This is a genomic window from Halolamina sp. C58 (assembly GCF_051195095.1).
Classification (GTDB): domain Archaea; phylum Halobacteriota; class Halobacteria; order Halobacteriales; family Haloferacaceae; genus Halolamina.
On sequence record NZ_JBNTJY010000003.1, the window covers coordinates 57461 to 112924 of the forward strand.

The window sequence follows — 55464 nt, forward strand, 5'->3', positions numbered from 1 at the left end:
ACAGAACTCACCTCGAGTGTCGAGAGTGTGATCGGGAGACTAAGCATCGATTCCGCGAATTCGAGGCTGTCCCCGATGACGAGTGGACCGGGCAGCCAATGTGGGGCTGTCAGCGGTGCGGCACGCCACGCTACGGGCCCGAACCCGAAGCCGATCAGTAAAGACGACGTCAAATTAACCAACAATTCTGGTGTCGGCTCGGAGTTGTTGGTTAACAGAAGCCAGCTCGCGACCACCCGACGATACCACACCTGCTGACTGCCCGCCGGTGTTTTTCGGCGCCGAGAATTGGCGGAGGCGCACACATGGATCCACGAGACACCCCCGGCTATCGACTCCACCGCGCGCTCAGTAGCCTCACCAGTATCGACAGCGACCAATTGGAGCCCGCTGATCGAGAGCGAATTAGCACCGCGACGACGCTCCTCGAGCAGGTAGATTTTCTCACCCAACCGAATACGACGAGGGACGGTGACATCAACAGAGAATCCTGACAGCTCGACGCATCGGCAGCGCAACGTCATGTGGCCGTCACAGCGTGAGCAGTTGCTCGCCCCCTGAAAGGGTGCGGGGGCGCGAGACCGCTCCCGAGAACAATCCATGGCAACATTGCAAGCCGCAACGACATCGACCGGCGCGCTCGTATCGGATCCACAGGCAGTCCGCGAGCTCTGTGAGAACCACTGCTTCGGGACGCTCAACTGGGAAGTGGACGACGACGGCGAACTCGTTATCTGGGGCTACGACAGCTTCGAAGTGTACGAGGCCCGTGAGAACGGTCTTCCTGACTACGACGGTGGCATCGTCACTCACGAGTTCCTCCGGTCGCTCGCGGAGTATCTCGAACCGAACGAAGAATTCGACATCCAGACAGCCGGATTTACCAAGTGCCGGTTTCCCGTGCTGGCGAAACGGTACGTCGTTCGCGACGGCGAAGTCCTCCACGCGGACCTCAGTTCCCCCGACCCGATCGACGAGTAGCGTTGTTCGTCCCCCGGGAGGGGTGCGGGGCGATCCAGTCGTGGGTCGTCCTGCAAGGAGATTGTTCAATGGGCCACCGCGCACTCGTTGCGTACGAACGCACAGACGGACAGTACACGCTCCACTACTCTCATTGGGGTGCAGCGAATCTCAAGCTCAAGCACCGAATCTCGGCCGAAACACCGTTCGGTGGCGACGACACCGACTCGAAGTGGGCGAAACAGCTGCTGGCGGAACTGGCCGATGGCCTCGAAGCAGATGGCGTCGACGGCTACCTCGCCGGCGAGGATCGTCCGTCGTCGGTCGTCAAGCCGAAGCCCCGTGCCACCGGGCTCACCCTCGACGAGATCGTCGCGGACCACCTCGACTATCTCCACCACGAGGCGATCTTCGTGGTGTCACCCACCTTCGAGGTGACCGCCTATCGGACGCTGTGGTTCGGGCTGCAGTACGACTCGGAGACGGTCGAACAGGGAGAGACCGTCGGGAACGGCGCGCTCGCGACGGTGCGCTGGTACGACGGCAAGCCGGTCGGCGACGGCCACCTACAGGGACAGTTCGCGGCCCTCAAAGACGTCGTCGGCGACATGCTCGATAAGGGCGTCTTCACGCCGTCAACGGCGATACAGTATCTGAAACGGAAGCTCGCTGAGCGGGTCGGAGACCGACAGGAGCTGCTCATTCCGACCGGAGAATCACCCTTCGAGACAGCGAGTCTCGGCAAGCCGTAACACCAATCCCTTAGTGGATATCGGGGGACGTCTAAGTATGTCAAATCAGTCTGAAGATGACGTTCGTGTTTGGCTTGTCGAACGGACGTACTCCGATGACGAGCAGAACCTGATCATCCTCACCTACGCAACACCCGATGGAGAACAGTACTATCGGAAGGAACGCGCACTCACGTCCTTCACCGACGTCCGAGATACGACAGCAGCAGTCGATGCTGAACCCGGCAATCTTGGCATGGTCGATGACCCCGACCTCCAGGAGCAATACGCGGCCGAAGCACAGCGAATGCAGGAGGTTCACGACCCGGACGACGTGATCTGATACCCGCCAGTAGACATCGCCCCAAGCCATGGGTTATGTCGTGGCAGGCCTTAGTCGGGGTATGCGCGAACTCGTCTTCGCTCTCGAATACGAGCCCGGCTGCAACAGGGTGGCGGACGCCCTCGCAGACCACCCCGACGCTCGCGTTCGTTCACTCTCGCTGCACGCCACTGCCGACCAGCTCTGGCGAGTCGACCATGCCACCGGCACTCCGGACGCACTCGACGCCATCGAGGACGCGTTTCGCAACAGCGACTACTACGCCGACTGTCTCGCCACCGAGGACTGCGGCGCAACCCAGACCACCCGTGTCCTCGACCGCACGGACGACACGCTCATCCTCTACTCCGACTGGGAGCGGACCCCTGCCTGTGCCTCAGTCCCCCACATCGCCCGCGACCACCTCGGCGACGGTGTGCTGTTCGAGACCCGTCACGAGGGCCGCCACTACACGTGGCGGCTCATTCACTCCGACGAGGGCGATGTGGCGGCGTTCTTCGATTCCCTCGGGGTTGCCGTCGGGGAATGCGCCCAGATGGAGATGCTCCGCACCGCGGATACGACGACATCAGCTGGGGGAGGCGACGGGACACCGAGCGGCCTGCCGCCAGCACAGGAGGCCGCACTCCAGGCCGCTGTCGAACACGGCTACTACGAGTCACCCCGCGAGGTCGACGTCGGCGAACTCGCCGAGCATCTCGACGTGCCACGGTCAACACTCACCTACCGACTCCGTCGGGCGGAAGAACATTTGGCGAAGCAACATGTCGCCGGCGAGCGGGTAGCGGAAGAACGGCTGGCATCGCACTGAGGGCCGCAGTTGGAATATTCCAACAAAGACATATGGAACTCCCACTCCTACCGTGAGGTAATGACAGAGAATCCGGACGCAGCAGGAGAAACGAGCGGCGGCGGACAGCGACGTGAGCTGACCGCCCGCCTCGCCGTTCCCGAGATGGACTGTCCCTCTTGCGCCCAAAAGGTGGACAAGAGCCTCCAGCGTGTCGACGGCATTACTGACGCCACGCTCCAGCCGACCACCGGCACGGCCAACGTCACGTACGACCCTGATCGGACTAGCGAAGCCGACGTAATCAAGGCGATTGAAGGCGCCGGCTACGAGGTCGTCGGGGGCTCGGACGCTGAGGGCGATGATGAGGACAACCAGGCGACCGACGGCGTCGACATCGCGCCACCATCGGAGGTCTGGACGAGTCCTCGCGCGAAGAAGACGTGGCTCGGCGCGGCGTTCGTCACGCTCGGCCTCCTCTTCGAATTCCTCCTCACCGGACAGAACGTCACGGTGGCGAGCGTCCTCGAGTACCCGCTCCACATCGCAGATGTCCTGTTCCTCGGCGCCGTCGCCGCCAGCGGCATCCCCGTCGTCCGTAGCGGGTACTACTCCGCGAAGAACCGAAGCCTCGACATCGACCTGCTGATGGGGACGGCGATCATCGCGGCGACCGGTATCGGCTACTTCGTCGAGGCCGCCACGCTGGCCGTCCTATTCAGCATCGCCGAGCTGCTCGAGGACTACGCGATGGACAGGGCACGGGACTCCCTGCGCGAGCTGATGGAACTCTCGCCCGACGAGGCGACCGTCCTTCGCGATGGTGAGGAAGTGACCGTTCCCGCCGAGGAGGTCGACGTTGGCGAGACCGTCGTCGTCCGCCCCGGCGACAAGATTCCGCTCGACGGAACGGTCATCGACGGCGAGAGTGCAGTCGACCAGTCGCCGATCACGGGCGAGAGCGTCCCCGTCGACAAGACTGCCGGCGACGAGGTCTACGCCGGCGCGATCAACGAAGAGGGGTACCTCGAGGTAGAGGTCACCTCGACCGCTGGCGATTCGACGCTCTCGCGCATCATCGAGATGGTACAGGGCGCACAGGCGAAGAAGACCGAGTCTGAGCAGTTCGTCGACCGCTTCTCCGGCTACTACACACCCCTCGTCGTCGTGCTGGCAATCCTGACCGCCGCTATCCCGCCGCTGGTTATCGCCGACCCCATCTCGGTGGACGTGGCCGGGTACGGGTTCACTTTCGCCGGCGACTGGCAGACCTGGTTCATCCGCGGGCTCACCCTGCTGGTAATCGCCTGCCCCTGTGCGTTCGTCATCTCCACACCCGTCTCGGTGGTGTCGGGCATCACCAGCGCCGCGAAGAACGGCGTCCTGATCAAGGGCGGCAACTACCTCGAAGCGATGGGCGAAGTCGATGCCGTCGCGCTCGACAAGACGGGGACGCTCACGAAGGGCGAACTCGCCGTCACCGATGTCGTCCCGGTCGGCGACACCACTGAGGATGATCTGCTCCGTCGCGCCGCCGGGCTGGAGCGGCGCAGTGAGCACCCCATCGCTGCGGCGATTCTCGCCCGTGCTGAGGAGGCGGGCGTGGGCGACCTGCCCGACCCGAGTGGCTTCGAGAGCCTCACGGGGAAGGGCATCCGGGGCGAGATCGACGGCGAGACGTACTATGCGGGCAAGCCCGCGCTCTTCGAGGAGCTGGGCTTCGACCTCGCTCGAGCACGCCGCGAGACAGACGGCGGCGTCGTGGCGGAAGAGGCGACCGAGGCCGACGACGGGGCGTTCGCCGAGGACGCGCTCACCTCACTGGAGCGGGAGGGCAAGACGGTCGTTATCGTCGGGACGGAGTCGGAACTGCTGGGTGCAATCGCCATCGCCGACGAGGTGCGCCCGGCCTCGAAGCGGGCTGTCGAACGCCTGCACGAGCTGGGCGTCGAGCGCGTGGTGATGCTGACCGGGGACAACGAGGGCACCGCCCGCGCCATCGCCGAGCAGGTCGGTGTCGATGAATATCGCGCCGAACTCCTACCCGACGAGAAGGTCGACGCAGTCGAGGAGTTACAGGCGGAGTACGGGGAGGTCGCGATGGTCGGCGACGGCATCAATGACGCCCCCGCGCTGGCCACTGCGGAGGTCGGCATCGCGATGGGCGCGGCGGGCACCGACACCGCCCTCGAAACGGCTGATATTGCGTTGATGGGCGACGACATCGGGAAACTCCCGTACCTGTACGACCTGTCGCATACGGCCAACGGCGTGATCCGGCAGAACATCTGGGCGAGCCTCGGCGTGAAGCTTCTGCTCGCGTTAGGCGTGCCGCTGGGCCTGGTCAGCGTTGCGCTGGCAGTCGTTGTCGGAGATATGGGGATGAGCCTCGGCGTCACCGGGAACGCGATGCGGTTGTCACGAATCGAGCCCGATCGAATCATCGACGCCTGATTCTGCGGCGGGAAGTGCGGGCAGGACGCTCTTCTTTCGGGACTTACCTCCGCTACATCGAGACTAGTTGTGGTTTGTCTGGGGCAGAAAGGACTGAGCCCCACCGTTGGCTCGTGATTTGATGCCCGAGAATTCAGACGACGATCCATTCCACGATTGCGAGTTAGATCCCGACGCAGTCCTCGGGACGCGCACCTTCCACGATGTCCTGTTCACCGATGAGACGGAGACACCGGTGAACGTGCTCACTGGCGAGACGCCCGCACATTCACAGGCGACCGTCGAGGAAGCGAAGGAGTTCGCTGCGAGTATTGACACCGACACGCCACAGATTGCACTTCCGGCGTCAGTTGAGACGCAAATCGAGACGCAGAGTAAGCCCTACACGTCGGCTGCGTTCTTCCACTTCAAGGCGACGGGCTCGCTAAGGCGTCACCGCGCCTACCACGCCGCATATGACTCGGATGCGTTCACCGTCGACTTCGAAGCTGACTACGAGTCCGGAAACCTGACCATCACAGTCGATCGAACGAACGAGTCCTAAGAATCGACCGCTAGATCAGGGTTTTTCGAGCGCCGGCGATGGGTGCCGGCGCAGCAGGAGCGAACGATCAACCACTCCCGGTGCGTCGGCGTTTCGAGGTGTTCGAGATGCACATGGTAATTTACGCTCTGGTAGAAGAATCGACCCACGACGACGCACTGGCCAGCGGAAAGTCGGTGTTCGACCGCCTGGTCGGCGCGGACCCACACGCCGGCGCAGTCTTCGACTACCACGTGACGTTCGATGAGGAGGACACGTCCGTTGCGGGGAAGGCGCGATGGGGTGAATTGCCGACTGCAGCCCCCGTCGACTCCGATGCCGGCCAAGACCTGCTTGAGCGTGGCTGGGAGGCGACGAAAGAGGAGTTCGAGCGGAATCTCGACCGGGTGAAAGAGGCCATCGACGAGCTCTCCGATGAGGAGATCATGCGCGACGAAGATCTCGCTCGGCACGCCTTCCACCAGGTTGGCGCCTACGACGGGCCAACGATCTTCCTGTACAACGAATATGCGAACGGGATCCGTCACCGTGAGCAGCTGGATCGAGTGCTGGAGGAGAGCGAGGAGCTCTGGATCGTGCCCGCCGACGTCCACTTCTGAATAATGCCTCGCATCACCAACTGGCGACGCGAGAGCCGCTCGCCGACGCTTGCGTATCGGAACACCGAGACCGGTGCGCGAGCCGTCCTGCATCGAGCCCCGGACTCCTACCGGTACAAATGGCGTGGGGCAATCCTCGTCGACGGCTATCCGGTCTGGTCGCGAGGATACGAGATGAAGGACGCGACGTCGTTCCGTGACGAACTCCGGGAGCGGCCCGCACCGGACCTCAGCTGTCCGGAGTGTCCGAACGACGACGTTCGCGTCGGCGAGAAGGCAGCAGACGGGGCGAAAGTCCAGCGGTGGTACGACTGCCCCGACTGTGGGTACGAAGCCCCCTCACGCATCGTCTATGGCGCCGAAAGGTGAGTGGGTGAGTGGTGGGCGCTGTTTTTCGGCCGGGCACGAGGTGGTGGCCCGGTACGACCGGGTGAGTCAACCAATGAGTCTCGAAGTACTTGACCGACACAGCGAGGCACTGTTCGAGTTCCTTTGGTGTCCCGTCTGCGGGCAGGAGGTCTTCACTCACATCCCCTTCGAGGGGGTGTTCTGCAAGAACTGCAACACCCAGATCGAACTCCAGGAATCCCGCGAGACACGCGGCTACGAGGAGGCCGTGCTCGCCTGCTTCGATACCAGCACCACCTGGAACCTTCACGTCGACGAGAAACTGCGCCGCGACCTGCCTGATGGGTCGGCGCGCGTGAAGATCCTCGGTGCACCGGGCGCCTACAAGGTCGACTGGTGGAGTCCAGAGCCGGGTGAGGACTGGGAACCTGTCGAGCGCGGCGAGTTCGACGACCTCGAGGAACCATCAGAGGTGTCGCATCTGGCGTAGAGCACGCGTTAAGGCGGTGAATTTACGCCCGACACACGTCGCAGGACCCGCATCCACGAGGGGTTCGCTCGTCGAAGTAGAGACGGCGCCATCGAGCAAACTGATCCGCATACGTGTCCTTGCTGTACGGGAATTGGTACAGATTGACCCCGTCCGGCAGGTCTGTGATTTCGGGCGCGTCTACGCCGGGGAATCCGTTACGAAACACGAGATCTTCTGTTTTGGACACCAGCTCAGGAGCAACTGTGGATGGGTCCGAGGCCTTCAAGAAGTAGAGTGATGGGATGAACTCTTTCGGGTCGAAGAATCCGTTGGCGTGCAGAATCCACCCACAGAGCCACAGATACGCCTTCTCACTGGAGAAGAAGACTCCGTAGTGGTTGTCCGATTGCCGGCGTTTGTACACGAACACGGGGAGACCATAGCTGAAGCCGACTCGCGTTGGTTCTGCGTGGATATAGCAGTCCTCACGGTCGATGTAGTGGACCAGCGGAGCTTGACACAGCTTGCCCGGGTGCTCACCAGTGCCGATCTGCTCCCACAGCTCCGAGACGGAAGCCACGTCGGCGCTCTCGTCCTCGAGAGTCGTATCATCGATTGCACGATGGACGGGCGCAGCAGACTGAATCTCCTCGGGGAGATCGTCGCTGGACAGCTTCGCCGTCTCTCGGTCAGGGAGTGTCCGATAGAAGTGTTTATAGAAGCCCTCACGACGCCGCTTATCGGCGAGCGTTTCGCACCGGGCGCAGTCCTCGATGAACATCGCTGGCACCACCCGGTCTGGATTCTCGGCGGCCTCCTCGTACAGACTACGCTGTCGTTCGGCCCGCCTGGCAATCTCATCCGGATCGGGGAGCGGTGAGCCCCTCTCAGACTCAGATGACATACGCATACCTTTGGGCTGGAAGAGCATCAGTTTCCGAGCAAGGACCCCACCCGACTGCCATCTTGCGAATTCCGGAATCCGTTTTTAACCGGGTTTAAGTTTCTCAGTTTCAGCCATTCGTCGAGATCCCAGAGACCCCACTCGATTCAGGAGAGGTTGTTTCTGCGCCGGCGATGGGTGCCGGCGCACACGCGCCGGCGGTGATCGATGTCGACACGAAGTCAACTCCGATTCATCCAACGGAGCGAGACCGCAGGCGAACAGTCCGATACCGACCGCATCGCACAAATCTACCGCCACTCGGACGGCTATCCCGACAGCGTCCTCCGTGACCTTGTCCAGCTGAAGGAACTGCTCGACGAGACACGAACAGAGCGCGGGCCTGCGTACGCAGCTGCCCAGTTCCTGTTCCTCGACACGCTCTCGACGATGACCCTCTACGTGGACGAAGGGCGTGATCGGAGCATCCACGCTGACCAACCCTCGGATCTCCTCGAGCCGGACAATATGGAGCACCTCGACCAGCCGATGTTCCTGCTCGGACACGGCGTGGAGAACCCAGCCGACGGCATCCACGGCGACGAAGAGTACCTCTACGTCGTTGAACTCCCGACCCGGAACCCGTTCGAGGAGCCGTCCGAGTGGACGGTCAAGGTGAGTGGTCATTCCGCGTTCCCCCGGTGGGATGGTCCGACCGAGGACGCCTTCGAGCGGGCCAGCTGGCAGTTCCACGGCCCGCTTGAGCACGCGCTCGAAGAGCTGGTCGCTGAGCCGGCGTGAACGCTTAGCCCGCTCAGATGATGCCGCCGATGACGAGTAGGCCGACGACGACCAGCAGCGCCGCGACAACGCTTCCCCCGGCCAGCCACTTGTTCTCCATCGCCTTCTCGTGAAGCGGCATATCGGCGTACTCCTCGCGGAACGCTTCGAGGTTCTCCTCGTCGTAGAAGTACTTCGTCTTCAGCGCGAACCGTTCCGTCACGGCACAGCCCGTACAGATCGGCTCGCCTTCCAGCCGCTCCGTTTTGATGTGGCTGGAGCAGGCGATGGCCCCGCAGTTCGGACAGTAGGTGTACGTCTCGTCGCCGCCGCTCGTGTCACAATGAACGCAGCGGTGGATGCCGTCCTCGGCGGTCACTCGTGACGGGCCTGCCGCGTAGTACTCGTAGGGGTAGGTGTACTCCTGGATGTCGGTGGTGTGCCGAACTTCGGGGAGGTACACCGGCTCAATCGACTGGACGGAGATGTCCGAGCGGTTCGGCTCGCAAGTCTTGTTGTACGTGACGTTGTTGTCGCCGGTGTAGGTGACCGTCGTCGTGTGGTGTTGCTGGAGTCGCTCGACGGCCCACTCCTTGTACTCCGTTTGGGTCTGTCCGAACCGGCGCTCCTCGACGGCGTCGAACACCTCTCCGAACTGCTCGGCATCGAGGTCGACCGTCGCGTGAAGGTTCTCGGTGACCAGCGTTGCGACGTCCTCGTCCGCGACCTGTGGCTGTCCGCGTTCGGCGTGGGCGACGAATCGCGATCGGTCGTTGATCCGATGGATAACGCCCACCGACGTCTCGAAGACGGCGTTCGTGTCCGCCGTGACCGCGACCACCGGCCGGAACGTCACCGATGAGTGTGGGTCTAGGAGGTCGGCAGCCTCGATGTTCTCGACATCGCGGAATGCCTCTTCGACGGGTGCGTCGACGTCGGCGGCCGGGTCGTAGGGACGTAGCGTTTCGTCGCAGAGAATCTCGATGCGCCCGTTGTAGAGGTCGAGGCCGATCTCGTCGGCGATCTCCCGGAGGTCCTCGCCGTCGAGCAGCTCGATTGGATGGGGGTCGTCGTTCTGCTGGAGGCGGTCGGCGTACTCCTGGGCAGGGTTCGTAAACCGGCCGGTCGTGACGACCATTCCGCGTTTGGGGCCGTCGAAGTCGAACGTCGCGATCGCCGAGTGGAGCTTCTGGACGACCGGCCGCCCGACCGTCCCCGTGTGCTTGCACTCGACGATGATCGCGCGCCGCGTGCCGTCGACGACCTCCTCCATGATGACGTCGCGACCCTCGTCAGCCGTGCGGTCGGCCTGGCGGACGTTCTCGTAGCCGAGGTTGCGAAACACGTCCTCCATCACGTCCTCGAACTCGAACCCCGAGAGATCGTCCAGTACAGCCATCCTCAATTATGTGGACAGTACGTTGCAACTGCCAAATACGTTGCCGAACGCTACGCCGTCCTGTTTGTTGAACCCCTGAGAGGGGTGCGGGGGTCACCGAACCGCCCGCGAGCAACGAATGAACGGGAATGTACCTGTAGCAAGTTCGGACTCGGTTCCAGAAGCATCGCCCGGTCAGTCTCACCGAGACACAGTCGAATACGTCGGCTTCCGCGTCGACGGCCAAGCCGTCGTCCTGAACCTCTCGGAGCATCGGCGACTCTCCCTCGAGCGCAGTCTGGACCTCGTCAACCACAGCTAGAGGGGCCGATCAAAACGACTGACGTGAGACGGGATTCTAAAATAGTTCCCCGCTGGACCGGGTGATCGGTAAGTATAGAAGTGCGCTGCGACAGTCCAAGACCTGATTTGCCCAATATCTGTCAGAAGGAGGCTGCTGATATATAGCGTGAATCGGTCACGTCATTACCGCTTAAACTGCTGGCGGGAACGCTAAGTACAAGCAAACTATTTTACAGAGATGGTGAAGCGTAGTGTGCCTTCGCCTACCTTGTTGATGAACGTGAACTCCCCTTTTGGAAGGCAGTACCTCTTTCCATCTACATCTGGTGCAGCGAGAACATCAAGTGTATTTGAGGTGCTTTCCCCGGGCTGAAGCGTGGCAATCGTCGCGTTCATTTTCCACGCATCGGATGTAGACTGCCAGCAACCGTCAGCACCATAGTCTCCATCTGAGGGGGGAGTCCGCAAGTGAAGTTTCTGTTCTGGACCGTCATTCGCTTGCGGGGAAAGTGGGGCTTGAGATCCAAACGTGAATTCACGGCGGGAATCGGAGGTATTCGTTAAGACGGCTTGAATCTGTGGTGGATGGTCCTGTGTCACTCCGCGGACGAGAGACAGCTCGTATTTTGCTTCAATTGAGGTTAGCTGTGATTCAATTGAAAGCGAAAGATGAGTCGTTGAGCTATTTCGATCCGGAGTTTCGCTGCCCTCCTGCTCGGGTTCTGAATTATTGGTGAGTACGCCGGAACAGCCGGAAATGAGGGGGAGGACTGACGTAAGTCCGAGGACGCATTTTCGGCGTTTCATCAGTAGTATGGAGTCTCCGTGATTGTAAGTGCCTTGTGGAGAAAAATATGCATACCTACCAACGGCTGTTTCGTCGAAGATAGGTAGAAACAAACGGCGACCAACTGCTGCATACAACCTCTGAATTCAGCACGACTCGCAGAACTATCTACGAACTGGCAGAAACACCCGTAGTACGTTAGTAGGTCATCGAGCTGTTTCCCGCTTCCTGTAGGCTATTTATCGGTCTGAAATTCAAGTACGATTCCGGTCGGTAGTGTTTGTTGCCCCCGAAAGGGGTGCGGGGGAAGTCACTCCCCACAACCGAGCCATGACCGACTCAGAGTACCCCTGGCGAGACGAATCGCTCCTCTACAAACTCTACTGGAAACAGGAGTTGAGCACGGTCAAGATCGCGGACAAACTGGGCTGTACACAACAGACGGTTTCAAAGTGGATGCAGAAGTTCGACATTCCTCGTCGAGACGCACGCGAGGCGGCCCCGAACCGGCGACGGCATCCCGCCGTGTTCACCGACCGTGGCTACATCATCTGCGCCTCGAACTATCGTGGAACCACAGACTCCGTCGGGATTCACCGGCTCGTAATGGTCGCAGAGCGCGGGTTCGACGATGTCGCGGACAAGCACGTTCATCACAAGAATGGCATCCGGTGGGACAACAGGCCGGAGAATCTCGAACTCCTCAGTCGGACCGAACACGCCGAACGACACGGCTTCGGGTCCGAGATTAAACCAACAGACCACGAGTGGGACGTGTCCGATCGCGAGCGGGACGAACGGGGGCGATTCAAATGACGACGGCGTACGTCGGCCGACGTCGACGAGGAGAGCTCGTTGTCACTCGCCGTCCCGAGGACACAGAACTCACACCCGACCGCAGTCTCGATCTCGTCAACCACAGTCCAAGTGGCTTCGACGTCGGGTATCGAGGTAGCGGGCCCACCCAGCTCGCGTGCGCGCTCCTCCTCGACTACTACGACGATGAACAGTTCGCCCGTGAGCACTACATCGCGTTCCGGAATCAGGTGGTCTCACAGCTGGAGTGCGACGGTGCAGCGGCGTGCTGGCACCTCACCGGCGAGGAGATCGACGCCGCGATGGCGACCCTTACCGACGACGTCGTCGCGCTCCCCGACGGCGGACGGCCGTCGCCGACGCTCCCCGAGAACTGGCGAACCGTCTCCCGCCCGGACCGGCGGGTCTTCCAGCGCGCTGATCGCGACCACTACATCGTACTCGGGGATGGAAGCGACGAGTGGCTGGTCGTTCTCTGCAGCCAGGGCGACCGTGCATATCCTACCCCGCTTGCACATCGGACGGTTGACGAGGAGGCTGACGTGGAACAGGTAATCCAGAAGTTCGCAAAGGAGAGCAACGACCTCATCGAACCCGCGGAGGGGGAGCACTGATGGAGACGCTGCGGCTGTCGCGAGAAACCTATCAGCTCGTCGAGCGAGGTATCGAGGCCATCGAAAAGGTCGGTCGTGAACTGGAGCGATATAATGACCTCCAGGAAAGCGAGGAGGGACACACCTAGACAGGCACTTAGTGAGATCCAAGAATTTCCAAATCGGAGGCATCCAAGGGGAGCAAACCACCCCGGACGAGGGTTCTACTCGGAGACTTCCCTTATGTTTATGAGATTCGCATTAGGTGGTTATCATAGATTCACGAATGGACGCCGAAGATCAATTTCTCCAAAACGTATTTGCGGGCGAGAAGCAGTTCGTCATACCGGTTTTTCAACGGAACTATTCATGGGGACAAGAGGAATTAGAAGCCCTCTGGTCAGATATCCAGAATCTCTTAGAAGCCGACTCAATCTCGGAAGAACACTTCATTGGAACCTTCGTCGTTATGCCCGGCAACCACCGACCCGGGACAGTTCCCGAATATCTCGTGATTGACGGACAGCAGCGCCTCATTTCACTCACGCTGTTTTTGAGCGCCATTCGTGACTACGCAGCCGAAATCGGGGGCGAACAGTACACGAACTTCGCTGAGGAGATCAACAAGAAGTATCTTATTGACGAATTCAAAGACGGGGTTGAGAAATTCAAGGTCGTCTCCCGCGCTGAGGACCGAGACGCCCTCTTCGCAATCGTTGAACAGGAATCTGTGGATGGGGATTTGGCGGATACTTCGATCTATAACAGCTACGAGTTCCTCTATGAACGGATTGACGACCTCAACGGCGACGACGAACTACAAACCTTAGATCGGCTCAAACAAATCATCATCCAGCAGCTTCCACTGGTGATGATTACGACATCTGAAGATGAGAATCCCTATGCGATTTTTGAGACGTTGAACGAGCGTGGACTCCAGCTTGAGGAATCGGATCTTATCCGGAATCACGTCTTTATGCAGCTGTCTCTGACCGAACAGGACCAGTTCAACGACGATCACTGGATGCCATTCGAGCAAAAATTCGAAGAAACAGACCGTTATGCCGGGGTTGATCTCACCGAGTTCTATCGGGATTACATGATGCGAAACGGTGAGTACGTCCAGAAGAATGAGATCTATCATCAGTTCAAGCAGCGAACCGCAGACCTGACTCCCCACGAATTGGTTGACAAATTATCGTACTATGCCGATCTGTACCTCTGGATCCATCGGCCTGGAACAGCCCCCCGTGAGGAGCTGACGGATGCGCTAGAACGCATCCAGTATCTGGAAATCGGGACTGCCCACCAATTGATCCTGAATTTGCTTGACCGGTGGAACTCCGATGAGCTCAGCCTCGATGAGCTCCTCGACATCCTTCACGGGCTAGAGAGCTTCGTGCTCCGTCGATTCATCTGCGGTCGTAGTACCCGGGGGTACTATCGGACGTTCCCAATTGCGGCCCGCTCAATCGAAGATGGCAACGAGAAAGAATCGCTGTTCGCCTATCTGGAGAGTCAAGGGTGGCCTGATGACGCAGAACTCTTCGATAATATCAACCGGTTCGATATGTACAACCGGGATAAGAAGAAAACGTGGCTTATTCTCTGGACGCTCGAAGAGCAGTTCGGCCACCAAGAGCCAGTACAGTACGATGAATTAACGATAGAGCATGTGATGCCCCAGACCATCGATGACAACGAGTGGGGTGACGAATGGAAGGATATGCTCGGCGAAGAGTGGGAGCGTATTCATGACCAGTGGTTACACGCACTGGGTAACTTGACTCTCAGCGGGTACAACCCCGAGCTCTCGAATCGGCCGTTCGCGGAGAAGCGAGAACTGCTTATGGAAAGCCACGTCGAACTGAACGGCTATTTCGAGGATTTGGAACGCTGGACTGAGGACAATCTCAGGGAACGTAATCAAGACCTCGCCGAGCGTGTCGCCTCAATCTGGACAACTCCAGATATCGACGATACGTAGCGTTTGTTTTGCGCCTGCGATGGGTGCAGGCGCGGTTCGGAACGCATTGCGCCTGTGGAATGGAATCCATGAAAGACCCAGAGACAGCTACGGTCTTCGCAGGCCTCGATGGGCGAACCGACACCGAACTACCCGACTGGTACGCCGAGCAACACGGGGGTCCCGAACCGATCAGCTTCAGTGCGGCGATTCGAGAGCTTCCCCAGGCAGTCGACACAGCAGTCGCGTATCGCAACCCGTACACCGACGAGTGGGTCGAAACAGAACGGTTCAACGCAATCGTCGAGCCATCCCGGCTACAAGCAGAAGCAGACGGTGATACCGAAGCAGAGTCGCTATTTCACATCCCGACTGACTCCTACTCGATCATCAACCCGGTCGACGTCTACGGGCCGCTAGAGGAGGTCCTCCGCGAGGAGACCATCGACGGGACGCCGCTGGGCGAGGTGATGTTCGGCGAGATTCGACGCTACCGGGGCGGCGGCGAGGTCCACATGGACATCATGTTCGATGGCCTCGAGGTGCGCCTGCCCGGCCGGTCGGACCCGATCACGATGGGCGTCACGTCGGGCTACGACTTCTTCGGCGAGCACGCCGTCTACGTGGAGGGGTTCGCCCAGGATGGCTACTGCTCGAACACGATGCGCTCGCTCACCGACAAGGAGGTCATCAAACACGTCGGCGACGTCCGGAACTTCCACACCTGGTGGGAGGAACTCCTCGCACAGGTCGAACTCGTCGCCGACGACCTCTTCGAGTTCATCCGGGACGCCCAGGATATCGACCTCGACTTCTCGGAGCTCCCGTTCACCGTCACGGAGTTCTACACCCTGCTGGGGTTCCCGGACTACCTGGCCGAGCGTGCCGCCGGCGATGCAGAAGCCAATGCGGCGTCTCCCTTCGAGATCGATATGTGGACGCTGCATTCCGGCGCGACGTACGCGCTCACCCACTTCTTCCAGGGGAAAGAGGGGGCGTCCCTCGATCAGTACGTTCGGATTGCCAACGACATCCTGTTCAACCCGGAAAGCACGATCGAGCGCGTCGAGCAGGCCTACGAGCAGCAGCTAGAGGCAGACGGTGACGACGGGTCACAGGCCTCATTGGCCGGCGAACGAGCGCTGGCGAGCATCGAACGGGTCAGCGACGACCTGCAGGAGAAAGTCGAGCAGTTCGAAGAACGCGAGGACGCGCTGCGTGAGCGGTTCCAAGAGGCAATGGGCTAAGAGCAATCGGAGAGAAGATTCGCCAGGCGTGCTTCCGTTCTAGCGGCTGGAATCCACTGCTGACAGTATTAAGTGAGTAGGGGCGCACCCAGAGACCATGTCTATTGAGCATAATCCGACTCTCGACGCGCGAGAGCCACAGCAGGGGGATATAGAGACCTTTGAAGAGTTGGAGCCTGGTGACTCGGTCAAATTCTTTGAATGGCCCGTCGAGCCGTTGACCGTCATCGGCTGGGAAGAAGACGATAATGTCGGGAAGCGGGTGAGAGTAGAAGCAGAAGGCAGCGAGTCGTTTCTCTACCAGGTAAACGGCCACCTCTGGCATTACGTCCCTGAGGACGAGTTCGCCGGAGAAAGCAATCCCTTCCCAGTCCAGAATCTCACAGTACTCGAATCCCCAGAGGCCTAACCAGACTTGAGGGGAGTCCGTGGAGAATTGGTTTCTCTTTTGGAATGGCTCGGTTTACGCATTTCCGCTATTTTCTGTCGCCCACTCGAGTAACGGTTCCAGTCGTGTTCGAACCTCGTCGCCATCCTCTGTCAACGCATATTCGACACGCGGTGGGATTTCGTTGTACTGCGTCCGTGAGACGAGCCCTGCCTCCTCGAATTCGTTCAGGCGTTTCGAGATTGTCGACGTGCTCGCTGTCGGGAGGTGGTCTTCGATCTCCGCGAACCGCAGTGAGTCATGTGCGCCGATGATGCTAACGAGTTGCATCGCGTATTTTCGGCTCAACGTGTCGATAACTCCTGTGAGCGGACAGTAGCACGTCCCCTCAACATCGCACGTTGGCGCCGGTGAAGTAGTATCTGCCATAGCTTCGTAGCCTCCAACCTACTCTATAGCTTCGGACTCTGGAGCATAAGAACTTCCCGTCGTAAAGTATAGGCACTGATGACCCACACCTCCGACTATGATCTCGTGATTCTCGGCGGTGGCGCCGCAGCGTTCGCCGCGATCACTGAAGCGAGCCGGCGGGACCTCTCGACTGCGATGGTGAACACAGGCTTGCCGATTGGCGGGACCTGCGTGAACGTCGGCTGTGTCCCGAGTAAGCATCTTCTCGCCGTCGCCGAGAGCGGCGCTGCAGCGTCGGAGAATCCCTTCGACGCCGTTCGATACTCCGAGGAGCCGACCGTCGACTGGGCCGACGCACTCGACGGCACCGACGAACTCGTCGAACGGTTCCGGCAGGAGAACTACGTCGATATCGCCGAGCACTTCGAGACCGACATCTACGAGGGCTACGGCCAGCTGGTCGGCGACACGACTATCGAGGTCGTCGACGGCGCTGACGAGGGCGCGCGCATCACTGGGCAGAAGGCGCTCGTCGCGACCGGAAGTTCGCCCTGGGCGCCGCCCATCGACGGCCTCGGCGGCGTTGACTACTACACGAGCGAGACCATCCTCGAGGAGCGCGACCTCCCCGAGAGCATCGTGATGCTTGGTGGCGGATACATCGCGCTGGAGTGGGGCCAGATCCTCCACCGCGTCGGCGTCGACGTGACCATCCTCCAGCGCTCCGACCACGTCCTCTCGGACATGGAAAGCCAACTGGGTCGCGAGATGCAGCGCACGTTCGAGGAGGACGGCATCGAGGTAATGACCGGCAACGACTTCCAGCGCGTCCGCAGGCGAGCAGCCGACGGTGGAACCGAAGCGGTTCAGTCAATCGTCGCCGTCGAAACAGTCGTCGACGGCACCGAGCGGACAGTTACAAGGGACGCGCTGTTCGTCGCGACCGGCATCCAGCCGAACAGCGAGGGCATCGGCCTGGAAACGGTAGGGGTCGAAACAAACGACGACGGGACGATTCGTGTCGACGAACATTTCCAGACGACCAATCCCGACATCTACGCGGCGGGCGACGTGATCGGCGAACCCGAACTGGAGACGGTCGCCGCCAAGGAAGGCAATCAAGCCGTCAAGAACGCCTTCGGCGACGAGGGCGTCAGCATCGACTACGACGCAGTCCCGGCAGTCGTCTTCACCAGTCCCGAAGTCGCCGCAGTCGGCACGACCGAACTGGAGTACATGGACGAGCACGGCACCTGCTCGTGCCGAACCGTCCAGATGGAGGATGTCCCGCGGGCGAAGGCAGTCAAGAACACAGATGGCCTCGTCCAGGTCGTCAAACACCACGAGACTGACGAGATCGTCGGCGTCCACATGGTCGGCCCCCGTGCCGCTGACATGATCATGGAAGCGACGCTGGCGGTGAAGTTCAGCCTCACCGTCGATGACATCATCGACACCGTCCACCCGTTCCCGACGTTCTCCGAGGCGTTCAAACAGGCCTGTCAGGCGTTTCGGCGGGACACGTCGACGATGAGCTGCTGCGTTGAGTAATCCCCACCAGCATTATCCGAATTATGACCGTATCCAAGAATACAGTGATTCTCGTTCAATGTACCACCCGAGAAGCAACGGCAGACCACAATACAATCCAGATCGGGAGCCAGAGCGATGAGTAACGGATACGACTACGATCTGCTCGTGCTCGGGGGTGGGATGGCCGGCCTCCCCGTCGCGATGAAGTGTGCCTATTCGGGCATGGAGACGGCCCTTGTCGAGGAGGATCTCCTCGGTGGAACGTGTCTCAATCGCGGGTGTATCCCAACAAAGACTATGCTCCGGAGCGCGGAGGTCGCGAATCTCGCCCGCCGCAGCGAGGAGTTCGGCATCGACATCGACAGCGCAATCGAGGCCGACATGGAAGCGATTCTCGATCGCAAAGACGACATCGTCGAGAGCATCCGTGAGGGCGCCTATGAAAATGTCGAGGAAAACGAGAACATCGATTTCATCGAAGGCCACGGCGTCTTCACGTCACAAGACGAAGTCCAGGTCGACGACCAGACACTCTCGGCCGACCGGGTCATTATCAATACGGGGGCACGCCCGGCGAAGCCGCCGATCGACGGTCTCGACGCCGTCGAGGTCCACGACAGTACAGATTTGCTCGAGCTTGACGCAGTTCCCGATTCGCTTGCCGTCATCGGCGGGGGGTACGTCGGCTGCGAGTATGCCCAGATGTACAGCCGATTCGGCGCTGATGTCACCGTCTTCCAGCGCGGTGACCACCTCCTCCCGAACGAGGACCCCGAGGTGAGCGAGGTTATCGAGAGCGCCTTCGAAGACGAAGGAATCACCGTCCAGGCAGACGCGCCCGTGACGGCACTGTCGGAGACTGATTCCGGCATCCGAGTCGATGCCGATGGTGCCGGCGCCGTCACCGTCTCAGACGTCGCGCTCGCCGCCGGGCGGACGCCGAATACGGACGGTCTCCGCCTCGAAGATGTCGACGTGTCGCTCGATGAGCGAGGATTCGTCGAGACCGACGACAGCTTCGAAACGACTGCCGACGGTATCTACGCCATCGGCGACGTGAGCGGGCCACCGATGTTCACTCACTCCGCGCGCGACGACGCCGACCTCCTGTATCGACACCTCGCGAAAGACGAAACGATCAGCACCGAGGACCGAACCGTCCCGTGGGCTGTGTTCACCGACCCGCAGGTCGGCCACGTCGGACTGACCGAACAGGAAGCACGAGACGAAGGGTACGAGGTGGGCATCGGCCGCCAGGACTTCGCCGACCAGGGCAAGCCGAAGGCACTCGGTGAGACCGAGGGATTCGTCAAACTGGTCACCGACGCCGACACCGACGAACTCCTTGGTGCCCACGTCGTCGGCGAACAAGGGGCTGAAATCGTCCACGAACTCATCCTCGCCATCGAACTCGGCGCGACCGCCGACCAGATCGCCGACACGATGCACATCCACCCCACGCTCCCCGAGAGCATCAACTCAGCCGCCGGAGGTGTTCACAAACCCTCGTAACGCGTCTTGAAGCGAGTTATTACGTCACAGAGCAGGCGATATTTCACCGCGGAATCGGTCACTCAGCTGTCGATAAGAGTTCGTCGAGCTCCCCAGTTTCGCCGAGGTCGATGAGCGCGCGATTGAGCAGTTCTCGAACGACGAACTCCTTGTAGTGCTGGGATTCGCAGTATTCACACGGTTTCATCTCCTTGGCTACGGCCTCGATCTCGTCGCCGTGTTGCTCGGCGAGGGTCTCGATCAGCGCAGCTAGCTCTTCACGAGTCGTGTCCTGCGCCGGAGCAAGTTGCTCTCCGCTGCTTTCTGGAAGGTCGTACGAGAAGACCCGTGTGTTCGACTTGTAGTACTTCCGTGTCCCACCACCAGCTTCCTCGAGCCGCGCGATTTCGACCATCCCGGCGTCCTTTAGGACGTTCACATGGTGGCGGACCGTTGTTTCCGCCTTCTCCTCGCCGCGACGATGCAGTTCGTCGTGAATCTCCTCGATCGTCATCTCCTCGGTCGCGAGCATATCGAGGATCTTCGCCCGGACATCGTTCTCCAGCGCCTTCGCTTTCTCCGGGTCGGTGGTTACGACTTCCCGGATCGGTACGTCAGATTCAAGGAGCGCCATTCTTGTGAGGAGGTAGACGGACAACGACAGTAAGAGTAACGCCACTCACCCCACAGTGGTAGTATAACATCGAGACCGCTATAACTATCGTCGTAATGGTTATCCGCGTCGCACGGTAACCACCATCCACGATGGGAACGACACACGAACAATTCAACGTCGGGGGAATGTCCTGCTCGTTCTGTGCCGAGAGCATCAAGAAGGCCTACAGCCGAACCGATGGTGTCGAGGACGTCGACGTGAGTCTCGCCCACGAGGAAGTTCTCGTCGAATACGACAACGACCTGCTGAGTGAGGTCGAGGTGAAGGACACGCTCCGGGATCTCGGGTACACCATCCGCGACCCGGACAAAGCGAAGCGGTACGAGCAACAGCAGGCCGAACTCGCCGACGGCAAGCGCCGCCTCCTCCTCGCAGGTGGCGCATCTATCGTGGTCGCTGCCCTGATGGGGTGGATGATTCTCGTGATGGGACGCTTCGAGTCATCATCTCTTGTGATGGATCTGGTGACACTGGGGCTGGCGCTCGGGACGATGTTCGGTTCTGGACGGTACATCAAAGAGAAAGCCTACCAGAGCCTGCGCCGGGGGATCTTCAATCAGCACGTTCTCTTGGAAGCAGGTGCATTCGCAGGGTTACTTGGTGGGCTGCTCGGCCTGTTCGTGTTCCCTGGCTTCCCGACCGTCCACTTCTTCGCCGTTTCCGTGTTCATCACCACCTATCACATCCTTTCGGAGTACACCAGCCTCATCGTCCGCACGCGAGCTTCCCAAGCCGTCCAAGGCCTTCTCGACCTCCAGCCCGACACGGCACGCCGCGTCAGTGATGACGGTGATGTCGAGGAGGTTCCTGTCGACGACCTCGACATCGGTGATCGCGTCCGGGTCAAGCCCGGCGAGAACATCCCCGTCGACGGCGAAGTCGTCGAGGGTGAGTCTACAGTCGACGAATCGGTCGCCACCGGGGAGTCCATTCCCGAGGAGAAAACGGGCGGCGACACGGTGATCGGTGGCAGCGTCAACGAGACCGGGGCGCTGCTCATCGAGGTAACTGCAACCGGGGAGGACGCGTTCCTAAACCAGATCGCCCGCGAGATCGAGGAGGCGCGGGCGATGAAGCCCGGCATCATCCAGCTCGCCGACCGCGTGCTCAAGTATTTCGTCCCCGGCGTCTTGACGATCGCTGGGTTGTCGTTCCTCTTCTGGGTGGTCGCCCCCCTCGCGTGGGGAGCAGCCCCAAACGTCCAGCGCGGGGCGTTCGCGGCGCTGGCGGTCCTCGTGCTCGGCTATCCGTGTGCGCTCGGGATGGCGACACCGCTGGCCCTGATCCGGGGCGGCGGGAAGGCCGCGAACCGTGGCATCCTGATGCGCTCCGGTGACGCCTTCCAGATATTTCCCGACGTCGACCACATCGTGTTGGACAAGACCGGCACCATCACCGTCGGCGAACCCGCCGTTAGTGAGGTCGTCGCGTTCGGTGCCGACGAGGTGGATGTACTCACGACTGCGGCCAGTGCGGAGGCCTTCTCCGAGCATCCTCTCGCTGATGCGATCCTCGAGTTCGCTGACGAGCAAGATGTCGAGTACGCTGACCCCGATGCCTTCGGCTCTGTGACCGGCAAGGGCGTCCGGGCAACCGTGGCCAGCGACGACGTGCTGGTCGGGAAACCGGGATGGCTCAGCGACGAGGGGATCGACCTGTCGAAGAGGGCCGACGACATTGAGCGACTTCAGGGCCGCGGCCTCACCGTCTCTGGGGTCGTCCGTGGTGGTAACCTAATCGGCCTGATCGGCATCGGCGACGAAATCAAAGCCGATGCCGCCGAGACGATCCGGCGGATGCGCGACGCCGACATCACGCCCGTGATGATCACCGGCGACAACGAACGCACCGCGAACGCGGTCGCCAAAGAGATCGGCATCGGCCGGGTTATGGCCGACGTCCTCCCTGACGAGAAACGCGAGGAGATCGGGCGCCTGCAGGAAGCCGACCACCGCGTGGCGATGGTCGGCGATGGCATCAACGACGCTCCTGCACTCACGCAGGCGGACATCGGCATCGCCATCGGCGCTGGGACCGACATCGCCATCGAGTCGGCGGATATCGTCCTGATGGGTGACCGGCTTGGTGGCGTGATGGACGCCTACGAGATCGGGAAAGAGAGCTACCGGAAGACCCGCCAGAACCTCGCGACGGCCTTCGCGTTCAACGGGGTCGGTGTCGCCGCCGCGACGACCGGGCTCGTCCACCCGGTGTTCGCGATGCTCGCGATGGTGCTGTCTGTCTCGGCCGTCCTCGCCAACAGCTTCGCTGGTCAGCTCCTCTCGGGTGAGGGTGTCAACACCGAATTCGCCCTCGACGAACACACCGAGGGCGAGCGGGAAGACGGCCGAGCGGCGGCCGATTAGGCCTTGACGTCGTAGCCAGCCTGTTCGATTGCCGCGTTCACGTCGTCGTCTGCGACTCCATCCTCGAGAACCACGTCGACCGTGTCAGCTTCGTGGTCGGCCTCGACCCGACTCACACCGTCGAGGTTTCGCAGGGCGGTCTCCACGTTCTGTTCGCACCCGTTGCACGACATCCCGGTGACGGAGATCGTCTTTCGCTCCATACGGGCCTGTAAACACTCGCGGGGGATGACCATTACGGTAGCTGTTATACCGGTATTATCTCTATTAGAGATGAGGCGTTATCGTCCGGAGAGTTGTTTGTGTCGGCCCCAAAGGGGTGGAGGCTCTTCGAGATGGGGACCACTGACGACAAAGAGAGCGACGAATTCCCTCCAGAGAAGCGTCTGGAAGCACCGAACACGAGCCTAATCAAGGCCGGGATCAAGACGATTCCGGATATGGAGACACTCCGTGAGTGTGTTGCCTACGAGAACGCGCACCAGAATCGGACGCAGATTCTGCGCCGGCTCAAGTGGAAAGCTGAAGAGTTACGTGAGGACGAAGGGTAAGCGCTGTTCTTAACCAACACATTCCGCGTGAGTTTCCCTATTGTTGGTTAATGTGCTGTGCCGCGGTTTTTCGGGCCCCTGAATGGGCGCGGGGCGACCAACAGCCGCCTCGCGAGTTCCGTTATGTCCCTCGATTTGAGTCCAGACTCCAGCACGGCTAGCGACATCGCTGTCGCCAGACAAGCGGACCATGTGGCGTTCCTCCATCGAGTTCCATTCGTCGCTGATGCGTTGGCCCTCGGATTTCTTCCCGGGTTTCGAGAAGACTGTGGGTATCAGGCAGACCAGTACCTGAACCTCGAGATTCCTGTGGGGATGCTCGATAACGACTTCCGCAATCCCGACCTGGAACGATTCGTCAATCGCTTCTTCGAGCGCGAGCCACAGGTCGGTGTCATCGGCGACATCTACGAACCAGATGCCGTCGACGCCCACGTCGCTGCGGCTCGTGAGATCCAAGCGAGCTATCCCGAGGCCGAACTCATCGTCGTTCCGAAGTCGCAGGCGGTGATCGACGCGATTCCCGAGACCCTCGTCCTCGGGTATTCACGGGGATACGCCGACCGCCTAGCCCACGAGTTCTCCGACCCAGCCGATTGGAGAGGGCGGCGCGTCCACATCCTCGGCGGGAGTCCGCCCAAGCAGCTCGACGCCATTCGACAGCTGACCAGACCGACACTCACCGACGAGCCACCGGCCGACATCGTCGGCGTCGACTGGAACGGCCTGCACCGCGGCGCACAGTTCGGTGAGTTCTGGACGGCCGACGGCTGGGACGACAGCGGTCGCAACGCCGACCACGTCACCGTCCGAAAGACGGTGCGACACAGCCTCACTCGCGTCCGTGAGTTTTGGAGGACCCACGGAATCTGGCCCGAAACGACACCGCAAGACGAGGGGCTCGACGTCGAGTACGAGGGACCGAGTCCTGCCGATCTCGAGGACGCCGCCTGTACCGAATGCGGGACGAACGTCTGGCGAACTCGCCGCAGCCCGTATGTGGCCGAATACGATACCGGCGCAATCTGTGGATACTGCAGCTACGAGTGCTACTTCAGCCACCGTCACCGGAATAACCTGGAGGAGATCGCCGGCGAGCAGAGCGTCTACCTCCCGCCGGCGTGACTTCGCGACCTGTTTTTCGTGCCCCCAGAAAGGGCGAGGGCTCGTTCAAAAGCTCTCAGAGGTGACTTCCAGTGAGTCAACAACAGCGTCCTGACAACGTCTCGATCGACGAGATTCCGGTCGACATCGACAACACGCAATCAGCGGAGGTCGACCCCGCCGACGTCCCCGACGAAATCGAATCCATCACCCGTGGGCTCGCCGGTGAGCAGCCGCCGACGAATCCCATAGTGGTTCTCAAAGCGGCCCGGTGGTGGTACATTCACGGCAAGGGCGGCACGGATCCCGCCTTCCAGTGGGCCATCGAGTGGGCGCGTCACCTTGCTACCGACACGCCTAGCGACGTTGAGCGGTTCGACGAGTTCCTCGAGTACCTCGTCACGGTCGGCTTCGCTGAGGAGCGATCAACGCTTCGCTAATCAGATCTCGTAGCACGCGACATCTTCGGCACCGCAAGTTGGACACTCATCAGCATTCTCTGAGAGTGTCTCTCCACAGTGCCGGCACTCCCACACCGTCGACGACTTCCCCTCGACGGCTTTGCGGAGTGTAGTCAGTATCCCCATCCGGGCCAGATGAGGTCCCCTCGGTTGTTAACACTATCCTCTAACTCCTACCCCTACTTAAACGATGTTCGCGGAGGGCTGTTTCTGATGCGCCCCTGAGGGGTGCGGCGCGGGCTGAACAGGTGCAGTCGCGGTGACCGTGATTCGGTGAACACCATGTCCACGACCAGTGACTCGTCGGTCTCCTTCGACCAGACCGACACGCGATCCGACGAGATGAACAGTACGATCGAACAGTGGATCGACGACCTCGTCGCCGGCGTCGACGACGCGCAGGCCAGCGCGGAGTTCCAGGAGTGGTTGGACGTCCAGAGTCGCTTCCACGACTACTCCTACCGGAACACGCTCCTCATCAAGCGGCAGTGTCCCGAGGCGAGCCGGGTTGCGGGCTACCGTACGTGGCAGGAGGAGTTCGACCGTCACGTCACGGAGGGCGAGTCGGCCATCTGGATCTGGGCGCCGATCATCACCACGCAGTGCCCGGAGTGCGAGAACTCGCCGAGCTACCACGAGGACAGTGACTGTGAGTACGACGAGACACCGCCCGAGGAGTGGTCCGAAGGACTGGTCGGGTTCAAGCCCGCGCCGGTGTTCGACGTCTCTCAGACCGAAGGCGAGCCGCTTCCTGATCTCGACACGGAAGCGACCGGGGACGTCGACGACCTCGTCGAACAGTTGACTGCCGCCGCTGATGAGCTTGGTGTGACGGTGCAAATCGTTCCAGCCGAGGAGTGGACGCACGGCGAGGCGAAGGGCATCTGCGAGCAGCTGAGTCTCGTCAATATGCAGCCGCGTGTCGAGGTGCGTGATCGGGAGAATGACGCTGATCTCGCCCGGACGCTGGTTCACGAGTACGCGCACGCCCTGCTCCACTTCGACGTCGACGACGACACCGAGCGGTCGAAACGCGAAGTCGAGGCCGAAGCCGTCGCGTACGTCGTCGGCCGGTACTGCGGACTCGACACCAGTGGGTCGGCGTTCTACCTCGCAGCTTGGGAGTCGGACGATCCCGAGGTCGTTCGCGAGCGGCTCGGACGAATCAGTCGGACGGCAGAGGAACTCATCGACGTCCTCGAAGAGTAACCCTCGCGCTTCACTAGCGGAACAGTCCTACGAGTAGCATCAAACCAGCAGCTCCTATCGCGAAAGTCGTCTGAACTGCAGAGAAACCCCCGCGAAGTGCCATTCGAGTATAATTTGGATTTGAATGGTAGAGGTCGCTCGCCATCCCAATTATCGCATCAACTAGTGGAGCCAACACATCAAATACCAGCGCCTTTCCAAAATTCACCCCTGCTTGACCCAGTCGGTACGCAACCGTCACCAAGAAATTCGCCTTCCCCGTCAGGAAATGGCGGTTTGAAGGTGTGACGTACTGTCCCGTGCCGTTGGTCGGGTTAAATGGCCATTTTGCGAACTTCACAGCCTCAGTAAACAGCGATGCCACAAACGCGATAAGTCCCCGAATCATCTTGTGTGTTATGTAGTAACTAGTGGCACATTAAATTTCGTTCTCAAAAGGCACCAAGCCAGACGGCTAATTGAGCCAGATCAATTCTCTATGTCAACATTGACTTCCAGTTTCTGGAAGTTTTTCTGCGCCCGCCGAGGGGCGGAGGCGCGTTCTGACCTCCGTCGAATGATGACTGACCGCTATCTCACGACAGTCCTCGAGGAAGCTGAGCACGTTGCCGAGCAGCATGACCAGGTCGCTCGAACGACAGACAACCAAGCCCACGAGTACCTCCGATACGCCGTCCTCCGGGTGCTCGAGGGGCAGGCAGACCACCTCCCGACGGGCTGGACGCCGATCGACGGCGTGACCGTCGGCTACGGGAACGACGAGGCGATGTACAATAGCTGGGGCTCCAGCGAAGACTGGTGGGAGATTGTCCCGCCGCAGGAGGCGTGTACCCGCTTCCGGGTGTTCTTCCCGGACGACCACCAGACGGTTCCCCGCGACATCGTCGACGTGATGGCCGCGCTCGGTGCCTGGCGCGTCTGGACTGGGTGCGCAGCCGCGTGCGGCTCCTACGACCATCGCGAGCGCCGCGAGGTCCATTATCTCTGGCCGGAAGGCCATCCGGTGGAGGAAGTGCTCCACGAGCGGCTCCGTGGCCCTGCGGAAGCCGTCGCTCCGGACGGGGGCCGAACGGGCGACGTTCGCGACCGACTGGTCGTCGACGAAAACGCAGAGTCACAGGACGATCTCGAGCCCCGCACGAAGCGTGCCGTCGCCGAAGCGATGGACGTCTCACTCCTCTCGAAGGGTGGCCGCTACGAGGTACAGTCCGCGTCCGGCAACAGGTATGAAGTCGACGTTATCGACGAATCGTGTACCTGTCCCGACTGGCAGCAACGTTCACCCGAAGGCGGCTGCAAGCACCTGCGCCGCGTCGATCACGAGATCAAACGGGGCCGCGTGCCCCGACCAGACGGCCGCCTTCCTTCCACGTAGGGCGACGATTGAGCTACTCCACAGGACGGATCGTGTCGCCATCCCGACTGACCCGGTCGAACGTTGAGAGATACGCGATCCGGTCCCGAACCTCCTCGGCATCCAGCTCCAGTTTCGCGGCCAGTTCGTCGACGGTCATCGGTTCATCGAGTGCCTGGAGGACTTCGAGCCCCCGGTAGTACCTATTCGTGAGCTCCTGGACGCGGCCCTCGATCGGCGTGGTCACCCCGTACCGCTCCTCGAGTTCGACCAGGGCCTCGTTCGCGAACGTGGCGAACTGATCGTCCCCCAGGCGTTCGATCTGGGCTTCGAGTTCATCCCGGACGACATCGTAATCGAGGCCGGCCTGCACGAGCATATTCATGTCCTCGATGTCGTCGTCACGACCTGCGATCAGTTTGAACAGGAAGATATCCTCGGTGCTGACCAGCCGGACCGTCAGTCGATCCGTATCGAGGAACGGCTCGCTGCGCTGTTGCATCCCGTCGGTGAGCACGAGCTTGTTTGCGACCTGCCGGTTGAAGATGTCGAGGCGACACCCATCGTCGTTCTCGACGCAGCTCGTCGCCCCCAGCGCCCGATAATCTGGATCCAGCGATTGAACTTCTGCATACCCGAGGTCCATCAGGACGGCCCACAGCTGACCGTACGCGTCGCCATCCGGGACGACCAGGTCGATATCTTTCGTCGCCCCCTTGAGGTCGCGCAGCGACATCGCGCCACCACCGATCAGGTAGACCGTGAGCGGTTCAGATAGCCCGTCCCCGATTCGCTGGAATTCGTTCTCGATGTACTCACGGCCGAATGTTGGTCTCATTGTGGTAGTGGCACCTCGTAGTCAGCCGCCAGCTCCTGGAACTCGCCCCACTCCGGGAGCCGGTCGTCGTCGACCTCTCCGTGCGTTTCGAGATAGCGGAGCAAGGCGTCGATTTCGTCTTCGAGGTCATACTTCGCCGCTCGCTCTCGGAGGTCCGCCTCGTCGACGTCAACGTGGCTGAGCAGGAGGAGACAGTACGAGCGGTGGCGGCTGCCGTCGTCGATGAGCAGCGTGTGACAGCAGAGCTCCGCCGGCGAGACTGCGTCGAGGTCCTCGGAGTAGAGATAGTAGCGGTGGCCGGTGAGCAGAAACTGGAGGTCGAAGGCGGCGAATCGAGCGAGGCCGGTTTCGTGGAACGCCGCCGCGTCGATCTCCGTCTCGGCCTGGGCGAGGAATTCGTCGTAGTCCTCCCAGAGAATTGTGCCCTTCGGGGCGACGGCTTCGAGGCGATGGCGATGCAGCTGGTGTGCGAGTTCACGGGCGAACTCGTGGAGGCGGTCGAAGTCGGCGTTGAACTCGTAGTGGCCGTCGACGGTCCCGACAAGCCCACGGTCGCGAAACCGCTTGAGGACGCGGTTAACCGTGTTGCGGTAGTTGTCGCTCCGGTCGGCGATCTCGGAGACAGTTCGCGGCTGGTCGAGGTAGTACAGCACCTCGAGTGCCTTCCCGGTCAGCAGCTCGGGGAAGTCAATGTGGGAGTGCTGACGAACGAGGTCCTGATAGAGCTCGACGGCGCGAGCATCCGACGGGACGACGCGTTTTCGACGGCCGTCGCGTTCCGTGTAGACGAGTCCCTTTTCGACGAGGTCGCCGACGGCACGAGAGAGGTAGCTCTCGCTGTGGTCGAGCTTCGTCGCGAGTTCGGAGATCGTGTCGCCGCGGTCGACCGTGGCGAGGACCTCGAGTTCGATGCGCCGGAGCACAGTGTAACACAGTACGAAACTGCTATGTAAAGAAGTTTCGAGTAGTGTTACAGTCAGGGGGGACGGGTACCGGCTCCATTGTCTTAACCAACAAAACTATGGATTCGTGGGCCGTGTTGGTTAACACGAGAGTAGCCGATGTCCTACGAACCCCCGACCCCACCGGCGAACCTCCCGACGGAGATCGTCAACACGCTCAACGAGTCGGAGCCGGAGCAGCTCCGAGACGTTGCGACGTACGCTGAAGCGCTCGCCGAGCACAAGGAACGAGAGGCCCGTCTCGAGGAGTCGGCAGATCAAGAAGAGGTCGAAGAGCGACCAGATGATCTCCCGGACGACGTCCCTGCAAAAGCGACGATCACGATCAAGGAAATCAACGATAATCGCTACTACTACTGGCAGTGGCGGGAGGGCGATTCAGTGAAGTCCAAATATAAAGGGCCGGTCAACCCGGACGAATAGCCCCGGACATTCATCAGTGATGCCGGTTGCTAATGGGCGGCGAAAGGCCGACCCATGCCCATCGAAGTTGAGTGTGATTTCTGTGGTGAGACAATCTCAAAATCTCCGTCGGTAGTGGAGCGTGCAGAGCACCACTTCTGCGATAAGACTTGTCAGGGGAATTGGCGGTCTGAACAAAAGGACAACAGAGTCACCCTCCAATGCGACTACTGTGGGACGGATTTCAAACGATACGAGTGGAATCTCAAAGACGATCAGACAAACCAGTTCTGTAGCAACGAGTGTAGGGGACGATGGCAGATAGAAAATCGTCCACAGACAGAATGTACAAACTGCGGTGAGACAATCGGGCGGATTCAGTACGATATCGAATCAGCTGATCGCCATTTCTGCAGTCGAGACTGTCAGTGGGAATGGCAGGAGGAGACAGCTACCTACGATTGGGTATCAACCCCGAACTATGGACCGCTATGGAAAGAGCGGCGTGAACAGGTCTTAGAGCGAGATAATCGAACCTGCCAGGGGTGTGGCCGTAGCGAAAACGAACTCGGATATACGCCGCGAGTACATCATATTCGGCCGTTCGCGGAGTTCGATGAGGATGAGGTCGAAGCTGCTCACGATCCATCGAATCTAGTCTCGCTCTGTGAGCCTTGTCACACCAGATGGGAAGGCGTCCCGCTTCGTCCGAAATTGCTCTTAGAATAGGTCCGGAGGAAGATACCTTGCTCAGGACCGAACTCGACGAGATGTCGCAGAGTATGGATGGCCGATCAACCCGGACGAGTAAAACTCGATGATGGAGGACACCCACCCCACGTTTCCGTCGTAACTGGATGTTGGTGGAGGGGGTGACGCTGATTTGGAAGGGACCACACCCCCCGCATTTCCGTCGTTTCTCCACGACGGCGTAGGGAGAGACTACGATAGTGCAATACAGCCACTAATTCTGTTGACCTAGAACCAATCTAGAGAAGAACTAACTTCTGTAACACATAGATTAAAGTGGTATAGCTGAGAAACGCTCATTAAGTGTACTTCGACCAAAAAGGGGGGCGAAGTACTTCGCCCCCTCAGATGAAACGATCCTTTCCAGCTGCTTCTGTAGACGGCCAGTATTGGACGGCTAGGCCGCTCTCGTCTTTGGTATCTCGTCGTGGATGTCTTCTTCGAGTCCCCTCCCCACCTGTTCGGTGATTACGACGGAAACGTGGGGTGTGTGGGTTCGGGATTCGACATCGAGGCGACGCTTCCGTCTACGGGTTTCCTCTCTCACGTCGGAAACGCGGCTATATTGTCAGCAATCCAATTCCACCGAATGACGGCATTTTCCGGCTGATATCGGACAAGGAACGTCGGAAACGTGGGGTGACGTTCTCCACTAGATTTATACTCCCCCCGCTCACACCGTGTGATATTCAATGACGCCCGACTCTTCACCCAGTTCTGTCGACGATCCACTCTTTGAATCCGGGCATCGTATCTTCGCGAACAAGGATCTCCTGAAAATCGGCCACGTTCCGGAGGCTGACCGGATCGTCGGTCGCGACGAGGAAATCTCGAAGCTCGCGAAACGTCTCAACGGTGCTGTCCACGGGTACTCCCCGGAAAACGTGATGATCTACGGGAAAACGGGGACCGGTAAATCTCTCGTTTCGAAACACGTCTGCCAACGAGCTCAGAATGCCGCTCAGGATGGCGTCGAGATTGGAACCGCGTATATCGACTGTGCTGAAGACAACACGGAGACTCAAGCAATCTCCTCACTGGCCGCGAAGCTGAACGATGAATCTTCGACTGGAATCTCCGTCCCCCATACCGGCCTCAGTACGTCGAAATACTACAAACTCCTCTGGAAGACGCTCGACGCTCAATTCGATTCTGTGATCATCATCCTCGACGAGATCGATCTGATGAACGACGACAGCGTGCTGATGAAGCTCTCGCGCGCTGAGGAGGCGGGAAAAATCGACTGTAGCGTCGGTGTCATCGCGATCAGCAACAAGATCCAGTACGTCGACAACGTGAACGAGCGCGTGAAAAGCAGCTTCCAGCACAAGGAGCTGTTCTTCAAGCCATACGACGCCAACCAGCTCCGGGAGATCATGTTCAACCGCGAGGACGCCTTCCAGGACGACGTCCTTTCCGAGGACGTGATTCCGCTCTCGGCGGCCTTCGCCGCGCAGGAACACGGTGACGCTCGGAAGGCGATCGACATTCTTCGCCACGCCGGGGAGGTCGCCTACGAGGCCGGAGCAGAGCAGGTGACGGAGGAACACGTCCGCCAGGCACAGCAGCACGCCGAAAAGGACCGGTTCAGAGAACTCGTGAACGGCGCACCCACGCAGGCGAAGGCGGCGTTGCTGGCGCTCACGGAGCTGAGTGTCAACAGCAACGACGATGCGTTCCTCACGAGCCGGGTGTACGACCAGTACGAACGCATCTGCAACCATCTCGATATGGATATCCTCTCCGTCCGCCGGTTCCGCGACATCCTGAAAGAGCAGGCCTTCCTCGGGGTTGTCGAAATCGAGAAGATCAACAAGGGAAGTGCGGGCGGGATCCACCTCCAGAACCGACTCATCGAAGATCCCCAGGTCGTCCGCGAAACGATCCTTGAGGACAGCCGGATGCAGGACTGGACTCGCGAGTAGTGACCCCCTACTACTGAGTGGGTGCGGACGACGGAAATCCGGGGTGGGGCGTGAGGAAACGACGGAAACGAGGGGGGTCGAAAATTACGTCGGAAACGTGGGGTTGGATCGAAACGACGGAAACCAGGGGTGGGTCCACTACGACAGTTCGTTGGAGGCTCCGTACGAACTCAAAACGGCATCCCTCTCACCGGAGAGCTCTCGGCGAATGTCGGATCGGTCCCACCCGAGCGGTGAAAGCACGCTCTCAATCGCCCGAACCAGCTGCGTCTCGTAGTACGAGGCGTCGTAGGTCTCGATCTCCTCGTGGGCGAGGGCGACCCGGTCTCGCGAGGATTTCTCGTCGTCGACGACCACGTACTCGATATCTTGGCCCGGGTGGACTGCCAGGTCCTGCTCGCGAGCCCGTTTCAAGGCGGCCACGTTCTGTGTATTCTGTGAGTAGCCCTCCAGGGGCTTGGAGACACGGTTCCGCTCGACGAGCCGCTCTACTGCTACGGTGCCCGCCTGCAGTTCGTCGATTGCTCGTTCGAGCCGTCCGAGCACCGCGTCCGGTGACCGCGTAGCATCGAGCTGGTCGAGACAGTCCCGCTGGACGTTCTCGATGAACGGCGGGGTTGAGCGCTGCCGGGCTTCGATACCTCTGATTTTGAAGTCGTCGCCGCCGGCGACCTTCCCGAAGTATTTCGTCAACGCACCAGCGTCGCTCTCGCGCTGCGGGACGAACGCCACCCAGTCGTAGTGGGCTTCGTGTTCGAGCCGAATCTCGACCTCTTCCGTGATTGCCGTCGCGAGCGTCCCGAGGTCCTCTCGGTCATCGTCGTCGACGTCGGGGTCGGGCGTCACCCAGATGGAGTCGACGATTCCGTGGACGACCCGCCAGCCGCCCGCTTCCAGCCGCTGTTTCGTCGTCAGCAGAATCTCACGAGCGAATGCATTAATCGCCTCGTGACACTCGATGCGGCCGAACTTCGCGTTGCTGAACCCCTGATAGCCGAAGCAGGCGACGAGGATCCACTTCAGCGCTCCCGACCGCCCCTCGAGTTCTGCCAGTCGGTCCTCGTCGGGGTCGTCCCGTTCTTTCTCGCGACGGATGGCCGCCTTGATCTCGTCGCGAGCGTCGATGATCGGCTGTAGCACGTCGACGAGGTAGCCCCGGTCCTCGCAGATCGAGTACCCGAGGCCGGGGACGTCGTCGCGGTCGCTGTGGCAGCTACACCGGATGACGTCCGGCGAGACGTTCCGGGTACAGATGATGTTCGGATAGAGACTCGAGAAGTCGAGTTCGTGGACGTTCTCGTGGAGGCCGACCTCGGGTGCGAAGATGAAGCCGCCGCGGTCGGCGTCGTGGAGCGTCCCCATCGGCTTGTAGAACTCGTGGCGCCAGGAGTTCCATGGGACGAGGACGCCGCGGTCGTGGGCCTCGCAGATCTGGATCGCCGTGAGCACGTTCCCGATCGACGCCCACGCGAGCTCCTGGACGGGCTTCTTTGAGCGCGACACGAGGTCGAGGACGCCGTCGAGGTTCGTCTCCCCGTAGAAGAACGTGTTCGACTCGTCGATGATCGCCCGGCCGGGGATGTTGTACCGCGCCGGCGAGTGGCCGACGCGGCCGTAACTCGAGTACGTCGACCGGCTCGCGAGCTGCTGGTAGTCGACGTCCGGCCACCGACTCAGCGAGAAGTCGTCGACGCCGGCAGCCGTCGCCATCTCGTACAGAGTTGGGACGATCTCGCTCGTCGAACAGACCAGGACGTCCGGATCGTGTGCGTCGAGCGCCCCCTGGACGGCGGTCAAGATATCTGTCGGCGAGCCGGTGACGGTGTCGCCGGCGACGGACAGCTCCCCGTAGACGTCGTTGCTCGTTTCGGTCACCGGAACGCTGAGCCGAAGCGTCGACAGCTCGTTCGCCGGCGTCGGATCGGCGCCGGTCTCCAGACAGTACCGGAACTCTCGCGAGAAGTCGACGTTGAAGCAGGCGAGATCCCCGACTGGATAGGCCGACAGCTGACGCGCCTGCCGGGCGAGTGGAGTGATGCGGTCGATGTGGACGACGTCGACCGCGAGAACGGCCTCCTCGTCTCGTCGAAAGCCCGGCCGTCGCGTAACCATCTCGGTCGCGACGACGTCCGGGTGCTGGTCGTACACCGACTGGAGCGTCGTGAGATCGAGGTCGGCATCAGGGTCCCGAGGGGCGACGTAGAATCGCGGTGTGTAGTTATCCCGTTCTGTTGCGACGGCGCCGTCGGGGGTTGCCTCCCACTCTATGACGCGCCCGTCGTCCAGAAAATCGATACTGAACGGCATCGTCACGGGTTCGCGTCCGGTGGGGAACTCTCCTGGTCATCGCTTGTTGCAACCGCGGCTTCGAGCTCCTCGAGGCGCTCTTCGTGGTCGTCGAGGCGCCCCTCCTGTTCGATATCGATGCTGAGCAGCGCCGGCAGTAGTGGGTTCTGGTGGTTCAACAGCCCGCTCGCGTCGGCGTGCTCGCGTGCGTACTCGAATAGCCGGTCGAACCGTGGCTGGTCGCGACGCCGCAGTGCCCGGCGGAACTCGGCCCAGCGCTCTTCGATGGCCCGCAGTGCATCACGGTAGGTTGGGTTCGTGCGCCCCATCGCTATCGTCCTCCTGTCCCGGTTGCGGTCCACGCATCGAGCAAGGGATCTGCGGTGGCCGCCACCGTCTCACCGTCAGCTGTGACACCCGTCCCGACACCCTCCGGGGTCGGCGTCGACGGCGCCGGCGTCGTCGGTTCCACGCCGACCTGCGTGGCGCGTGCCGCGAGCAGCTGCCGCCAGTACGCGAACGTCGTCTGGTAGTACGCGCCGTCGTCGACGGGATAGACGAGCGTCTCGAAGTCCTCGCCAACGACCCGTGGCCCCATCCGGGTCTGCTCGCACTCCAGGTGGTGGTCGGCGACCGTCGCGACTGACTCGGTGAATTCGTTTCGTTCGTTTCGCGTAACGAGCACTGGGATGTCGTACCCATCGGCGTAGGTCGCCAACCGGGCGAGAGTTCGAGCCTGAAGAGTTTCCGCGTGGGTCTCGCCGAGGGTATCGTCGGCGCGGTACTGGGCGTCGACGGCCGGCGCGACGATGAGGGCGGGCGTGTGGGGCGACGTGTCCTCGTCACGACTTGGTGCCCTTCGACCGGCCGCCCCGGAATCGGCGGTGGACGCCTGGATTGCCTTGTTCACCGCTGTTGGGAGATCACAGACGGCGCCGTAGTGCTGGTAGGCGGTAAATCCGCGTGCGACGTGGATTCGGTTGAGCAACCGTTGACTGGGCGCGATCTGGGCGAGTGTCGTCGTCGTCGCGTGTCCGTTTGCGTCGACCCAGAAAGCGGGCCCGTCGTGCAGGAGGAGATGGTCGAGTACGAGCGACTGCAGGATCGGGACGCCGCGGCCTCCCTCGACGTCGAGCAGCGTGATGCCGTCCTCGAGTGACGGCAACAGCATCTCGTCGGTAGCCGGATCGGCCTGGTCCGCAAGAGACCGATTGCGGTCTGCACCCCGAGTTGGCTGGTCCACCGCCAATCGGTTCGACGTTGAGTGTTCTCTCATACTCGACTAGTTGTCTACCTTCCCGATAAGCCGCGGCGTGGCGCTTCCGCGTTTCAGGAAAAGGCACGAGATAGATGGTAATCCTCCCTCAGTCGTCGTGTTTCTGCGGACGATTGACTGTTTCCGAGAACGTTTCCAGAACCAGACTAGTCGGACCCGCTCAGTTAACCAACATTCCCCGATTCTTCGTGGTTGTTTGTTGGTTAAAGACGTTGCTGCTGACGAGATTCCTGTGCGACCACGTTCAAGATGCTACCCACCGAACTCCTCGGTATGTGTGGACGGAACTCGCTCTTTATCGACCAAGCAGACCTCGAGGCCCGCTTCGATGCCGAGGTCGTCGCAGACGGCGGGTACACACCCCGATACAACATCGCGCCTGGCGACGACCTCCACATCATCACGAACGAGGCTTCCGACGAGATCGACACCTACCACTGGGGGCTGATTCCGTTCTGGGCGGACGAACCCGAGGAGGGCATCATCAACGCTCGCTCCGAGACTGCCGACGAGAAACGCGTCTTCGAGCGAGCGTGGGAATCACGTCCCTGCCTCGTCCCCTCGTCAGGGTTTTACGAATGGAAATCGCCGAACGGTGGTTCGAAACAGCCCTACCGGATTTTTCGCGAGGACGACCCCGCGTTCGCGATGGCCGGGCTCTGGGACGTCTGGGAAGACGACGAGACGATCTCGTGCGTCACGATTCTCACGACGGAGCCGAACGACCTGATGAACTCAATCCACGACCGGATGCCGGTCGTCCTCCCGAAGGATACTGAGTCCGACTGGCTCGCCGCAGATCCGGACACCCGCAAGGAACTGTGTCAGCCGTATCCGAAGGACGATCTGGACGCTTACGAGATTTCGACGCGGGTCAACAACCCCGGCAACGACGATCCTCAGGTCATCGAGCCGCTGGACCACGAGCAATCGGGCCTCGGCGAGTTCAGTTCCTGATAGCTGACGGGGTCACGGTCACTGCATCGGCGACGCTGCTGCCGAATCGACGAGCGAGTGCTCTCGATCCTGGATGGTGCCTTCTGCCGTGAGGGGGTCTCCGAGATGCTTACACTCGGTCTTATCCAAGTGTGCCTTCCGCTGAGAGAGCATCACGTACTATGCGACGATGACTCGTCTGTTATCAGGCTAGCACCTATCCTGATCATCTGATGCCGTGTCCGATGGCCATGTTGGGCCCTCTGGGCGGGGAATCTCCTCAACCAGATCCTTCTCGAACTGCGAAGCTCTCCAGGCTATCACGTTCTCCTTCCGCTGGACATACTTTTCGTCGGTATCCAGCCACCGGGCAATCTCCTCGTAACTGTGACCAGCACAGAGCAGCACCATCACTGCGAAATCGAAGCGATCGAGATTGCTCTCGTTTGCATCGGCATCAATCCGGTCGAGGAACGCTTGTGAGGCATCACCGACGAACTCCATCAGTATCTCATACAGCTCTTCGTCATCAAATCCATCAAACGTGAATCCCTCCGTGATGTTGTTCCCGGGGTCACTCTCTTCGGTATCCCAGCGAATCTCTTCGATGGTTGCTCTTTCACAGTCGTGAAGTCTTGATAGGCGCTCTGGATTCTCCTGTTCCCAGGTTGTGATTGTGTCGGCTACTGCCTCAGATTGAGCGTGTTCGATATAGGGCTCACACCCCCGCTTCGCGATGACTGACTCGATGTTCTTTCCCGAGATCGTCAGTAGGACGGACGCACATCGATCAGTCTGTTCGAGGATCTGTGCGACTTCACGACGCGATTCGAGTTCGTCAAGGCCTGCACGTTTCTGCGCGTCGTGGACGAGGTTGTTTCTACGTTCTTTGACCTCGACAAGTGATCCATGGTCACCTCCGGTCAGTATTTGGATATCACAGAGTTTCTCTAATCGCTTCGCGTGCCCCATACTCCGAACGTGCTCTGTGATGCTGTCGAGACGAGCTTCCTCGCGAAAGAGCTCGTTGAGGACCGTTTCTGTCGTCAGCTCTTCGATGAGTGCCGAGGCGAGGAGGAGATACGAAAAGAATGACCGCTCAACGTCGCTGTCGATCTCGTCGGCGGACCGGAGTTTTTCAGCGATTTCAGTACGCTGTTCGAGATAATACTCGAGGACGTTGTCTGAGTGCCCGACGAGAGAGTTTTGGCGTTCTACGTAGGCAACTTGGAGGAGTAATTCCTTCTCGAAAGGGGTGCTCTCACTCAGTTTCTGGCACTTCTGGAGCGAAGTTGTGGGGAGATGGCGAGTCAAATAATCGATGTCGTCGTAGACGAGCGGCGTATTCGTCGGGCAATTGTCTACGATTGACTGAAAGTCGTCGTTGTCAGCGAGCTCGCTGAGTGCAGCACGTATCTCGTCGACGCTAAGTTCCCGGACATCTTCTGACGCGTCTGATTCTTCACCGACCGGAACGACGCGGTACGACGCATCTCCAACGATGACGACCGGCCCTTCCAGGTCGAGAACCTGATATTCCCCGATAGGGCTCAGAGAGACTGTCTCTGCATCTATTGCGAACGATAAGTCGAGATCAGTGTCGTCGCCCACGCGTCAAAAAACAGCAAAGAGCTCTATTCGACTTGGGCTTCGTACTCGTCCCAAAGCGTGTCAATGTCCGTGCCGGTCTCCTCAGAGATATGGCGCAGCAGTTGCGCCCTGTTCTCGAACCGACGGAGCTGGCTCTTTGCGCTCATAGTAGGACATAATCGCTCCTGCAGTAATAAATCACGGGGGTGCATTCTCTCGGTCAACAAAACACGACCTACCAGTTTAATCACCGCGTAGACGACGCGCTGGTGCGGCGTGATCGAGTCGATGCTCTTCTGGCAATGGGCACTGATTTGCTATTGATCTTCTGAGGCGGTGCCTGAGCAGTCTGAGAGTGACTGATCCTGTAATCGACCAGCAGGATAGTACCGACCCTCGTCTTTGCTATAGAGGTAGGTCTGGATCGGTCTAAGAGTGTTTGAGTTTCGCCCGAAGAGAAAGGCGAGCCCCATCGGGCCAGCTATGAAGAGATGAATGGTCGATGTATTTGGCAGTTCTTTGATCGCGTCTCGTACCTTGGTACGGAAAACATCTGCAGCATGGGCTGCCTGTGCCGGGGACAATTCCACATCAGGCCCATCTTCCGGTGTCAATCTGAGCACACCGTTGAAATCCGGAAGGTTGTTATGCATCTGGTCTATCTCCGGTTGCACATCGGCCGCGATGTTGACGAGCACCGCAAGCTCGGATCCGTGATTCGGTTGTCGCTGGAGCTCTCCTTCTAACCCGCTTTCCTCTTCGTCGATATCGAATGTCCATTCTGTCATCCCGGCAGGGCCGGTGGGTTGCATCCACGTTGCTTGGATACGACGTGTGGTTGGGAGACAGTAACCGACCGCAAACGCAGCGGGAAGATGCGTTCGGCCACGGAAGCGGAGGGGACGCCCCGATGTGTTTTGAATGAGGCAGTCCGTCACCGTGGTTAAGGCCGGGAGTAGACGCTGGTTCCATACTTCTTGGGATGGTGGGCCATGTTCGAACGATCTTGACCAGTCAATAGCAATCGCTGGATCGATGTCGTGAGCCGGCGATTCGTAGGTGTCAAGTGAACATTCGAGAGGCTCACCGTCCGGTAAATACCCATCTATCCGCTCGATCCGCTCTGATAAGACGGTCTGGACGATCTCTGTAGCTTTGTCAGCCGTGGTCTCCTCCAGGGGGAGCATTTTCCAGGCGGAAAAGTCGTGGAGGATCGGTGCCTCGTTGAGTATCGATTTGGCTTCTCCAACGCTGACATCGGGACATGGCACAACGACCACGAAAAACTCATCATCCCCGTCCCAGCGCTTGTTGAATCCCGGCAACTCGTCGTTAAGAATGATGTCGGAGTCGGCTACGCCCTCACTGACGAGCGCAATACCACTGGCCGTTTCCGGGTTCTCCAACTGGTCGATGATTTCGTCTCTGAGTGGCTCCGGCTTCAAATCGAAGATATCCCGCCAAATCGGCACCCCGTGTCGCTCCAGTTCCGTTTGCAGGAAGTTGGCGACGTTCGTCTGTTCGTGCTTATAGCTGAGAAATACACGGCCAGTTGGATCAGTCATATATCGTCACCGACGTTGAGAGTTGAAGCAGCATCTGGGTTGTCAATCCGTTCTAACTGCTCGTATTCCTTACTATCGTGGAATAGATAGGCGTTAATCGAGAACTGACCCTCTTCGTCCTGACCAACGATGAAGAGGAGCGGATGCGGACAGTCGTAGCCGTCGTCGTTGGCGATTTCATTCATCGCAGTTCGATCGTCCCGACTGAGATTGGGTGATGCGCCGGGATGGTAGTGCCATTCCCCGAGATAGTCGATGCCGATGCTCTCTCTGGCGTCTTTGAGCCACTCCTCGACTTTGTCGGTTCCTCGGAGGAATCGAGTTGGTTCTTGAATGGAGTCCCGCGGTGGGTCTCGGGCATTAACCACCAGTGCTGGTCCATCGAGACGGTCGGTACCAGCCAGAATCCCGCCCGTTTCACATGGATGTTCCTTTCGGCAGCGATCATACATCGCTTCAAGACACGTGGCCGGAATCTGTACGGTGATTGGTGATTCCGGCGCTCGCCATATTGTTCCGTCCTGGAAGGAAGGTGTGGCCTGTGAAATAGTCGGCAGCTCGTCGTCACTACCGGTCTCGAGTACGGTGAAGTGATTCTCGCGCAGACTCAATGCCGTCGCCTGATCAAGAAGCCGTGTCACTGTCCCAGCCCACGTCATCACCCGGTCCGTTCGGATAACTGATGCTGGGTGCCAGCAGCCCACTCGTTCGGGGATGGCATCCTCGTCTTCGTCCCATTCGATCTGTTCTTGCAACCGCCATGGATCGAACGCTTCGTTGTAATCTCTGTACGGAAACGTATGTGAGTAAGCTGTGAAGCAGAACAACCGGTTCGCTCGCCGACCCATCGCAGCGGAGCAAAACACGACCGGGTGATTCCATCTAATCGCATCCAGAGCGCGACGAACTCCCCGTGACGCGGTACAGTCAATTACTACCTCCGCTTCTCTAATTGGCTCCGGCAACTCACCGCTCGGTGGAAAGGCGCTATCCACATCAAAGACCTGGGCGTACGGTGCAATGGATTCGAGCCGGTCCGCGATTGCTGTCGCCTTGTTTCGCCCCACCTCATCGATTGTTAGTGTGTGACGAGCCACGTTGCCGATCTCATACGTATCATTGTCGACGAGGGTAAGCTGTTTACAGCCGGCTCGAACGAGGTTCTCAGCAACCATACTGCCGAGCGCTCCCGCTCCGATGAGTACGATGTTGCGATCTAGAAACCACTCTGTCATATGCCCGCGTCTGGTGAGCTGCTCATGCGACCAGTTGTCCGAGTCCAGCCACCGAATCTGTTCCTCTCCGGCTTCCCGCCGTTCGGCTATCTCAGGCCCCTTTCCAGTATCTCGAAATCCGCCGGAGAGGTCATTCGGATCTTTGAACTCTTTTATTTCGATTGGTTGCCAATAGATGATCTCGGGGTCGCCGCCAACCGTTGCTGGGATGGGGAATCCAATTAGAAGGACCTTGACCGGCTCATCGTCTAAGACGGGCTTAATATTCGCCCGTAGTTCGTACGGGTCGGTCTCGGTACCCTCGAAAAATACGTCTAACTGTTCCCACGTCTCTGGGGCCTCCCACGGGGGTTCAATCGGCACCTCTTCTAACAGTGCCCACGCTCCGGAAACAGAGTCATCAGGATTCGAATCGATATATCCGCCCCATTGTGGCTGATAGACGACTTCATCGTCGCTATCTTTGAACGTAACAGTCGCGTATGTCTCTTCAGCAGTTGGCAACGAGCGGAGATTGACTGTCCCCCACTGTCCATACGCCGTCCTCCAATCTGAGAACGACTCCTGCGTCTCGTTGAATGCGATGGTCGTGGCCGAAGCCGAGTTCGTATCGAAGGCCGGGATTTCAAACGGTTCGTCTGGTTCCCGGAGTTCCCCTTTCGCAGCATTACTTAACCACCGCAATGCTCGGTCCATATGCCAACAGAGTCGATCACGGCTTGTGCTGGGTTCACCGGTTGCTCCCGTTTGACTGAGGGTGTGCCCATACCGAGCAACACAGATATCGCCTCGTCGCCACGGGGTATCGTCGCCCCCAGCCACGTTCAGCTTCTGGTGGGGGAATGTGGCTGTAATGGTGTTCTCTTCTTGATCCGCAGGGTAGATCCCAATTGAACCGGCGGGGTACGTATCCCGTAGATGGAGATACCAGTCCGTCTCGCGTGGCACGTCCGGATGGGGTTCTAAGTCGTCTGGAGAAAGCCTGATCTTGACGATCCACCGTCCGTTGCTATCGTGTCGATATGGATCTTTGAGGACGGTGACTCCGTCCCGTTCGGCAATGGCTGCGACGGCTTCTGTAATTTCATGGGGAGGCATTTATGATGTCAGCTGTCCGACGCGGCGAACTGGTGGTCAGATGGATCCTCTACCTGTGAGGACGATCCTACTGACATGGCCTTCTCCCCTCCATCGTCAGAATCGTCGTCGCTTCCGAAGGGAGGGAATTTCTCACCGAAGAGCTGGTACCAGTAATCTCTCGATGTTTCTTTGTCCTCCTCATCCAGTGCTGTCCGCGCGAGCTCTGCGGCATCTTCTGCCTCATCGTAGAACGCCGCGAAATCTACGCCGTCGATTTGTTTGAGGACGTCATTCTCGGGGGTTTTCGGGAGACCGTGAGCAGGCAGGGTAGGGGTTTCCTCAGCCATTGCTTCGGTCTTGAACTGCCCTGTGAGTTCTTCGAGCGTTCTTGTCACGCCCTCGGCGACGCTGTCGATATCATGAGGACAGCACTGGCCAACGATGTGCTCGAGAGGATAGCTTGTCGGTCCTTCGACGTCGGGTGTCTTCGTTCGCCGCCACCATTTGATGGCTTTGACGACGTTCACGTAGTGGCCATCCGTGATATCGTTCTTATTTACGGTGAAGACGATAGTTGCGAGGGGATGGGTATTCTCCCACTCGTTTTCATCTCGATGTGGGATCTTGAGCGGTTCGTCCTTCCACTCGTCGTCGCCATCCGCCGACATATTGAGGGCCTCCGCCACGGTCGAAAGGTTGTCCGGACTCAGGGCTGTGCCTACGTCCAGTGAACCCAGTGATTTGACGGCTTCTCGTGTTGCCTCGCTGGGTGCCGCTGTCAAGACGAGATCGATTTCCACCTTCTCTTCCTCGATCTTGTAGGAGTGGGCATTCGGTTCCCACTGTCCCTCATAGTGTTCATCCAGGAACGGCTCGCATTTTCTTAGCGCAACATCGGTATCAAGGTCACTGCTGAGATCAGAGACAAAGACGACGTCAACGTCGGATTTCTCGTCTTCCTGCGGTCTGAGTGCCGTCCACCGGCGGTAGCTCCCCTGTAGAAAGTCTGCAACGTAGAACTCGTCGACGTCATCGTCAGTCTGTAAGTGATCGCGGAGGGTTTCGTGGCCCTCCTTGTAGGCATCATTGTGTTCGTCCTGCGGGCGAATGTCTGATAGGAAGGTCTCGAATAGTGTGGGAAGTGTGGTCATGGTGTATCGATGTTCTGGAACGTTTTAAGTGGTTGTTGTAGCAGGCGGTGACTCAATGATTGCGTATTCTCGATCCCGGCTCGTGCCCTCGGCCTCGAGGAGGTTGTACTGGGCCATCTTCGAGAGATAGGACCGGATGGTCCGTTTCGTCCGTGGGTCATCGACCTCCTCGGAATAGCGCTCGTGAATCTCGCTCGGCCCGACCGAGCCGTGCTCACGAACGATGTCGTAGACGACGCGCTGGTGCGGCGTGAGCGAGTCGAGGCTCTTCTGCTTGATCTGGGCCCGAGCATCCTCGGCGGCGTCCAGGAGCATATCGTCGGTGATGCGCTCGTGGTTCTCGCGATCGGCCTTGCCGGCGGCCGTTCGGAGGATGCCGATTGCGAGGCGTGCGTCACCGGCGGCTGCGTCGGCGATCCGATAGAGTTGGTCGTCGGTGATGACGTCCTCATCGAGTCCCCACTTTGCCCGCGCACTCAGAATGTCGTACAGCTGCTCGTCGTGGTACTTGTCCATCCGGACGTGTTCGCTGGAGCGCAGGCGGCTCACGAGGCGGTCGTCGACGCGGCTGAACAGCTCCTCTTCCTTGTTCGCGATGCAGATGATCGCGAACTGCGGGAGGCTGTGGAGGTCGTAGATTACGCTGGGGTCTTCGAGCTGGTCGACCTCGTCGAGGATGACGACGGTTCGCGGGCCGTCATGCTGCTGGAGGCGATCAACGAGTTCGTCGTGGGGCGTCGACTGCCGGTGGATGTCGATGGTCGCGCCGAGGTCGTCGAGGATTTGGTAGAGCGTCCGAAATCGGGTGTAGTTACGCCAGCAGTTGACGTAGGTGGCCTCGACGTCGAGCACCTCCTCACGTAGGCGTTCGGTGACGAATTGCGAGATGCACGTCTTGCCGGCGCCGCTGGGTCCAGTGACGATGGCCGTGTCGGCGGGTTCCCCGTTCGTGATGGGCTCAAGAACGCTGGAGAGGTGGTTGACTTCGGCGTCGCGATGCTCAACTTCCCGAGGAACGAACCCGGCGCGGAGAACGCGAGCATCGCGGATCATTTGGCTCTACTGGAGTGATTCACAACCAGCTATAAAAAGAATAACTGGGTCGTTTCCGGGAAGTGTTTTGGACATATCCTGGAACTGGATAAAATGGTTCACGTCGGGTGGTTCTGTGCTGATTCCTTAGCTAGCTCCTCATTTCCGGAAACGCTATTCATTCTCAAAGCTGGTCGATCTTGCTGTTCATAATTCAAGTCCGAATCCGGGAAAGACGGTATATACGCTTTTGAACCTCTGCCACATTATCTGTTTTAAGATGGAGCCCGAGAGCGATTTCGCAGATTTGGAACTCCCTAGGGTCATCGACACCTCTTCTGATGACCTAATGGAGGATTTCTATATCCCCCTTCTCTCACGAGCTAAGGTCTATCGACGCGGTGTCGGATACTTCACTACAAATTGGGTCCGATCTGCGGCACGAGGAATAGCGGAACTTGCTGAAAATGGCGGTACAGCGCAGTGGATAATGAGTCCTATTTTGGAAGAAGATGACTGGGAGGCTCTTAAGAGGGGGAACCGTGCTAAGACGGATGAGGTCCTCCGAGAATCGCTAGATAGCACGATATCTGATCTGCGGTATGACCTGGAGTATGAAACTCGCAATGCGATCGCGTGGATGATCGCTGATGGTCTACTCGAAATCAAGCTGGCTGTTCCTTCGAAGAAGCTGTCGGGTGACTTCCACGATAAATTTGGGGTATTCTATGACTGGAATGGGAACCGTGTTGCTTTCCATGGCTCCCAGAATGATAGCGAACAGGCTCTCCGGAATTACGAAGCATATACCATCGACTGCGATTGGATAAGCGACCGCGATAGTGAGGGGGTGAATATGCAAGAAAAGCGGTTTGAGAATCTTTGGGAAGGCCGAGATGAGAATGTCGGAGTCCATACAATCCCTGAGGGGGTTAAGGAGGGAATCGCTGAACTCCGAGATAATAACAATCGACCTTATGAACCGCCAGAATCAGTTGCTACTACCGAATCTGAAATTGTTCTCCGAGATTATCAACGGGACGCTGTTGATGCTTGGTTCGACAATGACAACAGAGGCCTATTCCAGATGGCAACTGGAACAGGCAAGACGTTCACAGCTCTAGCGGCGCTTGATGAATACACAGATACCGTAGATGATCCACTTCTTTGTGTAATTGCTGTCCCTCAGAAACACCTTGCGCGGCAGTGGGCCCAGGAAATGGATACGTTCGGGCTTGACCAACCAAAATTTGTCTATCACTCAGCTAATCCCGACTGGAAAAACGATCTCTCCCGGGCGGTTTCAAATTTAGAACTCGGAATCAAGAATTACGAATGCCTGATTACAACTCATCAAACATTCTCCGGGGAGCACTTTCGAGAGAAAGTGAGTCAGCTTTCTCGGGATACAATCCTCATCGGGGACGAAGTACACGGCCTTGGTTCCGAGGGTAGGCGAAAAGGGCTTCTTGATTCCTATGACGCGAGGATTGGGCTATCAGCGACTCCGGAGCGCTATTATGATGAAGAAGGTTCTAACCATCTACTTGACTATTTTGATGGAGTCATATACGAATACCCGTTAGAAGACGCCATTCCGCAGTATCTGACTCCATATCGGTATCATCCCATTGTTGTTGAAATGGATGAAGACGAACTGGAGGACTATCGTCAAATGACTCAGTCCGTAGTCGCATCAAGATACTCTGAAGATGCAGATGAGGAGACAACAAATATTCTCCAATCACAACGCGCAGAAATCGTTAAAGAAGCGATCAACAAGTATGATGTTCTCCGAGATATCCTACGAAGTTTAGATGATATCAAGCACCTTCTAGTCTATACAAACTCAGAACAGATAGACACAGTCGGGTCGATTCTGAACGAATTCGGGGTAATGCATCACCGGTTTACCCATGAGGAGGGTGATGACTTGCGCGAGGAGTTACTTACCCGGTTTGGAGAGGGTGAATACGAGGCGCTTGTGGCAATGCGGTGTCTAGACGAAGGTGTTGACGTTCCAGCTACCAGGACAGCAATCTTAATGGCTAATACTGGGAACCCGATGCAATTTATCCAGCGCCGAGGTAGAGTTCTTCGGCAAGCCCCCGGTAAGGATCGAGCGGACATCTATGATCTACTCGTGGTTCCAACCCTTGAGCCAGACGAGGATATTGCGATGTCTGAACAATACATCCTTGAGAAGGAACTTCGTCGATTCGAGGAATTTGCTGAAACAGCGGAAAACGAATATGAAGCTCGCAACAAGATCGAAGACGTTCGTATCGCATATGGTATCTGAGAAGATACATTGATAAGCGTTTGTAGATATGGTTGCAGTATCGCATGAATGACTCCGAGGTACATTCGTTGATCCTTGACCGTATTGACGAGGTTGAGGATGACGATCTTCGGGCCTTCTTACGCGGGGTTTTGGAGCATGAACGGGACATTCTGAAAGAGCCGCGAGCCGAGTACGCTGAGCAGTATAAAGAACTCGTGGACAATTTTGTCGGGAACGAATCACTGCAGGAATTCGACAATGAATAACGTTCAGATATTCGAACTCGAAATAGAGGATTACCGACAATATGAAGGAAATCAAACTATCCCCCTAGAGACTACGTCTGAGAAGCACATCAACGTGATTGAGGGGCAGAATGGATCTGGCAAGTCAAACATTCTGAACGCGATTACGCTGTGTTTCTACGGGGAAGAAACCCATACTGATTCGAACGATGACGAGGGCCTCGAGTCGGACCCGCTTGTCAACAAGAAGCGGCTGAAGGAATTGGAACCTGGTGAATCGATTCAAGGGCACATCGAGATCAAGCTGGGTAAAGGCGAACCCGAGTACGCCTTCCGACGAACTTTCTCGACAGCTCGTCAAGAAGATGCTGCGGAAGGAGACCGCGAGGAACGACAATTTAACAGCTCTATAGGTGACCTTCGGCTACGCCAGCGGTTTGGCGGGAATGACTGGCGACCGAACCCGAACCCTGAAAATATTCTTCGCGAGATTCTTCCAACCCACGTCCACGAATATTTCCTGTTCGATGGTGAACAGCTAGATGAGTTCTTCCAAACTGGATACACCGACCACGTACGGGCAGCTGTGCTCGATGTATCTCATATTGAACTTCTGAATAGTGCTGTTAGTCATTTAGGGAAGGTACAGCGGGACTTTGAGAGTGAATCCTCCGAGCTGGGCGGTGATATACAAGAACTCCAAGAACGGAAGGAAGAAGCCTCACAAGAGCTAGAACGGCTCAAACAAAAGCGGGATGACTTAGAGGACGAGATTAGCACCGCTGAGGGCAAAATAGATGACATCTATGATGAGCTTGCGGGTAGTGCAGACGATGACGTTCGGGAGATGCAGCAGCGCCGTGTCTATCTGGAAGAACGCTTGGATGAACAAGAAGAGGAGCTTGTAGATGCGAAAGAGGCTGTAGGGGCATCACTCGCCCGAGCAGGCGGGATTGCATACAACGCTGATGCCCTCCGATATGCTGTTTCTGAACTGGAAGAGTACGAATCGTCACAAAACGGTGTCCCTGGGCTAACAGAGGAATTACTACGAGGGATTCTTTCTCGGAATACGTGTGTTTGTGGGGCTGACTTGGCTGAATGTGACTCTTCACGAGAACACATTGAGGGCCTGTTGGAAGAGCAAACTAGTGAAAGCCAAGACGCAATTGAGGGTCGACTCCGGATGGATCGAGCACTCCGTGATGGCGAATCGCTTATTGAGGATCTCCTAGCTGACCTCAGCGAGCTAGAGGATACACGGACAGCTATCGACGAGAACGAGACAGAACTGGCCAACATCTCTGCCCAGCTTGAAGATGAAGATATCATCGATAATGAACGCGCCCAGGAACTAGAGCAACGCCGTCGGGATATCCAAGGTCGGATCAGTAAGATGGAACGTGAAGTTGGGGAGCTGAACGGGAAAATTGAACAACAAGAAGATGTCGTTGATGAGCGTCGAGAGGAGTGGAAACAGGCAATGCGAGAGCAGGACGAACATGACCTGCTTGTGAGACAGAGTGAGTTCATCGACAGTGCGACTGACAAGCTCTCTGAGATCAAAGGAGAGATTCTGGAGCAGGTTCGGACAGAAACTGAACAACGGCTCGAACGATACTATAACGATCTTATTTGGAAAGATGAAGACTATGAGGTAGTCCTCACTGAAGAGTATGAGGTGCGCCTCTACGGTCCGGACGGTCGGAAGAATCTGGGTTCACTTTCTGCTGGCGAACGACAAGTGCTTGCTCTCTCGTTCATGGCTGCACTTTCAAAAATCAGCGGATTCTCCGCCCCTGTTGTCATCGATACACCCTTGGGACGGATATCTAGCGAGCCGAAACAGCTTATCGCGCAGAACGTACCTGACTACCTGAATGATACCCAGGTCACGTTCCTCATGACTGACGTCGAGTATAGTGAAGACGTCAGGGCGTACATTTCCAACGAGGTTGCGAATGAGTACCATCTTGAATTCCAAAACGGTGTAACACAGGTGACCGACCGATGAGTCAAGATACCGAAGACAGCTACGAGGAGCGTGAACCCCGGCGTGACGTTCATATAGATAGCGAACGTCGAGAAATGTTTGAGGCGTTGCAGGAATCTGAAGATTCTCCCTTCTATCAAGCTGAGAATCACGATCTGTTCATGTTTGCACTTGGATATGGGAGAGAGAACACAATGCCTGAAACGATAAAGAACGAAAAGGGCGCGTTTTTCGGGCGTGCGAGTCTATCGGAACGCCAGCAGGCTGTTATCGAGGCTGTGGCAGTGAGTGAAGAGAGAGATGTTCGAGTTCTTCGTGACCAGCGGATGGTCTATGAGATCGCAGAAGAGTACGCTAATGCGGGAATCGAATTGCTACACGGTCGAGTATTTGGTCCGGCAGATGACGAACCACGGCGGGAACTGGCTCTCGAGGTCAAGGAGCAGTATCAGCCAGAGGAGGACGACGAACCGTGAGTCGTCGTCGAATATTATTGCGAAGTCCACTAGTAGCACCCCGAGAAACAAACGTAACAACGATGCAACCCCCACTCTGTCGGAGGGATCTGATTCATGGATGAGAATCTATCTGAGGTTGACGAGGAAGTTCGAGGTGTAATAGAAATTATAGCTCAGCACATCAGTCATCAAAACAATTCTACCTCTCTTACGGACTTCGTGGACGAAGTCGGGGAGGCTAGTAGTGTTGATGATCTGTATGATTATCTCCTTGACAACCCGAAAGCTGCGGTCAATCTAGTCGGTGATTTAGAGGAGTACTTTGATCACCCTGCTCCTGACTTGGAGAAACTGAAAGAAGGACAAGGCGAATTTTCTGCTGATACTGAGCCTTGGTGGAATGTCGTCGAGGCCGACGCAGCGAAAATCCATCCCAAAGATGGAGGAAGTGAAAATCAAGAGAATGCGATCGATCTCGGCAAGAATTCCGTCGACCTCATCGTCACTTCTCCCCCTTATTGGCAAAAGCGGGACTATGGGACCAAAGACCAGCTGGGACAGGAGCCTGACCCGGATACCTATATCGAGCACCTGATCGATGCACTTGAGCACTGGAAAGTGTTTCTGCGGCCTACTGGGTCTGTATTCCTTAACATCGGCGACACATACCATAATAAAAGCCTTCAGGGAATCCCTGGTCGGTTTGCAAGAGCTGCTCAAGAGGCGGGATGGACTATTCGGAACGAAATTCAGTGGGCTAAGGATAATGGAATCCCGTCTTCAGCCCAAGACCGGCTTGTTCCACGGCATGAGCCAATATTCCATCTAGTCCAAGACAAAGATAATTATTTCTATGACTTGCACGGTTATTCAGAGTTATACGGAAATGGATCTAACCCGGGAGACGTATGGCGGATCTCTCATGATCGGAATACTGGAGATCACCTTGCTCCTTTCCCACGGGACCTAGTGCGGAGGGCAATCACGCTTGCCTGTCCCCCTTCAATCTGTTCCGAGTGTAATGAGCCTAGACGTCGGGATACGAAGCGAGGATTAACAGAGCTCAATACGGAACGTCCGCAAGCAGAGCGGGCATTGGAAATTTACCATAATCACGACGAATTGACAGAGGACCATATCCGAGCCATTCAGGCTGTCGGGATTTCTGACGTGGGGAAAGCAGAGGAATTCCAAGTTGGTGCAGGAGCAAACGATGAAGATGTTCAACGTCGTGCTAAGAAGGCAAAAGAAATTCTAGGTGGTTACTTCCGTGAGTTCACTTTCCCTGAGTGGACTACTGTCGGGTGGACGAGCTGTGAGTGCGAGGATCCTGATTGGAATAGGGGAACTGTCTTTGACCCATTTGCTGGCTCTGGAACCACCATCCAAGTTGCGAACAGTCTCGGATATAATGGATTTGGGACAGACTTAGATATTTCCAACTTCCAACAGGACCAAGCACTGTCCACATACAAATGACGAGATACGTCCTGAAACCTGAAGTCGTACGAGATTGTCTCCACCGGTTAATCGATGCCCCTATCCACCGGATGTTTCCTGGATATCTTTGTCTCCAGCAACAATCCGGGCTCGATAATCGGAACACTGGACTCTCCTTTCCCTATAACGAATTTTTCGACGATTACCTCCGTGTCGGGGAGGATGATTCGGACAAGCCCTATTTTGTCCCCTTCAATCAATCAACAAACCCGTCGCTGAGTTCTCTCTGGTATAATAAGAACGTCGCCGGTACATATGCTCCTTCCTCCCTTCGATCAACTGCCCCACTTATGCAAATCGCCGAAGTTGAGGAAGGAGGACATAATTCGAAATGGGGAATTGAAGATCGTCATTGGCAGCTTGCCCGCCACCATCTTTGTGATGACAACCAAATCCCCGCAGAATCTTTGTCTGCGTATCTGTTCCGCGACTATGGATTTGAGGTGGACGATCCTTCTGCTTATACTCTTGTTGAGACATTCATTGAAGAATTTGGCTACGAATTTGGTGGAGAAGCTTTCTCCCACTTGTACAGAACTAGTGATTCAGAAATAACGGAGGAGTCATTTGTCACCTATGACTGAGCACACCCAAACACAGCTGGGAATCAGAAACACCCACCGTACACCGACTAAAATACGACGGCTAACCCCTGATCAGCTCGGTATTCCTTCAAGTGGGGATGAACAAGATGAAGAAACACGCTGGGAGTCTCTGCGGGAAAAAGCGTTTGAGGCCAAAGATGAATCAGATGTTGGGGTAGCAGTCCGAACTGAGGATGGCTCTGTCTGGGCTGGAACTCGACTAACGAAAGGGATATCTCATGATGTACATCCTCTCGAACTTGCAGTCTGGAAAGGGTTTGACAGCACTAAGCAACCAATTGTAGGTGTTGCAGTCGCGGATGAAGAGATGTCATCCCCTTGTGGACGCTGTCTTCAGGTTCTCAAAGATTATTCGTCTGAAGACGAAGTGATTATCCACATTACTGACGGTGAGCAGGTCGAAGAGACCGCTCTCGCCGATTTACTTCCCTAATGTCTCCCAATCTGGACCAGGAGGCGGTGATCATCACAGAAGCTAATTATTACCGTGGAAGCTCATCTAACTAGAAATGGTCGAGATCCCCAGCCCCCTTTGTTCCCTGTTTAGTGCTCCGATCGAAGAAGAGGATGGAAGATACGTAGTAGAAGTCCCCTCGAGTGAAGTCGATCATGAAGCGTTGTCAACAAACGAAACGTATCGAGTGGCCATTCTAGAGTCCCAAGTCTCGACAGCGTCGTCGATGCAACCGGAGTCACAACAGCCTCCTTCTCGGGAGATTAAGAACCAATCCTCCTCGGAACCGCCCGTGGATGAGGGCGAAGTGCGCGACGTAACAATCGAAACTGTCGGCGATCAGGGAGACGGTATTGCGAAAGTCGAACGGGGGTACGTCGTGATCGTTCCCGGCGCTCAGCCCGGCGACGAGCCAACAGTCGAAATCGAACAAGTTCAGGAGAACGTCGCGTTTGCGAGCATCGTCGATAGCGATCCGCGAGCACTCTAACCCATTGTCCCTTTTGTGGATCGGTCTTCTTCTCGGTAAACCATCGGTGTGAGAAGGCTCCGTTTGAGTTTGTCTGATGGAGGTGGTTCTGAAAGTCACGTCACGCCTTCTCCTTCCATTCGCGATGGCACAACTTTCCAAAGCCGAAATTCAATCTATGACAAAGGAATCGATTGAGGTGCTTGACGACCTGGCCGACCAGGTCGCCGATGAGTTCGAGGCGTATAGACAGCCGGACGAATTCAAGGATGTCTCGCTCGTGATTGAGAACAGCGACGAGGAGCGTCCGACGCTAATCGTCCACGTCGATAGGGAGGATGCGGAGGCTCTTGCCGACCGCATTGATGAGTTCCTCCGCGAGCACGGTGCTCGTACTGAACGGGAACGACACTCAGCTACGGATGTCCGTGTGTTAGCGACGGTCGACTGACAACCACCCCTCCAATTTTTTGACTGACTGCAAGCACCGCTGAAGGGCCTTATCTTCACTTCTGGTCAAGGGAGTCCCGACCGATTCAGCTCAGGTGGTCAATCTGTGCAGACAGATACTCTTGGAGAGCGGTGACCGTTTCTTCTGAGACAGCTGAGGCCCCGAAGTCACTCCGAAATCCGTGCTTGAGTTCGTCGCTCTCCAAGATCTCCAGACCACGCTCAAGCTGCTCCCGTAGCGCACCGTCGTCCCCTCGCCGCAGGTGGGGTGTGACAGCGTCGAGATCGATTTCTTCTGCCACTGCTAGGACGTCACGAAGGTCCGTTTCGCGGCCGCTGTGGAGCTTTGCCGCCACGAGGACGGCCCCATCGATCACTCTGGCTGTCGTCGTCACTGTGCCTCCGCTCACCTCCTGTTGGTGGCTGTGGTCGTACAGGTAATCGAACGACCACTGTGCCTCCGTCTGACGACACCCGAGTCCGTTTACCAAGAGGTCGAAGCCGATCGGCTGTTGCGGCGTGAGCCGCTTCTCGTACACGATCACTTCGGTATCGTAGAACCACTCCTTGGCGTGGCTGTCCGTTTTCTCGAAGTCCCGACGTTCGAGGAAGTCGACGAAGTCAGCTTTGGAGTCCGACGCGACGACGATATCGAGGTCTGTGGAGAAGCGAGCATTGAACGCTGAGACAGCGTAACCGCCGACGAGAACGTACTCGTGGCCCTCTTGAGTGAGCACCTCGAGCAGTTCGATGAGCGCGTCACTGCGGTTGTTGAAGCTCATGGCTGTGCCCGTTCAGTCTCTCGATACGTGACGCCGAGGTCGAGGTCCTCGTACATCCGGTCGAGCATCGCCAGCCCCGACTGGAACTGGGCGTAGTTCTCGCGCATATACTCGATTGTCTCTGCTCTCGGGATCACCGGGTACCCCTCGACGTGTTCGATGTCGAGGGACGGCCCTGGCTCGAGGACGATCTGTAGCGGTCCGTCCAGCTCGTGACGGGGCTGTCGTTCGAATGCGGTCGGGAGGTCGAACGACTCGAAATACGCCTCCCAAGCGTCGACGTCCTCCTCACGGACGGCTATGAACAGCGGATAGTTATCCGGATTCCGCCCAACTTGGTAGCCCCCTTGGGTCCACACGTAGACGGCGTCGATTCGCGTAAACGCGAACGGCCAGTCACCGAACTGTGGGATGACGTAGGCCTCCTCGATGGAGGGTGGACTGACGCCGGCACTAGTAGCGACGAGCTCGCGGGCTGCGTCGCGTACGCGTTCGTCGACGACAGCGAGCCCGTCGTCATAAGAAACGTAGCCTGCTTCTTCCAGCCGATTGACGGCCTGTCTCACCGTCTCGTACGGCGTGTGGAGGTGTTGGGAGACACGGCGGATGGTGTCACCACTCTCGATGGCGAGGATAGTCTGTGCCGCCGTGTCGTCGAGCACCTCATACATCTGGTGGTTACCAATAATCCGGTAACAGTTAAAAGTCTTACTAGAACCCTAGTCAAAGCGTATCTGGCTGAGTTCTACCACTCAGGTTTCTCCTCATGTACGGATGGACCATTCGTCTTTAGAGTTGGCAAGGATATGCTCACAAGTCTGTATATTGATGACGTCAAGGAACAGTTCGAAGCCAATTACGGAAGCGCATAGGTTCAGTTGTCGTACTGGATGCCCCATTCTTCAGCCATCTCGAAGACGTCATCGAGGTGTGCGAGGCCGTACACCATCGCGAACTCGCGGAGATCGGCCTTTGTGATGTTCGTGCCATAGCGGTCCTCGAACTCGGTTTGGGCCTTTCGGACAAGGTCGTCGACGTCCGGGTTGAGTTCGAGCGTGGTCCGGTCGCGTGCCGTCGACGTTCCATCTCGCCACGTCGCGTAGGGGACTGGCGGCGACTCGGAGTGATACTCCGGTTGCATGAGTGCTCTCGCGAGCTGCTCGTTCGAGTGCCTGCGGCCGGATTTAAGGTCGCTAATGTAGTCGACTCCGGTCTCGGATTCTTGTCCGACACCGGCTTCACGTAAGTCGTCGCGCCTCGTATTACTCGACGCCTGTCCAGTGGTCTCGTTGGTCGATTCGTCGTCCTCGACAGGCTGCGTGTCTTCCATGTCCATCTCTACTGATTCGTCGGCTTGAGTGTCGTCGCCTTCGTCATTTGTGTCCTCGAACGGGTTCTCCATATCGCCGCCTGACTCGAAGCTCATTGTGACACCTCAGCGGCGTCGGGACCGCCAGTTGTCAGCTGAGAGAGGTCGACTTCTCCCCAGATGTCGTTCCCGTGGAATAGATCTTCTCGCGGCCACCCGCCGTTAGGGAGGTCTTGGCCCGCGCGATGGTAGATGTACGATGCGAGGGTGCGGAACTTCGGCATGATGTCCGCGTTGTAGTCACGGATGCGGCCGTCCTTCAGCTGAGAAAACACCGTCTCGTAGTTCT

Annotated in this window: 59 protein-coding genes and 1 pseudogene (2 of these 60 only partly in view); 40 read left to right on the top strand and 20 right to left on the bottom strand. The window is 58.3% G+C overall.

What is annotated here, in order from left to right:
- From ACQUSM_RS14680 to ACQUSM_RS14730, 11 genes are all read left to right on the top strand, one after another.
- On the top strand, window positions 1-161 hold the 3' portion of the coding sequence (locus tag ACQUSM_RS14680; RefSeq protein ID WP_096396480.1) for a hypothetical protein. Its footprint begins 727 nt before the window's first position; the window shows 161 of its 888 coding nt (coding positions 728-888); the start codon falls outside the window, past its left edge; the stop codon is at window positions 159-161.
- Between the two features lie 144 nt (window positions 162-305).
- The gene (locus ACQUSM_RS14685) at window positions 306-494 is read left to right on the top strand and encodes a hypothetical protein (RefSeq protein ID WP_096396460.1); all 189 of its coding nucleotides are present in this window, start codon (window positions 306-308) and stop codon (window positions 492-494) included.
- 106 nt (window positions 495-600) lie between these two features.
- Window positions 601-981, top strand: coding sequence for a hypothetical protein (locus tag ACQUSM_RS14690; protein ID WP_006183452.1), 381 nt, complete (start codon window positions 601-603; stop codon window positions 979-981).
- Window positions 982-1049: 68 nt separating this feature from the next.
- On the top strand, window positions 1050-1712 hold the full coding sequence (locus ACQUSM_RS14695) for a DUF6735 family protein (protein WP_006183451.1): 663 nt from the start codon (window positions 1050-1052) through the stop codon (window positions 1710-1712).
- A 37-nt stretch (window positions 1713-1749) separates the two neighbouring features.
- Window positions 1750-2034: a hypothetical protein gene (locus tag ACQUSM_RS14700; RefSeq protein ID WP_006183450.1), complete on the top strand. Its 285-nt coding sequence runs from the start codon at window positions 1750-1752 to the stop codon at window positions 2032-2034.
- Window positions 2035-2095: 61 nt separating this feature from the next.
- Window positions 2096-2845, top strand: a complete 750-nt coding sequence (locus tag ACQUSM_RS14705; protein ID WP_006183449.1) for a helix-turn-helix domain-containing protein — start codon at window positions 2096-2098, stop codon at window positions 2843-2845.
- A 60-nt stretch (window positions 2846-2905) separates the two neighbouring features.
- A complete protein-coding gene (locus ACQUSM_RS14710) occupies window positions 2906-5278 on the top strand; it encodes a heavy metal translocating P-type ATPase (protein WP_015299293.1) in 2373 nt (790 codons plus the stop codon).
- 121 nt (window positions 5279-5399) lie between these two features.
- Complete coding sequence (locus tag ACQUSM_RS14715; RefSeq protein WP_006183447.1) at window positions 5400-5822, top strand: hypothetical protein; 423 nt, start codon at window positions 5400-5402, stop codon at window positions 5820-5822.
- A 107-nt stretch (window positions 5823-5929) separates the two neighbouring features.
- Window positions 5930-6421: a hypothetical protein gene (locus tag ACQUSM_RS14720; protein ID WP_006183446.1), complete on the top strand. Its 492-nt coding sequence runs from the start codon at window positions 5930-5932 to the stop codon at window positions 6419-6421.
- A gap of 3 nt (window positions 6422-6424) precedes the next feature.
- A complete protein-coding gene (locus tag ACQUSM_RS14725; protein WP_435119823.1) occupies window positions 6425-6790 on the top strand; it encodes a DUF7568 family protein in 366 nt (121 codons plus the stop codon).
- A gap of 73 nt (window positions 6791-6863) precedes the next feature.
- Window positions 6864-7259: a DUF7567 family protein gene (locus ACQUSM_RS14730; protein WP_435119824.1), complete on the top strand. Its 396-nt coding sequence runs from the start codon at window positions 6864-6866 to the stop codon at window positions 7257-7259.
- A 22-nt stretch (window positions 7260-7281) separates the two neighbouring features.
- Here the strand turns inward: ACQUSM_RS14730 and ACQUSM_RS14735 are convergent, their stop codons facing one another.
- Complete coding sequence (locus ACQUSM_RS14735; RefSeq protein WP_379730276.1) at window positions 7282-8145, bottom strand: hypothetical protein; 864 nt, start codon at window positions 8143-8145, stop codon at window positions 7282-7284.
- A 207-nt stretch (window positions 8146-8352) separates the two neighbouring features.
- Here ACQUSM_RS14735 and ACQUSM_RS14740 point away from each other — a divergent pair, with 207 nt between their 5' ends.
- Window positions 8353-8925, top strand: coding sequence for a hypothetical protein (locus tag ACQUSM_RS14740; protein ID WP_435119826.1), 573 nt, complete (start codon window positions 8353-8355; stop codon window positions 8923-8925).
- A 13-nt stretch (window positions 8926-8938) separates the two neighbouring features.
- Here the strand turns inward: ACQUSM_RS14740 and ACQUSM_RS14745 are convergent, their stop codons facing one another.
- A complete protein-coding gene (locus ACQUSM_RS14745) occupies window positions 8939-10303 on the bottom strand; it encodes a restriction endonuclease (protein ID WP_435119830.1) in 1365 nt (454 codons plus the stop codon).
- Window positions 10304-10421: 118 nt separating this feature from the next.
- Here ACQUSM_RS14745 and ACQUSM_RS14750 point away from each other — a divergent pair.
- Window positions 10422-10601: pseudogene (locus ACQUSM_RS14750) on the top strand (DUF6166 domain-containing protein); the annotation flags it as partial.
- 209 nt (window positions 10602-10810) lie between these two features.
- Here the strand turns inward: ACQUSM_RS14750 and ACQUSM_RS14755 are convergent.
- The gene (locus tag ACQUSM_RS14755) at window positions 10811-11392 is read right to left on the bottom strand and encodes a hypothetical protein (RefSeq protein WP_435119832.1); all 582 of its coding nucleotides are present in this window, start codon (window positions 11390-11392) and stop codon (window positions 10811-10813) included.
- 310 nt (window positions 11393-11702) lie between these two features.
- On the opposite strand from ACQUSM_RS14755, the gene ACQUSM_RS14760 reads away from it, so the two are divergent.
- The 6 genes from ACQUSM_RS14760 to ACQUSM_RS14785 all read left to right on the top strand — a co-directional run bounded on the left by ACQUSM_RS14760 (window position 11703) and on the right by ACQUSM_RS14785 (window position 16403).
- On the top strand, window positions 11703-12188 hold the full coding sequence (locus ACQUSM_RS14760) for an HNH endonuclease signature motif containing protein (RefSeq protein WP_435119834.1): 486 nt from the start codon (window positions 11703-11705) through the stop codon (window positions 12186-12188).
- Window positions 12185-12802 (top strand): DUF6166 domain-containing protein, encoded by a 618-nt coding sequence (locus ACQUSM_RS14765; protein WP_435119836.1) that lies wholly within the window; start codon window positions 12185-12187, stop codon window positions 12800-12802. The genes ACQUSM_RS14760 and ACQUSM_RS14765 overlap by 4 nt, the downstream gene beginning before the upstream one ends.
- Window positions 12802-12930 (top strand): hypothetical protein, encoded by a 129-nt coding sequence (locus ACQUSM_RS14770; protein ID WP_435119837.1) that lies wholly within the window; start codon window positions 12802-12804, stop codon window positions 12928-12930. Before ACQUSM_RS14765 ends, ACQUSM_RS14770 begins: the two co-directional genes overlap by 1 nt.
- A 137-nt stretch (window positions 12931-13067) precedes the next feature.
- Window positions 13068-14768: a DUF262 domain-containing protein gene (locus ACQUSM_RS14775; RefSeq protein WP_435119838.1), complete on the top strand. Its 1701-nt coding sequence runs from the start codon at window positions 13068-13070 to the stop codon at window positions 14766-14768.
- Between the two features lie 68 nt (window positions 14769-14836).
- Window positions 14837-15994 (top strand): hypothetical protein, encoded by a 1158-nt coding sequence (locus ACQUSM_RS14780; RefSeq protein ID WP_435119840.1) that lies wholly within the window; start codon window positions 14837-14839, stop codon window positions 15992-15994.
- A 97-nt stretch (window positions 15995-16091) separates the two neighbouring features.
- Window positions 16092-16403: a hypothetical protein gene (locus tag ACQUSM_RS14785; RefSeq protein ID WP_144800159.1), complete on the top strand. Its 312-nt coding sequence runs from the start codon at window positions 16092-16094 to the stop codon at window positions 16401-16403.
- A gap of 54 nt (window positions 16404-16457) precedes the next feature.
- Here the strand turns inward: ACQUSM_RS14785 and ACQUSM_RS14790 are convergent, their stop codons facing one another.
- Entirely contained in the window at window positions 16458-16811 is a 354-nt protein-coding gene (locus ACQUSM_RS14790) for a winged helix-turn-helix transcriptional regulator (protein ID WP_144800158.1), read from the bottom strand.
- Window positions 16812-16889: 78 nt separating this feature from the next.
- Between ACQUSM_RS14790 and merA the strand changes: the two genes are divergently transcribed.
- Window positions 16890-18344: a mercury(II) reductase gene (gene merA, locus ACQUSM_RS14795; RefSeq protein WP_144800157.1), complete on the top strand. Its 1455-nt coding sequence runs from the start codon at window positions 16890-16892 to the stop codon at window positions 18342-18344.
- Between the two features lie 117 nt (window positions 18345-18461).
- Complete coding sequence (gene lpdA / locus ACQUSM_RS14800; RefSeq protein WP_144800156.1) at window positions 18462-19838, top strand: dihydrolipoyl dehydrogenase; 1377 nt, start codon at window positions 18462-18464, stop codon at window positions 19836-19838.
- 58 nt (window positions 19839-19896) lie between these two features.
- Here lpdA and ACQUSM_RS14805 read toward each other — a convergent pair whose 3' ends face one another.
- Window positions 19897-20451, bottom strand: coding sequence for an ArsR/SmtB family transcription factor (locus tag ACQUSM_RS14805; protein ID WP_144800155.1), 555 nt, complete (start codon window positions 20449-20451; stop codon window positions 19897-19899).
- Between the two features lie 131 nt (window positions 20452-20582).
- Between ACQUSM_RS14805 and ACQUSM_RS14810 the strand changes: the two genes are divergently transcribed.
- The gene (locus ACQUSM_RS14810; RefSeq protein ID WP_435119844.1) at window positions 20583-22859 is read left to right on the top strand and encodes a heavy metal translocating P-type ATPase; all 2277 of its coding nucleotides are present in this window, start codon (window positions 20583-20585) and stop codon (window positions 22857-22859) included.
- Here the strand turns inward: ACQUSM_RS14810 and ACQUSM_RS14815 are convergent.
- The gene (locus ACQUSM_RS14815; protein ID WP_137783042.1) at window positions 22856-23062 is read right to left on the bottom strand and encodes a heavy-metal-associated domain-containing protein; all 207 of its coding nucleotides are present in this window, start codon (window positions 23060-23062) and stop codon (window positions 22856-22858) included. The genes ACQUSM_RS14810 and ACQUSM_RS14815 overlap by 4 nt on opposite strands.
- Window positions 23063-23194: 132 nt before the next feature.
- Between ACQUSM_RS14815 and ACQUSM_RS14820 the strand changes: the two genes are divergently transcribed.
- The 5 genes from ACQUSM_RS14820 to ACQUSM_RS14840 all read left to right on the top strand — a co-directional run bounded on the left by ACQUSM_RS14820 (window position 23195) and on the right by ACQUSM_RS14840 (window position 27559).
- Window positions 23195-23410, top strand: a complete 216-nt coding sequence (locus ACQUSM_RS14820; RefSeq protein ID WP_119712890.1) for a hypothetical protein — start codon at window positions 23195-23197, stop codon at window positions 23408-23410.
- A gap of 123 nt (window positions 23411-23533) precedes the next feature.
- Entirely contained in the window at window positions 23534-24535 is a 1002-nt protein-coding gene (locus ACQUSM_RS14825) for a DUF6610 family protein (RefSeq protein ID WP_435119846.1), read from the top strand.
- Between the two features lie 71 nt (window positions 24536-24606).
- A complete protein-coding gene (locus ACQUSM_RS14830) occupies window positions 24607-24954 on the top strand; it encodes a hypothetical protein (protein WP_435119847.1) in 348 nt (115 codons plus the stop codon).
- Window positions 24955-25257: 303 nt separating this feature from the next.
- The gene (locus tag ACQUSM_RS14835; RefSeq protein ID WP_435119849.1) at window positions 25258-26184 is read left to right on the top strand and encodes an ArdC-like ssDNA-binding domain-containing protein; all 927 of its coding nucleotides are present in this window, start codon (window positions 25258-25260) and stop codon (window positions 26182-26184) included.
- Window positions 26185-26743: 559 nt separating this feature from the next.
- On the top strand, window positions 26744-27559 hold the full coding sequence (locus tag ACQUSM_RS14840) for a hypothetical protein (RefSeq protein WP_435119851.1): 816 nt from the start codon (window positions 26744-26746) through the stop codon (window positions 27557-27559).
- A gap of 13 nt (window positions 27560-27572) precedes the next feature.
- Here ACQUSM_RS14840 and ACQUSM_RS14845 read toward each other — a convergent pair whose 3' ends face one another.
- Together ACQUSM_RS14845 and ACQUSM_RS14850 are read right to left on the bottom strand one after the other, a co-directional pair.
- Window positions 27573-28376, bottom strand: coding sequence for a DUF6036 family nucleotidyltransferase (locus tag ACQUSM_RS14845; protein WP_435119853.1), 804 nt, complete (start codon window positions 28374-28376; stop codon window positions 27573-27575).
- Window positions 28373-29299, bottom strand: a complete 927-nt coding sequence (locus ACQUSM_RS14850; protein WP_435119855.1) for a MarR family transcriptional regulator — start codon at window positions 29297-29299, stop codon at window positions 28373-28375. The genes ACQUSM_RS14845 and ACQUSM_RS14850 overlap by 4 nt, the downstream gene beginning before the upstream one ends.
- 138 nt (window positions 29300-29437) lie before the next feature.
- On the opposite strand from ACQUSM_RS14850, the gene ACQUSM_RS14855 reads away from it, so the two are divergent.
- The 3 genes from ACQUSM_RS14855 to orc4 all read left to right on the top strand — a co-directional run bounded on the left by ACQUSM_RS14855 (window position 29438) and on the right by orc4 (window position 32415).
- On the top strand, window positions 29438-29761 hold the full coding sequence (locus ACQUSM_RS14855; RefSeq protein WP_435119857.1) for a hypothetical protein: 324 nt from the start codon (window positions 29438-29440) through the stop codon (window positions 29759-29761).
- A 54-nt stretch (window positions 29762-29815) separates the two neighbouring features.
- Complete coding sequence (locus ACQUSM_RS14860) at window positions 29816-30469, top strand: HNH endonuclease (protein ID WP_435119859.1); 654 nt, start codon at window positions 29816-29818, stop codon at window positions 30467-30469.
- Between the two features lie 713 nt (window positions 30470-31182).
- The gene (orc4, locus tag ACQUSM_RS14865; RefSeq protein WP_136718528.1) at window positions 31183-32415 is read left to right on the top strand and encodes a DNA replication protein Orc4; all 1233 of its coding nucleotides are present in this window, start codon (window positions 31183-31185) and stop codon (window positions 32413-32415) included.
- A gap of 138 nt (window positions 32416-32553) precedes the next feature.
- On the opposite strand, the gene ACQUSM_RS14870 is transcribed toward orc4, so the two are convergent.
- From ACQUSM_RS14870 to ACQUSM_RS14880, 3 genes are read right to left on the bottom strand one after another with little or no spacing between them, the layout of a single operon-like run.
- Window positions 32554-34722: a type B DNA-directed DNA polymerase gene (locus ACQUSM_RS14870; RefSeq protein WP_435119860.1), complete on the bottom strand. Its 2169-nt coding sequence runs from the start codon at window positions 34720-34722 to the stop codon at window positions 32554-32556.
- A gap of 2 nt (window positions 34723-34724) precedes the next feature.
- Complete coding sequence (locus tag ACQUSM_RS14875; RefSeq protein ID WP_435119862.1) at window positions 34725-35030, bottom strand: hypothetical protein; 306 nt, start codon at window positions 35028-35030, stop codon at window positions 34725-34727.
- Window positions 35031-35032: 2 nt separating this feature from the next.
- Window positions 35033-35872, bottom strand: coding sequence for a hypothetical protein (locus ACQUSM_RS14880; protein WP_435119864.1), 840 nt, complete (start codon window positions 35870-35872; stop codon window positions 35033-35035).
- 378 nt (window positions 35873-36250) lie between these two features.
- Here ACQUSM_RS14880 and ACQUSM_RS14885 point away from each other — a divergent pair, with 378 nt between their 5' ends.
- Entirely contained in the window at window positions 36251-36934 is a 684-nt protein-coding gene (locus tag ACQUSM_RS14885) for an SOS response-associated peptidase (protein ID WP_435119927.1), read from the top strand.
- Between the two features lie 189 nt (window positions 36935-37123).
- Here the strand turns inward: ACQUSM_RS14885 and ACQUSM_RS14890 are convergent, their stop codons facing one another.
- The 5 genes from ACQUSM_RS14890 to ACQUSM_RS14910 all read right to left on the bottom strand — a co-directional run bounded on the left by ACQUSM_RS14890 (window position 37124) and on the right by ACQUSM_RS14910 (window position 44587).
- On the bottom strand, window positions 37124-38524 hold the full coding sequence (locus ACQUSM_RS14890) for a hypothetical protein (RefSeq protein WP_435119866.1): 1401 nt from the start codon (window positions 38522-38524) through the stop codon (window positions 37124-37126).
- Window positions 38525-38820: 296 nt separating this feature from the next.
- Window positions 38821-40068, bottom strand: coding sequence for an SAVED domain-containing protein (locus ACQUSM_RS14895; RefSeq protein ID WP_435119868.1), 1248 nt, complete (start codon window positions 40066-40068; stop codon window positions 38821-38823).
- Window positions 40065-41999, bottom strand: coding sequence for a ThiF family adenylyltransferase (locus ACQUSM_RS14900; protein WP_435119870.1), 1935 nt, complete (start codon window positions 41997-41999; stop codon window positions 40065-40067). The genes ACQUSM_RS14895 and ACQUSM_RS14900 overlap by 4 nt, the downstream gene beginning before the upstream one ends.
- A gap of 410 nt (window positions 42000-42409) precedes the next feature.
- The gene (locus tag ACQUSM_RS14905; protein ID WP_435119872.1) at window positions 42410-43534 is read right to left on the bottom strand and encodes an SMODS domain-containing nucleotidyltransferase; all 1125 of its coding nucleotides are present in this window, start codon (window positions 43532-43534) and stop codon (window positions 42410-42412) included.
- 24 nt (window positions 43535-43558) lie between these two features.
- The gene (locus ACQUSM_RS14910; protein WP_435119874.1) at window positions 43559-44587 is read right to left on the bottom strand and encodes a Cdc6/Cdc18 family protein; all 1029 of its coding nucleotides are present in this window, start codon (window positions 44585-44587) and stop codon (window positions 43559-43561) included.
- Window positions 44588-44846: 259 nt separating this feature from the next.
- Between ACQUSM_RS14910 and ACQUSM_RS14915 the strand changes: the two genes are divergently transcribed.
- The 9 genes from ACQUSM_RS14915 to ACQUSM_RS14955 all read left to right on the top strand — a co-directional run bounded on the left by ACQUSM_RS14915 (window position 44847) and on the right by ACQUSM_RS14955 (window position 53025).
- On the top strand, window positions 44847-46868 hold the full coding sequence (locus tag ACQUSM_RS14915; RefSeq protein WP_435119876.1) for a DEAD/DEAH box helicase family protein: 2022 nt from the start codon (window positions 44847-44849) through the stop codon (window positions 46866-46868).
- A gap of 44 nt (window positions 46869-46912) precedes the next feature.
- Complete coding sequence (locus tag ACQUSM_RS14920; protein ID WP_435119878.1) at window positions 46913-47116, top strand: hypothetical protein; 204 nt, start codon at window positions 46913-46915, stop codon at window positions 47114-47116.
- Complete coding sequence (locus tag ACQUSM_RS14925; protein WP_435119880.1) at window positions 47109-49109, top strand: AAA family ATPase; 2001 nt, start codon at window positions 47109-47111, stop codon at window positions 49107-49109. The genes ACQUSM_RS14920 and ACQUSM_RS14925 overlap by 8 nt, the downstream gene beginning before the upstream one ends.
- Window positions 49106-49564, top strand: coding sequence for a hypothetical protein (locus tag ACQUSM_RS14930; RefSeq protein ID WP_121513343.1), 459 nt, complete (start codon window positions 49106-49108; stop codon window positions 49562-49564). Before ACQUSM_RS14925 ends, ACQUSM_RS14930 begins: the two co-directional genes overlap by 4 nt.
- A 96-nt stretch (window positions 49565-49660) precedes the next feature.
- Complete coding sequence (locus ACQUSM_RS14935) at window positions 49661-51025, top strand: DNA methyltransferase (protein ID WP_435119881.1); 1365 nt, start codon at window positions 49661-49663, stop codon at window positions 51023-51025.
- Between the two features lie 311 nt (window positions 51026-51336).
- Window positions 51337-51630 carry a hypothetical protein gene (locus ACQUSM_RS14940; protein ID WP_202614591.1) on the top strand — a complete coding sequence of 98 codons (294 nt, stop codon included), beginning with the start codon at window positions 51337-51339 and terminating at the stop codon, window positions 51628-51630.
- Window positions 51623-52084, top strand: coding sequence for a hypothetical protein (locus tag ACQUSM_RS14945; protein ID WP_435119883.1), 462 nt, complete (start codon window positions 51623-51625; stop codon window positions 52082-52084). Before ACQUSM_RS14940 ends, ACQUSM_RS14945 begins: the two co-directional genes overlap by 8 nt.
- Window positions 52085-52160: 76 nt before the next feature.
- Complete coding sequence (locus tag ACQUSM_RS14950; protein WP_435119884.1) at window positions 52161-52595, top strand: TRAM domain-containing protein; 435 nt, start codon at window positions 52161-52163, stop codon at window positions 52593-52595.
- A gap of 76 nt (window positions 52596-52671) precedes the next feature.
- A complete protein-coding gene (locus ACQUSM_RS14955) occupies window positions 52672-53025 on the top strand; it encodes a hypothetical protein (protein WP_435119886.1) in 354 nt (117 codons plus the stop codon).
- An 85-nt stretch (window positions 53026-53110) separates the two neighbouring features.
- Here the strand turns inward: ACQUSM_RS14955 and ACQUSM_RS14960 are convergent, their stop codons facing one another.
- The 4 genes from ACQUSM_RS14960 to ACQUSM_RS14975 form a co-directional block, all read right to left on the bottom strand.
- Window positions 53111-53806, bottom strand: coding sequence for a hypothetical protein (locus ACQUSM_RS14960; protein ID WP_435119888.1), 696 nt, complete (start codon window positions 53804-53806; stop codon window positions 53111-53113).
- Window positions 53803-54477: a helix-turn-helix domain-containing protein gene (locus tag ACQUSM_RS14965; RefSeq protein WP_435119889.1), complete on the bottom strand. Its 675-nt coding sequence runs from the start codon at window positions 54475-54477 to the stop codon at window positions 53803-53805. Before ACQUSM_RS14965 ends, ACQUSM_RS14960 begins: the two co-directional genes overlap by 4 nt.
- A gap of 203 nt (window positions 54478-54680) precedes the next feature.
- Window positions 54681-55232 (bottom strand): hypothetical protein, encoded by a 552-nt coding sequence (locus tag ACQUSM_RS14970; RefSeq protein ID WP_125919943.1) that lies wholly within the window; start codon window positions 55230-55232, stop codon window positions 54681-54683.
- Window positions 55229-55464: the final stretch of a ParA family protein gene (locus ACQUSM_RS14975; RefSeq protein WP_058365046.1), read on the bottom strand. It continues 718 nt past the right edge of the window; 236 of the gene's 954 nt are visible here — the last part of the coding sequence; the start codon falls outside the window, past its right edge; it ends in the stop codon at window positions 55229-55231. Before ACQUSM_RS14975 ends, ACQUSM_RS14970 begins: the two co-directional genes overlap by 4 nt.

Bases quoted from the DNA above. Each gene is read 5' to 3' on its own strand.
- ACQUSM_RS14685 (WP_096396460.1), top strand. From the start codon at position 306: ATGGATCCACGAGACACCCCCGGCTATCGACTCCACCGCGCGCTCAGT.
- ACQUSM_RS14690 (WP_006183452.1), top strand. From the start codon at position 601: ATGGCAACATTGCAAGCCGCAACGACATCGACCGGCGCGCTCGTATCG.
- ACQUSM_RS14695 (WP_006183451.1), top strand. From the start codon at position 1,050: ATGGGCCACCGCGCACTCGTTGCGTACGAACGCACAGACGGACAGTAC.
- ACQUSM_RS14700 (WP_006183450.1), top strand. From the start codon at position 1,750: ATGTCAAATCAGTCTGAAGATGACGTTCGTGTTTGGCTTGTCGAACGG.
- ACQUSM_RS14705 (WP_006183449.1), top strand. From the start codon at position 2,096: ATGCGCGAACTCGTCTTCGCTCTCGAATACGAGCCCGGCTGCAACAGG.
- ACQUSM_RS14710 (WP_015299293.1), top strand. From the start codon at position 2,906: ATGACAGAGAATCCGGACGCAGCAGGAGAAACGAGCGGCGGCGGACAG.
- ACQUSM_RS14715 (WP_006183447.1), top strand. From the start codon at position 5,400: ATGCCCGAGAATTCAGACGACGATCCATTCCACGATTGCGAGTTAGAT.
- ACQUSM_RS14720 (WP_006183446.1), top strand. From the start codon at position 5,930: ATGCACATGGTAATTTACGCTCTGGTAGAAGAATCGACCCACGACGAC.
- ACQUSM_RS14725 (WP_435119823.1), top strand. From the start codon at position 6,425: ATGCCTCGCATCACCAACTGGCGACGCGAGAGCCGCTCGCCGACGCTT.
- ACQUSM_RS14730 (WP_435119824.1), top strand. From the start codon at position 6,864: ATGAGTCTCGAAGTACTTGACCGACACAGCGAGGCACTGTTCGAGTTC.
- ACQUSM_RS14735 (WP_379730276.1), bottom strand. From the start codon at position 8,145: ATGTCATCTGAGTCTGAGAGGGGCTCACCGCTCCCCGATCCGGATGAG.
- ACQUSM_RS14740 (WP_435119826.1), top strand. From the start codon at position 8,353: ATGTCGACACGAAGTCAACTCCGATTCATCCAACGGAGCGAGACCGCA.
- ACQUSM_RS14745 (WP_435119830.1), bottom strand. From the start codon at position 10,303: ATGGCTGTACTGGACGATCTCTCGGGGTTCGAGTTCGAGGACGTGATG.
- ACQUSM_RS14755 (WP_435119832.1), bottom strand. From the start codon at position 11,392: ATGAAACGCCGAAAATGCGTCCTCGGACTTACGTCAGTCCTCCCCCTC.
- ACQUSM_RS14760 (WP_435119834.1), top strand. From the start codon at position 11,703: ATGACCGACTCAGAGTACCCCTGGCGAGACGAATCGCTCCTCTACAAA.
- ACQUSM_RS14765 (WP_435119836.1), top strand. From the start codon at position 12,185: ATGACGACGGCGTACGTCGGCCGACGTCGACGAGGAGAGCTCGTTGTC.
- ACQUSM_RS14770 (WP_435119837.1), top strand. From the start codon at position 12,802: ATGGAGACGCTGCGGCTGTCGCGAGAAACCTATCAGCTCGTCGAGCGA.
- ACQUSM_RS14775 (WP_435119838.1), top strand. From the start codon at position 13,068: ATGGACGCCGAAGATCAATTTCTCCAAAACGTATTTGCGGGCGAGAAG.
- ACQUSM_RS14780 (WP_435119840.1), top strand. From the start codon at position 14,837: ATGAAAGACCCAGAGACAGCTACGGTCTTCGCAGGCCTCGATGGGCGA.
- ACQUSM_RS14785 (WP_144800159.1), top strand. From the start codon at position 16,092: ATGTCTATTGAGCATAATCCGACTCTCGACGCGCGAGAGCCACAGCAG.
- ACQUSM_RS14790 (WP_144800158.1), bottom strand. From the start codon at position 16,811: ATGGCAGATACTACTTCACCGGCGCCAACGTGCGATGTTGAGGGGACG.
- merA (WP_144800157.1), top strand. From the start codon at position 16,890: ATGACCCACACCTCCGACTATGATCTCGTGATTCTCGGCGGTGGCGCC.
- lpdA (WP_144800156.1), top strand. From the start codon at position 18,462: ATGAGTAACGGATACGACTACGATCTGCTCGTGCTCGGGGGTGGGATG.
- ACQUSM_RS14805 (WP_144800155.1), bottom strand. From the start codon at position 20,451: ATGGCGCTCCTTGAATCTGACGTACCGATCCGGGAAGTCGTAACCACC.
- ACQUSM_RS14810 (WP_435119844.1), top strand. From the start codon at position 20,583: ATGGGAACGACACACGAACAATTCAACGTCGGGGGAATGTCCTGCTCG.
- ACQUSM_RS14815 (WP_137783042.1), bottom strand. From the start codon at position 23,062: ATGGAGCGAAAGACGATCTCCGTCACCGGGATGTCGTGCAACGGGTGC.
- ACQUSM_RS14820 (WP_119712890.1), top strand. From the start codon at position 23,195: ATGGGGACCACTGACGACAAAGAGAGCGACGAATTCCCTCCAGAGAAG.
- ACQUSM_RS14825 (WP_435119846.1), top strand. From the start codon at position 23,534: ATGTCCCTCGATTTGAGTCCAGACTCCAGCACGGCTAGCGACATCGCT.
- ACQUSM_RS14835 (WP_435119849.1), top strand. From the start codon at position 25,258: ATGTCCACGACCAGTGACTCGTCGGTCTCCTTCGACCAGACCGACACG.
- ACQUSM_RS14840 (WP_435119851.1), top strand. From the start codon at position 26,744: ATGACTGACCGCTATCTCACGACAGTCCTCGAGGAAGCTGAGCACGTT.
- ACQUSM_RS14845 (WP_435119853.1), bottom strand. From the start codon at position 28,376: ATGAGACCAACATTCGGCCGTGAGTACATCGAGAACGAATTCCAGCGA.
- ACQUSM_RS14855 (WP_435119857.1), top strand. From the start codon at position 29,438: ATGTCCTACGAACCCCCGACCCCACCGGCGAACCTCCCGACGGAGATC.
- ACQUSM_RS14860 (WP_435119859.1), top strand. From the start codon at position 29,816: ATGCCCATCGAAGTTGAGTGTGATTTCTGTGGTGAGACAATCTCAAAA.
- orc4 (WP_136718528.1), top strand. From the start codon at position 31,183: ATGACGCCCGACTCTTCACCCAGTTCTGTCGACGATCCACTCTTTGAA.
- ACQUSM_RS14870 (WP_435119860.1), bottom strand. From the start codon at position 34,722: ATGCCGTTCAGTATCGATTTTCTGGACGACGGGCGCGTCATAGAGTGG.
- ACQUSM_RS14875 (WP_435119862.1), bottom strand. From the start codon at position 35,030: ATGGGGCGCACGAACCCAACCTACCGTGATGCACTGCGGGCCATCGAA.
- ACQUSM_RS14880 (WP_435119864.1), bottom strand. From the start codon at position 35,872: ATGCTGTTGCCGTCACTCGAGGACGGCATCACGCTGCTCGACGTCGAG.
- ACQUSM_RS14885 (WP_435119927.1), top strand. From the start codon at position 36,251: ATGTGTGGACGGAACTCGCTCTTTATCGACCAAGCAGACCTCGAGGCC.
- ACQUSM_RS14895 (WP_435119868.1), bottom strand. From the start codon at position 40,068: ATGACTGATCCAACTGGCCGTGTATTTCTCAGCTATAAGCACGAACAG.
- ACQUSM_RS14900 (WP_435119870.1), bottom strand. From the start codon at position 41,999: ATGGACCGAGCATTGCGGTGGTTAAGTAATGCTGCGAAAGGGGAACTC.
- ACQUSM_RS14905 (WP_435119872.1), bottom strand. From the start codon at position 43,534: ATGACCACACTTCCCACACTATTCGAGACCTTCCTATCAGACATTCGC.
- ACQUSM_RS14910 (WP_435119874.1), bottom strand. From the start codon at position 44,587: ATGATCCGCGATGCTCGCGTTCTCCGCGCCGGGTTCGTTCCTCGGGAA.
- ACQUSM_RS14915 (WP_435119876.1), top strand. From the start codon at position 44,847: ATGGAGCCCGAGAGCGATTTCGCAGATTTGGAACTCCCTAGGGTCATC.
- ACQUSM_RS14920 (WP_435119878.1), top strand. From the start codon at position 46,913: ATGAATGACTCCGAGGTACATTCGTTGATCCTTGACCGTATTGACGAG.
- ACQUSM_RS14925 (WP_435119880.1), top strand. From the start codon at position 47,109: ATGAATAACGTTCAGATATTCGAACTCGAAATAGAGGATTACCGACAA.
- ACQUSM_RS14930 (WP_121513343.1), top strand. From the start codon at position 49,106: ATGAGTCAAGATACCGAAGACAGCTACGAGGAGCGTGAACCCCGGCGT.
- ACQUSM_RS14935 (WP_435119881.1), top strand. From the start codon at position 49,661: ATGGATGAGAATCTATCTGAGGTTGACGAGGAAGTTCGAGGTGTAATA.
- ACQUSM_RS14940 (WP_202614591.1), top strand. From the start codon at position 51,337: ATGCAAATCGCCGAAGTTGAGGAAGGAGGACATAATTCGAAATGGGGA.
- ACQUSM_RS14945 (WP_435119883.1), top strand. From the start codon at position 51,623: ATGACTGAGCACACCCAAACACAGCTGGGAATCAGAAACACCCACCGT.
- ACQUSM_RS14950 (WP_435119884.1), top strand. From the start codon at position 52,161: ATGGTCGAGATCCCCAGCCCCCTTTGTTCCCTGTTTAGTGCTCCGATC.
- ACQUSM_RS14955 (WP_435119886.1), top strand. From the start codon at position 52,672: ATGGAGGTGGTTCTGAAAGTCACGTCACGCCTTCTCCTTCCATTCGCG.
- ACQUSM_RS14960 (WP_435119888.1), bottom strand. From the start codon at position 53,806: ATGAGCTTCAACAACCGCAGTGACGCGCTCATCGAACTGCTCGAGGTG.
- ACQUSM_RS14965 (WP_435119889.1), bottom strand. From the start codon at position 54,477: ATGTATGAGGTGCTCGACGACACGGCGGCACAGACTATCCTCGCCATC.
- ACQUSM_RS14970 (WP_125919943.1), bottom strand. From the start codon at position 55,232: ATGAGCTTCGAGTCAGGCGGCGATATGGAGAACCCGTTCGAGGACACA.